Origin of the sequence: Craterilacuibacter sp. RT1T (assembly GCF_023502145.1) — a bacterium.
Taxonomy (GTDB): Bacteria; Pseudomonadota; Gammaproteobacteria; order Burkholderiales; family Chromobacteriaceae; genus Craterilacuibacter.
On the sequence record NZ_JAMFLI010000007.1, the window covers coordinates 53,796 to 111,187 of the forward strand.

At 58.5% G+C, this 57,392-nt stretch carries 50 protein-coding genes and 5 tRNA genes (2 of these 55 cut by a window edge); 41 read left to right on the plus strand and 14 right to left on the minus strand.

Going from position 1 to position 57,392, the window contains the following annotated elements; all coding sequences use genetic code 11:
* Positions 1–1,025, plus strand: partial view of a type I DNA topoisomerase gene (topA, locus tag M3P88_RS11420; RefSeq protein WP_249616169.1) — the 3' end only. Its footprint begins 1,282 nt before the window's first position; the window shows 1,025 of its 2,307 coding nt (coding positions 1,283–2,307); the start codon falls outside the window, past its left edge; the stop codon is at positions 1,023–1,025.
* Between the two features lie 365 nt (positions 1,026–1,390).
* Positions 1,391–1,693 (plus strand): hypothetical protein, encoded by a 303-nt coding sequence (locus M3P88_RS11425; protein WP_249616170.1) that lies wholly within the window; start codon positions 1,391–1,393, stop codon positions 1,691–1,693.
* Here the strand turns inward: M3P88_RS11425 and M3P88_RS11430 are convergent.
* Complete coding sequence (locus M3P88_RS11430; protein ID WP_249616171.1) at positions 1,690–2,088, minus strand: HIT family protein; 399 nt, start codon at positions 2,086–2,088, stop codon at positions 1,690–1,692. The genes M3P88_RS11425 and M3P88_RS11430 overlap by 4 nt on opposite strands.
* Before the next feature lie 144 nt (positions 2,089–2,232).
* On the opposite strand from M3P88_RS11430, the gene paeA reads away from it, so the two are divergent.
* Positions 2,233–3,549, plus strand: coding sequence for a polyamine export protein PaeA (gene paeA, locus M3P88_RS11435; RefSeq protein ID WP_249616172.1), 1,317 nt, complete (start codon positions 2,233–2,235; stop codon positions 3,547–3,549).
* An 89-nt stretch (positions 3,550–3,638) separates the two neighbouring features.
* Entirely contained in the window at positions 3,639–4,340 is a 702-nt protein-coding gene (gene rquA / locus M3P88_RS11440) for a rhodoquinone biosynthesis methyltransferase RquA (RefSeq protein ID WP_249616173.1), read from the plus strand.
* Positions 4,341–4,402: 62 nt separating this feature from the next.
* Here rquA and M3P88_RS11445 read toward each other — a convergent pair whose 3' ends face one another.
* Complete coding sequence (locus M3P88_RS11445) at positions 4,403–5,188, minus strand: ferredoxin--NADP reductase (RefSeq protein WP_249616174.1); 786 nt, start codon at positions 5,186–5,188, stop codon at positions 4,403–4,405.
* 328 nt (positions 5,189–5,516) lie between these two features.
* On the opposite strand from M3P88_RS11445, the gene M3P88_RS11450 reads away from it, so the two are divergent.
* Positions 5,517–6,872 carry an MATE family efflux transporter gene (locus tag M3P88_RS11450; RefSeq protein WP_249616175.1) on the plus strand — a complete coding sequence of 452 codons (1,356 nt, stop codon included), beginning with the start codon at positions 5,517–5,519 and terminating at the stop codon, positions 6,870–6,872.
* Here M3P88_RS11450 and M3P88_RS11455 read toward each other — a convergent pair.
* The 5 genes from M3P88_RS11455 to M3P88_RS11475 all read right to left on the minus strand — a co-directional run bounded on the left by M3P88_RS11455 (position 6,861) and on the right by M3P88_RS11475 (position 16,040).
* Complete coding sequence (locus M3P88_RS11455) at positions 6,861–7,427, minus strand: cysteine hydrolase family protein (protein ID WP_249616176.1); 567 nt, start codon at positions 7,425–7,427, stop codon at positions 6,861–6,863. The two genes, M3P88_RS11450 and M3P88_RS11455, sit on opposite strands and share 12 nt — an antisense overlap.
* Before the next feature lie 51 nt (positions 7,428–7,478).
* The gene (locus M3P88_RS11460; RefSeq protein WP_249616177.1) at positions 7,479–11,321 is read right to left on the minus strand and encodes a DUF3683 domain-containing protein; all 3,843 of its coding nucleotides are present in this window, start codon (positions 11,319–11,321) and stop codon (positions 7,479–7,481) included.
* A 116-nt stretch (positions 11,322–11,437) separates the two neighbouring features.
* Positions 11,438–12,415, minus strand: a complete 978-nt coding sequence (gene pdxA, locus M3P88_RS11465; protein ID WP_249616178.1) for a 4-hydroxythreonine-4-phosphate dehydrogenase PdxA — start codon at positions 12,413–12,415, stop codon at positions 11,438–11,440.
* Positions 12,416–12,561: 146 nt separating this feature from the next.
* Entirely contained in the window at positions 12,562–13,851 is a 1,290-nt protein-coding gene (locus tag M3P88_RS11470) for a peptidylprolyl isomerase (protein ID WP_249616179.1), read from the minus strand.
* Positions 13,852–13,859: 8 nt separating this feature from the next.
* Positions 13,860–16,040 (minus strand): LPS-assembly protein LptD, encoded by a 2,181-nt coding sequence (locus M3P88_RS11475; protein WP_249616180.1) that lies wholly within the window; start codon positions 16,038–16,040, stop codon positions 13,860–13,862.
* A gap of 79 nt (positions 16,041–16,119) precedes the next feature.
* On the opposite strand from M3P88_RS11475, the gene amgK reads away from it, so the two are divergent.
* The 7 genes from amgK to M3P88_RS11510 all read left to right on the plus strand — a co-directional run bounded on the left by amgK (position 16,120) and on the right by M3P88_RS11510 (position 21,413).
* Positions 16,120–17,151 carry an N-acetylmuramate/N-acetylglucosamine kinase AmgK gene (gene amgK, locus M3P88_RS11480; RefSeq protein ID WP_249616181.1) on the plus strand — a complete coding sequence of 344 codons (1,032 nt, stop codon included), beginning with the start codon at positions 16,120–16,122 and terminating at the stop codon, positions 17,149–17,151.
* Positions 17,152–17,153: 2 nt separating this feature from the next.
* Positions 17,154–17,873 (plus strand): N-acetylmuramate alpha-1-phosphate uridylyltransferase MurU, encoded by a 720-nt coding sequence (gene murU, locus M3P88_RS11485; protein ID WP_249616182.1) that lies wholly within the window; start codon positions 17,154–17,156, stop codon positions 17,871–17,873.
* 60 nt (positions 17,874–17,933) lie between these two features.
* Positions 17,934–18,464 carry a crossover junction endodeoxyribonuclease RuvC gene (ruvC, locus tag M3P88_RS11490; protein ID WP_249616183.1) on the plus strand — a complete coding sequence of 177 codons (531 nt, stop codon included), beginning with the start codon at positions 17,934–17,936 and terminating at the stop codon, positions 18,462–18,464.
* Between the two features lie 79 nt (positions 18,465–18,543).
* Positions 18,544–19,137: a Holliday junction branch migration protein RuvA gene (ruvA, locus tag M3P88_RS11495; protein WP_249616184.1), complete on the plus strand. Its 594-nt coding sequence runs from the start codon at positions 18,544–18,546 to the stop codon at positions 19,135–19,137.
* A gap of 3 nt (positions 19,138–19,140) precedes the next feature.
* Positions 19,141–19,908 (plus strand): NYN domain-containing protein, encoded by a 768-nt coding sequence (locus M3P88_RS11500; protein WP_249616185.1) that lies wholly within the window; start codon positions 19,141–19,143, stop codon positions 19,906–19,908.
* A 21-nt stretch (positions 19,909–19,929) separates the two neighbouring features.
* Positions 19,930–20,964 (plus strand): Holliday junction branch migration DNA helicase RuvB, encoded by a 1,035-nt coding sequence (gene ruvB / locus M3P88_RS11505; RefSeq protein ID WP_249616187.1) that lies wholly within the window; start codon positions 19,930–19,932, stop codon positions 20,962–20,964.
* Between the two features lie 50 nt (positions 20,965–21,014).
* Entirely contained in the window at positions 21,015–21,413 is a 399-nt protein-coding gene (locus tag M3P88_RS11510; protein WP_249616188.1) for a hypothetical protein, read from the plus strand.
* A gap of 457 nt (positions 21,414–21,870) precedes the next feature.
* Here M3P88_RS11510 and M3P88_RS11515 read toward each other — a convergent pair whose 3' ends face one another.
* The 3 genes from M3P88_RS11515 to M3P88_RS11525 form a co-directional block, all read right to left on the minus strand.
* The gene (locus tag M3P88_RS11515) at positions 21,871–22,224 is read right to left on the minus strand and encodes an endonuclease domain-containing protein (RefSeq protein WP_249616189.1); all 354 of its coding nucleotides are present in this window, start codon (positions 22,222–22,224) and stop codon (positions 21,871–21,873) included.
* A gap of 349 nt (positions 22,225–22,573) precedes the next feature.
* Entirely contained in the window at positions 22,574–23,692 is a 1,119-nt protein-coding gene (proB, locus tag M3P88_RS11520; protein ID WP_249616190.1) for a glutamate 5-kinase, read from the minus strand.
* A gap of 80 nt (positions 23,693–23,772) precedes the next feature.
* Positions 23,773–25,254: a cyclic-di-GMP receptor FimW-related protein gene (locus M3P88_RS11525; protein ID WP_249616191.1), complete on the minus strand. Its 1,482-nt coding sequence runs from the start codon at positions 25,252–25,254 to the stop codon at positions 23,773–23,775.
* 262 nt (positions 25,255–25,516) lie between these two features.
* On the opposite strand from M3P88_RS11525, the gene M3P88_RS15955 reads away from it, so the two are divergent.
* From M3P88_RS15955 to M3P88_RS11555, 4 genes are all read left to right on the plus strand, one after another.
* Entirely contained in the window at positions 25,517–25,909 is a 393-nt protein-coding gene (locus tag M3P88_RS15955) for a pilin (RefSeq protein ID WP_283773192.1), read from the plus strand.
* Between the two features lie 118 nt (positions 25,910–26,027).
* Positions 26,028–26,438, plus strand: a complete 411-nt coding sequence (locus M3P88_RS15960) for a pilin (RefSeq protein WP_283773193.1) — start codon at positions 26,028–26,030, stop codon at positions 26,436–26,438.
* A gap of 206 nt (positions 26,439–26,644) precedes the next feature.
* Positions 26,645–28,651, plus strand: a complete 2,007-nt coding sequence (locus M3P88_RS11550) for an O-antigen ligase family protein (protein WP_249616192.1) — start codon at positions 26,645–26,647, stop codon at positions 28,649–28,651.
* Positions 28,652–28,924: 273 nt separating this feature from the next.
* Positions 28,925–30,787: a PglL family O-oligosaccharyltransferase gene (locus M3P88_RS11555; RefSeq protein ID WP_249616193.1), complete on the plus strand. Its 1,863-nt coding sequence runs from the start codon at positions 28,925–28,927 to the stop codon at positions 30,785–30,787.
* Positions 30,788–31,067: 280 nt separating this feature from the next.
* On the opposite strand, the gene rpoH is transcribed toward M3P88_RS11555, so the two are convergent.
* The 4 genes from rpoH to ftsY all read right to left on the minus strand — a co-directional run bounded on the left by rpoH (position 31,068) and on the right by ftsY (position 35,230).
* Positions 31,068–31,913 carry an RNA polymerase sigma factor RpoH gene (rpoH, locus tag M3P88_RS11560; protein ID WP_160795701.1) on the minus strand — a complete coding sequence of 282 codons (846 nt, stop codon included), beginning with the start codon at positions 31,911–31,913 and terminating at the stop codon, positions 31,068–31,070.
* 162 nt (positions 31,914–32,075) lie between these two features.
* A complete protein-coding gene (ftsX, locus tag M3P88_RS11565; RefSeq protein ID WP_249616194.1) occupies positions 32,076–32,984 on the minus strand; it encodes a permease-like cell division protein FtsX in 909 nt (302 codons plus the stop codon).
* Complete coding sequence (ftsE, locus tag M3P88_RS11570) at positions 32,981–33,634, minus strand: cell division ATP-binding protein FtsE (RefSeq protein WP_124735798.1); 654 nt, start codon at positions 33,632–33,634, stop codon at positions 32,981–32,983. Before ftsE ends, ftsX begins: the two co-directional genes overlap by 4 nt.
* A 66-nt stretch (positions 33,635–33,700) precedes the next feature.
* Positions 33,701–35,230, minus strand: a complete 1,530-nt coding sequence (ftsY, locus tag M3P88_RS11575) for a signal recognition particle-docking protein FtsY (RefSeq protein WP_249616195.1) — start codon at positions 35,228–35,230, stop codon at positions 33,701–33,703.
* Between the two features lie 198 nt (positions 35,231–35,428).
* Here ftsY and rsmD point away from each other — a divergent pair, with 198 nt between their 5' ends.
* The 25 genes from rsmD to rplB form a co-directional block, all read left to right on the plus strand.
* On the plus strand, positions 35,429–35,989 hold the full coding sequence (gene rsmD / locus M3P88_RS11580; RefSeq protein ID WP_249616196.1) for a 16S rRNA (guanine(966)-N(2))-methyltransferase RsmD: 561 nt from the start codon (positions 35,429–35,431) through the stop codon (positions 35,987–35,989).
* An 83-nt stretch (positions 35,990–36,072) separates the two neighbouring features.
* Positions 36,073–36,324 (plus strand): YfhL family 4Fe-4S dicluster ferredoxin, encoded by a 252-nt coding sequence (locus M3P88_RS11585; RefSeq protein ID WP_124735796.1) that lies wholly within the window; start codon positions 36,073–36,075, stop codon positions 36,322–36,324.
* A 141-nt stretch (positions 36,325–36,465) separates the two neighbouring features.
* Positions 36,466–36,550 (plus strand) — tRNA-Tyr (locus M3P88_RS11590).
* Positions 36,551–36,595: 45 nt separating this feature from the next.
* Positions 36,596–36,669, plus strand: a tRNA-Gly gene (locus M3P88_RS11595).
* A gap of 20 nt (positions 36,670–36,689) precedes the next feature.
* Positions 36,690–36,764: transfer RNA gene (locus tag M3P88_RS11600), tRNA-Thr, on the plus strand.
* A gap of 34 nt (positions 36,765–36,798) precedes the next feature.
* Positions 36,799–37,989, plus strand: a complete 1,191-nt coding sequence (gene tuf, locus M3P88_RS11605; protein WP_124735784.1) for an elongation factor Tu — start codon at positions 36,799–36,801, stop codon at positions 37,987–37,989.
* Positions 37,990–38,002: 13 nt separating this feature from the next.
* Positions 38,003–38,078: transfer RNA gene (locus M3P88_RS11610), tRNA-Trp, on the plus strand.
* A gap of 69 nt (positions 38,079–38,147) precedes the next feature.
* A complete protein-coding gene (gene secE / locus M3P88_RS11615) occupies positions 38,148–38,495 on the plus strand; it encodes a preprotein translocase subunit SecE (protein WP_249616198.1) in 348 nt (115 codons plus the stop codon).
* Between the two features lie 2 nt (positions 38,496–38,497).
* Positions 38,498–39,031 (plus strand): transcription termination/antitermination protein NusG, encoded by a 534-nt coding sequence (gene nusG, locus M3P88_RS11620; RefSeq protein WP_249616199.1) that lies wholly within the window; start codon positions 38,498–38,500, stop codon positions 39,029–39,031.
* Between the two features lie 97 nt (positions 39,032–39,128).
* Positions 39,129–39,560 carry a 50S ribosomal protein L11 gene (rplK, locus tag M3P88_RS11625; protein ID WP_249616200.1) on the plus strand — a complete coding sequence of 144 codons (432 nt, stop codon included), beginning with the start codon at positions 39,129–39,131 and terminating at the stop codon, positions 39,558–39,560.
* Position 39,561: 1 nt separating this feature from the next.
* Positions 39,562–40,257: a 50S ribosomal protein L1 gene (rplA, locus tag M3P88_RS11630; RefSeq protein ID WP_124735792.1), complete on the plus strand. Its 696-nt coding sequence runs from the start codon at positions 39,562–39,564 to the stop codon at positions 40,255–40,257.
* A 167-nt stretch (positions 40,258–40,424) separates the two neighbouring features.
* A tRNA-Thr gene (locus M3P88_RS11635) sits at positions 40,425–40,499 on the plus strand.
* A 78-nt stretch (positions 40,500–40,577) separates the two neighbouring features.
* A complete protein-coding gene (gene rplJ / locus M3P88_RS11640) occupies positions 40,578–41,075 on the plus strand; it encodes a 50S ribosomal protein L10 (RefSeq protein ID WP_124735791.1) in 498 nt (165 codons plus the stop codon).
* A 37-nt stretch (positions 41,076–41,112) separates the two neighbouring features.
* Entirely contained in the window at positions 41,113–41,478 is a 366-nt protein-coding gene (rplL, locus tag M3P88_RS11645) for a 50S ribosomal protein L7/L12 (RefSeq protein ID WP_124735790.1), read from the plus strand.
* Between the two features lie 151 nt (positions 41,479–41,629).
* Positions 41,630–45,805 (plus strand): DNA-directed RNA polymerase subunit beta, encoded by a 4,176-nt coding sequence (gene rpoB / locus M3P88_RS11650; protein WP_249616201.1) that lies wholly within the window; start codon positions 41,630–41,632, stop codon positions 45,803–45,805.
* A 53-nt stretch (positions 45,806–45,858) separates the two neighbouring features.
* Entirely contained in the window at positions 45,859–50,055 is a 4,197-nt protein-coding gene (rpoC, locus tag M3P88_RS11655; RefSeq protein WP_249616202.1) for a DNA-directed RNA polymerase subunit beta', read from the plus strand.
* Positions 50,056–50,218: 163 nt separating this feature from the next.
* The gene (rpsL, locus tag M3P88_RS11660) at positions 50,219–50,590 is read left to right on the plus strand and encodes a 30S ribosomal protein S12 (RefSeq protein ID WP_124735787.1); all 372 of its coding nucleotides are present in this window, start codon (positions 50,219–50,221) and stop codon (positions 50,588–50,590) included.
* A 102-nt stretch (positions 50,591–50,692) separates the two neighbouring features.
* Positions 50,693–51,163: a 30S ribosomal protein S7 gene (rpsG, locus tag M3P88_RS11665; protein ID WP_124735786.1), complete on the plus strand. Its 471-nt coding sequence runs from the start codon at positions 50,693–50,695 to the stop codon at positions 51,161–51,163.
* 27 nt (positions 51,164–51,190) lie between these two features.
* Complete coding sequence (fusA, locus tag M3P88_RS11670) at positions 51,191–53,287, plus strand: elongation factor G (protein WP_249616203.1); 2,097 nt, start codon at positions 51,191–51,193, stop codon at positions 53,285–53,287.
* A 69-nt stretch (positions 53,288–53,356) separates the two neighbouring features.
* The gene (gene tuf, locus M3P88_RS11675; protein WP_124735784.1) at positions 53,357–54,547 is read left to right on the plus strand and encodes an elongation factor Tu; all 1,191 of its coding nucleotides are present in this window, start codon (positions 53,357–53,359) and stop codon (positions 54,545–54,547) included.
* A gap of 18 nt (positions 54,548–54,565) precedes the next feature.
* A complete protein-coding gene (gene rpsJ, locus M3P88_RS11680; RefSeq protein WP_008955635.1) occupies positions 54,566–54,877 on the plus strand; it encodes a 30S ribosomal protein S10 in 312 nt (103 codons plus the stop codon).
* Positions 54,878–55,020: 143 nt separating this feature from the next.
* A complete protein-coding gene (gene rplC, locus M3P88_RS11685) occupies positions 55,021–55,665 on the plus strand; it encodes a 50S ribosomal protein L3 (protein WP_249616204.1) in 645 nt (214 codons plus the stop codon).
* On the plus strand, positions 55,665–56,285 hold the full coding sequence (gene rplD / locus M3P88_RS11690) for a 50S ribosomal protein L4 (RefSeq protein WP_249616205.1): 621 nt from the start codon (positions 55,665–55,667) through the stop codon (positions 56,283–56,285). Before rplC ends, rplD begins: the two co-directional genes overlap by 1 nt.
* Positions 56,276–56,584 (plus strand): 50S ribosomal protein L23, encoded by a 309-nt coding sequence (gene rplW / locus M3P88_RS11695; RefSeq protein WP_124735782.1) that lies wholly within the window; start codon positions 56,276–56,278, stop codon positions 56,582–56,584. The genes rplD and rplW overlap by 10 nt, the downstream gene beginning before the upstream one ends.
* 11 nt (positions 56,585–56,595) lie before the next feature.
* A protein-coding gene (rplB, locus tag M3P88_RS11700) for a 50S ribosomal protein L2 (RefSeq protein WP_124735781.1) crosses the window boundary here: on the plus strand, positions 56,596–57,392 show its 5' portion. 37 nt of this gene lie beyond the right edge of the window; 797 of the gene's 834 nt are visible here — the first part of the coding sequence; its start codon is at positions 56,596–56,598; the stop codon falls past the right edge of the window.

A 57,392-nucleotide genomic window follows, 5' to 3' on the forward strand; every position in this document is an offset into this window, starting at 1 on the left:
ATGTGGATGACGCCGAGGACGAAGACAATGCCAAGTTGCCGGTGTTGGCCGAGGGCGATGTGCTGCCGGTAGACAAGCTCTACGGCGAGCAGCACTTTACCCAGCCGCCGCCGCGCTTCTCCGAAGCCAGCTTGGTGAAGGCGCTGGAAGAGTTCGGCATTGGTCGCCCATCGACCTACGCCAGCATTATTTCCACGCTGAAGGATCGCGAGTATGTGGTGCTGGACAAGAAGCGCTTCGTGCCGACCGATACCGGCGAGATCGTCAATAAATTCCTGACCGAGCATTTCAGCCAGTACGTTGACTACAACTTCACTGCCAAGCTGGAAAACCAACTGGATGAAATTGCCAGCGGTGACCGGCAGTGGGTGCCGGTGATGGAGGCTTTCTGGAAAGGCTTCCATAAGCAACTGGTGGAAAAAGAAGGCATCTCGCGCGAATCGATTACCACCGAAGCGCTGGACGAGGCCTGCCCCAAGTGCGGCAAGCCGCTGAATATCCGTTTCGGCAAACGCGGTCGTTTTATCGGTTGTACCGGCTATCCCGAGTGCGATTACACCCGCGATTTGCACGAGAGTGCCGAGGATGCTGCCGAGCCGGAAGCCCCCGAGATTATCGAGGGTCGGGTCTGTCCTAAGGATGGTGGCCAGCTGGTGGTCAAAAAGGGACGTTATGGCAAGTTTATCGGCTGTGCCAACTACCCGAAGTGCAAGCATATCGAACCACTGGAAAAGCCTAAAGAAACCGGTGTTGAATGTCCTGAGTGCAAGCAGGGTCAGCTGATCGAGCGCAAGAGCCGTTACGGTAAGCTGTTCTATTCATGCAATCGCTATCCGGATTGCAAGTATGCAACCTGGAATCCGCCGATTGCCGAGCCTTGCCCCAAGTGCAACTGGCCTATTCTGACCATCAAGGTGACCAAGCGCCGCGGTACCGAGAAGGTGTGCCCGCAGAAGGAGTGCGGTTACGCCGAGCAGATCGCGCCACCAGAAGCCAAGGCCGAGCCGGTCGAGTCTATTGAATAAAAGAGGTGAATCTTTCACCGTAAAAATGCCGCCTTGTGCGGCATTTTTTGCGTCGGGTAGTCATTTGATGCGTACGGAATCCGTATTCTCCCAAATTCACCCAGAACACTGATGAATAAGCACCTATATTGGCAACACGGGAGTCGTTATCCCGTTTTAAAGAGTCGGATTCATTCCGGCCATTACGGTACCTTAGACGGACCGGAATGCCTTAGGGCTAAAAACGCCGCCGAGTCTGGCGGCGTTTTTCATTGAGTGTTCATGGTGTCTTGTGATCGGAGTCCAGCATGCTTATGGGCAGCCGTTTTTTCCTGACCGGATCGGCCGTATTGACCCTGATGTTTTTTTTGTCCGGGGCTTGGGTCATGTTACCGATCCCCTTTTTTATTATGCTGTTCGGTATTTACTGGGCAGAGCAGGAACAGATTGACGAACTCGACAGTATGACGATATCGATGCTGGTGCCTGCGCCGGTACATTCCATGTTGTTGTCCGAGCAGTTTACCGGGCGCGAACTGCTGTTTTATCAGGCCGGCAGCCCGGTTTATCGCGAGTTATGGGCCGGAAAAGTCTGCTGGCTGCTGGTCGGGGCTCATAAGTCAGGTGATGAGGCGCCTGCCTTCGAGCATATCCTGATCTTTCCCGGCTTTGTTTACCGGCGCGTTTAGCTTGTCAGCGCCAAGCGCAGTTGTGCGGCAAGGTCCGGCATGCTCCGGGTCTTGCCCGCACGCTGGGCGCTCGCCCAGATGGGGGCCGGGAAGTGGGCATCGTCGCTAAAACGCGGGATCACATGCCAGTGTAAGTGTGGCACCACATTGCCCAGGCTTGCCAGATTGATCTTGTCCGGTTGCATGATGGCTCTGAGTGCTCGCTCGCAGCGCAGCACCCAATCCAGCAGGTAGCGGCAGTCTGCGACATCCAGATCGCTCATTTCCTTGACGTGCTCTTTCCAGATGACCCGGCAAAATCCGGGGTAGTGCGGCTCATCCACCAGAATGATGTACAGTTTTTCATCCTGATACAGAATATCAAGCCCGCTTGGGGCGCATAGTTCACATTGCATAGTCTTTGCTCCGTCGCTTTTGTGCTTGAATTGTACGCATGCAGGCGGCACAGGTGCGAGCTTTGCTATACTCTTTCCGGCTTGCGGATGCGTTATCTCTATTCCAATGAGTTTTTGCTCCGTATCAAGATTGAGGTGAAGCTTGTGAGTCTGTTGAACAATATTGCCGTGATTGCGTTGCTGATAGTGGTCAGCGCATTTTTTTCCATTTCCGAAATTTCCCTTGCGGCCTCGCGCAAAATGCGTCTGACGGTTATGGCCGATGAGGGTAACGCCAATGCAGAGCGCGTGTTGCGCCTGCAGGAGCAGCCCGGCCATTTCTTTACCGTGGTACAGATCGGTCTGAACGCCGTTGCCATTCTGGGCGGTATTCTGGGTGAGGCGGCCTTTACACCGACTTTTGCCATGCTGTTCCGCCTGTTTTCTACCGGAACATGGGTAGATACCGTGAGTTTTCTCTGTTCTTTTGTCTTGGTGACCTCGCTGTTTATCCTGTTGGCGGATCTGGTGCCCAAGCGTATCGGCATGACTTCGCCGGAGCGGGTCGCGGTGCGCGTGGTACGCCCGATGTTGTTCTGCGTAAAAATCCTGTTGCCGCTGGTATGGGCATTTAACGGACTGGCTAACGCGATTTTCCGTCTGCTGGGTTTGCCGTTGATACGCAAGGATGTGATTACCTCGGCTGATATTTTTGCCGTGGTGGATGCGGGGGCAGAGGCCGGTGTGCTGCACAAGAACGAGCATCAGGTCATCGAGAATATTTTCGAGCTGGAAAACCGCGCCGTGCCTTCGTCGATGACGCAGCGCGAGAGCATCGTATTTTTCAAGCTGGATGAGTCGGAAGACAGTATCAAGCAGAAAATTGCCGAACAGCCGCACTCCAAATTTCTGGTGTGCGACAGCTCGATAGATAGCGTGATCGGTTACGCCGAATCCAAGGAAATCCTGCGCCGCCTGATTTCCGGCAGCAAGATGTCGCTGAAAGAGGCCGGCATGATCAAGAACGTGTTGATGATTCCGGATACCCTGTCTTTGTCCGAGGTCCTGGAGCGCTTCAAGAGTACGCGCGAAGATTTTGCCGTTATCTTTAACGAATACGCGCTGGTCGTTGGCGTGATTACGCTGAATGACGTGATGAGCACGGTGATGGGCGATCTGGTCGGGCAGAATATTGAAGAGCAGATCATCAAGCGCGATGACAGTTCGTGGCTGGTGGATGGGATGACGCCGGTTGAAGATGTACTGCGGGCTTTGTCTATCGACCACCTGCCAGGCGATGAAAACTACGAAACCGTGGCCGGCTTTTTGATGTATATGCTGCGCAAGATTCCGAAGCGTACTGACTGCGTGGTATGGGAAGGTTATAAATTCGAGGTGGTCGATATCGACAATCACAAGATCGACCAGATTCTGGTTACCCGTCAGGCAGACACCGCTCAGCTTACCGAAGCTTCTATTTAACACCCGGCCAACAATTGTTTGGTCTGGCTCAATAAAAATATCATCAGGTTCTGATATTTTTTATGCATGATTAGCCTCGGAGTGTTTTGATGAGCACCAATCCTCCCCGCCGCACGCGGGCGACCTATTACGAGGGCGTGCCCGACTATATGACCGAGGTGTATGACTGGGCTTACGTCAACCCAGTCAAAGCCGGTCTGCTGGACCGCAATATTGTGGTCAGCACTTTATTGTTTATGAATGACCAGCGCCTGATGCGCCGTTATCTCGAGCGTATTCGTCCGGGCTCGCGGGTATGGCAGGTCGCGCATGTCTATGGCGATCTGGTGCAGCGTGCTGCCGACAAGGTGGGGCCGGATGGGCATTTCACCCTGACCGATATTACGCCGGTGCAGATCGAGCATAGCCTGAACAAGCTGGCTGACCGGCCGCAAGCGGAAGTCATCCGTGCCGATGCCTCGACCTGGCAGGGTGATGCGCCGTTCGATCTGGTGTGCAGCTTCTTCCTGTTGCACGAGGTGCCGGAGGCGCTCAAGGCGGCCATCGTCGACAATATGCTGAATCAGGTTGCCGAGGATGGCGAACTGGTGTTTGTCGATTACCATGGCCCGCAAGCCTGGCAGCCGATAGGCTGGCTGCTGAAGTATGTAAACCGCTGGCTGGAGCCGTTTGCCGAAGCTTTGTGGCATAAGGAAATCAGCGCCTACGCCACGCGCAAGGATGAGTTTGTGTGGGAAAAGGAAACCATTTTTGGCGGCGTATACCAGATTGTGCGCGTCAAACGCCGTTAAGCGATCGATGCATGAAAAAAGGCTGACTTGGTGTCAGCCTTTTTTGCGTCGGTAAGGGGCGATTACTTTTCGACGAAAGCGCGCTCGATGGCGTAATGGCCGGGCTCGCCCATGCGCGGGCTTTCGACATAACCCATGCCGTCAAGGATGTGGCACAGATCGTCCAGCATCATCGGGCTGCCGCAGATCAGCACGCGGTCGTTTTCCGGGCACATCTGGGGCAGGCCAATGTCGGCGGCGAGCTTGCCCGAGGTGATCAGGTCGGTCAGCCGGCCCTGATTGCGGAATGGTTCGCGGGTCACGGTCGGGTAGTAAATCAGCTTCTCGCGCACCATCTCGCCGAAATACTCGTTGTTTGGCAGCGCTTCGGTGATGAATTGCTCATAGGCCAGCTCGTTTTTGTAGCGCACGCCATGGGTGAGAATCACCTTGTCGTAGCGCTCATAGACATCCGGGTCCTGGATGATGGACATGAAAGGCGCAAGGCCGGTGCCGGTGGACAGCAGATACAGATTCTTGCCCGGCAGCAGATTGTCTTGTACCAGTGTGCCGGTCGGCTTGCGGCTGACGAGAACGGTATCGCCTTCTTTCAGGTGCTGCAAACGCGAGGTCAGCGGACCGTCCTGCACCTTGATGCTGAAGAACTCCAGATCTTCGGTGTAGTTGGCGCTGGCGATCGAATAGGCGCGCATCAGGGGCTTGCCGTTTACTTCCAGCCCTATCATGACGAATTGGCCATTGATGAAACGCAGACTTTCGTCGCGGGTACAGGTGAACGAGAACAGGGTGTCGTTCCAGTGGCGGACGCTGAGCACGCGCTCCGCGGTCATATTGGATGGAATTGCCATACGATGGTCACTCTCTTGTTCTTCGGTTCCGGCTACAGCCGCATCAACGCTATGTTAGCTGGAGGTGACGGCGGCGAGAACGATTTGTTTTTACTGAAATTATGATTTCGGGTTATTAAGCGGCGGCCGAGCAGATATTTTCCGCCGCAGGCGGAAAGCTGACTGCTGTGCCGCAGCATAGGATATGCCGCTTGCAGTTACTTGACTACCATCAAACATATGTCATTTTTGTGCCAGGCTTGGCGAGCGGATGGCCTCCCTGATCTATCTAAAACGGGAGTGCTTGCTAACGTGCTAAAATTCGGCTTTCGCCTGAATCTTTGCCCCGATGTCCCGTCCCGACGAGCCCGTCACCGTCCGCTTCTGGCGTTATGTCATTCCTTCCGTATTGGCCATGCTGGTGACCGGCTGCTATGTGGTGGTCGATGGCATCTTTGTCGGCCATTACGTCGGCCCGGTCGGGCTGGCGGCGATCAATCTCGCCTATCCGCTGGTAATGGTGCAGATCGGCGTTGGCGCCTTGTTGAGCATGGGTGCGTCGACCCGTATCGCGTTGCTGGTGGGCGAGGGGCGGACCGAGGCGGCGGGACAAGTGCTGATGGCTGTTGCCATTCTGGCCTTGCTAGGGGGTGCGCTGCTGGCTCTGCTGGGGCTGGCCGGACTCGAGTCCTGGCTGCGTCTCTTGGGTGCGGGGAACGACGAAACCCTGCTGCGCGAGGCGCGGGCGTATCTTGGCTGGATGCTTGGCGGCAGTCCCTTGCTGTGCGGCCAGATGCTGGCGACCTATCTGTTGCGCAATGACGGGCGGCCGCGGCTGGCGACTGCGCTGATGGTGGCCTCGACCGGGCTCAATATCGGCTTCGACTACTGGTTTGTCGGCGTGCTCGGCCATGGACTGGCCGGTTCGGCGCAGGCATCGCTGATCGCGATGGGCTTTGTCGTCGTCGCGACTGTGGGCTATTTCGGTTCGGCGCGCGCAAGCTTGCGCCCAGCCCGGGTGCGGATGCGTGCACTTCCCGCGCATCTGGCCGACATTGCGCAGTTGGGTGCATCCAGCCTGATGATGGAGCTGAACCTCGCGCTGGTGTTGTTTGCGCATAACCAGCAGTTGCTGGTGTATGGAGGTACGCAGGGTGTCGCCGCGTACGCGGTTGCCGGCTACACCGAGATGGTGTTCACGCTGGTCGCGCACGGTCTTGCGGTTGGCGTCCAGCCGCTGTTGGGGCAGGCGATCGGCGGGGGGCACGCTCAGGATGCACGCGCCGTGCTACGCTACGGATTGTGGACGGTCTGGATCCTTTCTTTGTGCGCACTGGCGACGATCCAGCTTTTTGCCGGCAGCATTGCCCGCCTGTATGTAGCCGCCGGCGACACGGTACTGCTCGCGGCAAGCGCGCACGCGCTACGCTTGCATCTTAGCGCTTTACCGTTCGACGGTCTGGCGATTGTCGGCACCCTTGCCTTGCAATCGATGGCCGCGACGCGCCAGGCGCTTGCGCTGACGCTGGGCAAGACTGTGTTGCTTTTGCCTGCGCTGTACGGCCTGCCGCTCTTTTTCGCGCTGGATGGTGTGTGGCTGGCGATGCCGTTGGTCAACCTGCTGCTCGGTAGCGCGACGGCGTACCTGATATGGCTGCAGTGGCAGCGGTTGGGCACTGCATCGCCGCCGCCGCTACCTGCCTGAGGCGATGCAGTCACTCAGCTCGGCGAGCGGTAGCACCCGTAGCGGAGCGCCGGGCACATCGAGGTTCGCCCACACCCAGTTGCAGTGCTCAATCAGCGCGTCGCCACCGATATGCGGCCGGTCTTTGCCGGCGTGTGCGTCGGCGATCACCGTGACTGCGTAGCCCTGCATTGCCGCGCTGCGCACGGTGCTGTCCACACAGAAATCGCTGGCGTAGCCGGCGATCCACAGCGCGTCGACCGCTAGCGCGTCCAGCGTCGCTTTAAGGGATGTCTGGCAGAAGGCGTCGGCTGCGGTCTTGTGGATGATCGTATCGCTTGCTTCGCGCGCGAGCGCACCGTGCAGTTGCCAGGTGTCGCTGCCAGGCGCAAGCGGGCTGTCGGCCGGGCCGTCGTGCTGCACGAACAGTACCGGCATGCTGCGCGAACGGGCGAGCGAAATGGCTGCATTGATCACAGCGATCAGCGACATCGCGCGGGTAGCCGGCGGCGGGCCGGCGATCAGTCCTTGCTGGACATCAATGATCAGGAGTGCGGTGTTTGGTTTAGGACGCATGGAGGCATTTCTTAAAGAAAAATGGCCACCTTGTGCAGATGGCCATCCGGTTTACAGCAAGACGCGTTCTACGCCGCCGCTCCTAGCATTGTCGACGTAGTCCTTCATCCAGTTTTCCCCAAGTACATGCTTGGCAATTTCGACCACGATGTAGTCGGCCTCGGTGCCGGTATCCGGGCTGTAACGGCTCAAGCCCTGCAGGCAGGATGGGCAGGATGTGAGGATTTTCACCGGCTTGTCGCTGGCACCTAGCGCCGAGAGTCCCTTATTAATTTCCTCTTCCTTGCGGAAGCGCACCTGGGTGGCGATGTCCGGCCGCGCCGCGGCAAAGGTACCGGATTCGCCGCAGCAACGGTCGTTCAGCGCCACGCCACCGCCCATCAGTTCATTGACGACCTTGATCGGCTGGTAGGCTTTCATCGGCGTATGGCAGGGGTCGTGGTACATATACTTTTGCCCGGCTACTCCTTCCAGCTTCACTCCTTTTTCCATCAGGTATTCATGGATGTCGATAATGCGGCAGCCCGGGAAGATGTCCTCGAAGCGGTACTTGGCCAACTGGTCGTAGCAGGTGCCGCAGCTGACGACCACGGTCTTGATATCGAGGTAGTTCAGCGTATTGGCCATGCGGTGGAACAGCACCCGGTTTTCGGTGGTGATCTGTTCGCCCTTGTCGGCAAAGCCGGAGGCGGTTTGCGGATAGCCGCAGCACAGATAACCCGGCGGCAGCACAGTCTGGGTGCCGACATGCCACAGCATGGCCTGAGTGGCGAGGCCGACCTGGCTGAACAGCCGCTCCGAGCCGCAACCCGGGAAGTAGAACACCGCTTCGGCGTCTTCGGCGACCTTGGGGTTGCGGATCACCGGCACCACATTGGCGTCTTCTACATCCAGGAGTGCGCGCGCGGTTTTCTTGGGCAGGCCGCCCGGCATCGGCTTGTTGATGAAATGGATCACCTGCGCCTTGATCGGGGCAGTGCCGACGGTGGCGGCCGGCTGGGTCGGTTTTTTGCTGGTGAGACCGATGCGCCGGCCCAGTTCGAAGCCCAGGCGCTGTGCCTTATAGGCGATGCCGGTAAGGCCTACACGCATGGCCTTGATGGTGGCCGGGTCTTTGGCCGTCAGAAAGGCCATGCCGACCGCGGTGCCGGGATTGAACTTCTTGTTGCCGGTTTTCCTGAGGAAATTTCGCATGGCGACCGAGACATCGCCAAAGTCGATATTGACCGGGCAAGGCTTGACGCAGCGGTGGCAGACCGTGCAATGGTCGGCCACATCGGACAGCTCTTCAAAATGCTTAAGCGAGACGCCGCGCCGCGTCTGTTCTTCGTACAGGAAAGCCTCGGTCAGCAGGCCGACGCCGAGAATCTTGTTGCGCGGGCTGTATAAGAGGTTGGCACGCGGCACATGGGTCGAACACACCGGCTTGCATTTGCCGCAGCGCAGGCAGTCCTTGACCATGTCCGAGATTTCGCCGATTTCGGATGCCTCCAGAATCAGCGACTCCGCACCCAATAGCTCGAATGACGGCGTATAGGCCATGGCGAGGTCGGCGCCGGGCAATAGCTTGCCGCGGTTGAAGTGGCCGTTGGGGTCGACGCGAGCCTTATAGTCGCGGAAAGGCTGGATCTCGGCTTCGGTCAGGAACTCGAGCTTGGTGATGCCGATGCCGTGTTCGCCCGAGATCACGCCATTCAGGCTGCGCGCCAGCGCCATAATGCGCGCTACCGCCTTATGCGCGGTTTGCAGCATATCGTAGTCATCGGAGTTGACCGGCAAGTTGGTATGCACATTGCCGTCACCGGCATGCATATGCAGCGCCACGAATACGCGTCCGCGCAGCACCTTCTGCTGCTGGGCGCGCAAGGCATCGAGTATGCCGCTATAGGACTTGCCGGAGAACAGGGTCTCGAATTCGGTTAATAGCTCGTTCTTCCAGCTGACGCGCAGCGCAAAGTCGCGCATGGCGGTAAACACGGTTTGCGGCTGCTCGCTCGTGCTCTCCAGTGGTGCCTTGGGCCAGCGCTGGATGTAGTCGGCAAAAGGCGCGTCCATATTGTCCAGCAGCCATTGCCAGCGGTCGCGGGTAATCGCCAGCAGCGACAGGGCGGCGGCGCGGCGGTCGCCGATAATCTCGTCGCTGGCCATGTCTATGCCCTGCTTGTCCAGCGGCAGCGGACCGTGGAACCATTCGCGCAGGGTGTCGACCAGACGCAGCTTGTTGGCGATAGACAGTTCGATATTGATGCGCTCGATACCGTCGGAGTAGTCGCCAAGGCGATCCAGTGGAATCACCACGTCTTCATTGATCTTGAAGGCATTGGTGTGGCGGGCGATGGCGGCGGTGCGCGAGCGGTCCAGCCAGAATTTCTTGCGCGCCTCGGGTGTCACCGCGATAAAGCCTTCGCCGGTGCGGGCATTGGCAAAGCGCACTACGGCACTGGCCGCTTCGGCCACAGCGTTTTCGTCGTCCGATACCAAGTCGGCAATCAGCACCATCTTGGGTCGGCCGCGGCCCTTGGCCTTGGTGGCGTAATCGACGGCGCGCACATAGCGCCAGTCCAGGTGTTCAAGGCCGGCCAGATGCACGCCTGCGCGCAGGCCGGCACCGGCCGGCTTGAAGTAGTCGGTAATTTCGACAATGGCCGGCGTAGCCTGGGCGACGGTGCCGAAAAACTCCAGACAGACGGTGCGCGTATGCGCCGGCATCTTGTGCAGCACGAAGCGCGCGCTGGTGATGATGCCGTCGCAGCCCTCTTTTTGTACGCCGGGCAGGCCGGCGAGGAATTTGTCGGTCACATCCTTGCCCAGACCCACCTTGCGGAAAGCCGAACCCGGAATCACCAGTTCCTCGCTGGACAGCACCGTCTGCATATCGTCCTTGAGGCGGCTGACGCGGAAGGTGGCGCTGTCAATATCGTGGATCTTGCCGTAGTTGTGGGCGATGCGCTCGATAAACATCCAGTTGCCGTCCGGGTCCACCATGCGCCACGAGGCGAGGTTGTCCAGCGTCGTGCCCCACAGCACCGCCTTCTTGCCGCCGGCGTTCATCGCCACATTGCCGCCTATGCACGAGGCCTCGGCCGAGGTCGGATCGACGGCGAAAACCAGGCCGGCGGCCGACGCCGCTTCCGACACGCGTGCGGTGACCACACCGGCGCCGCATTGTATGGTGGCGCGCTGGCCTTCCAGACCGGGCAAGCCGATGTATTCCACGCCGCGATGCTGATCCAGCTTCTCGGTATTGATGACCGCCGAGCGCCGGTCCAGCGGTACGGCGCCGCCGGTATAGCCGGTGCCGCCGCCGCGCGGGATCAGGGTCAGCCCCAGTGCGATACAGGCGCGTACCAAGGGCGCAATCTCGGCTTCGCTATCCGGGCACAGCACCACAAACGGATATTCGACGCGCCAGTCGGTCGCGTCGGTGACGTGCGACACCCGGGCCAGACCGTCGAACAGGATATTGTCGCGCCGGGTGTGTTTGCCCAGCACCTTGAGGGCGCGGGCGCGCAATTCGCGGGTTTCGCCAAACTGCGCTTCAAAGGTGTTTACGGCGGCATGGGCCGCAGCAATCATGCGGCCGACCGTGTCATTGCCATCACGCCGGTTCTCGATTTCACCCAGCCGGTGGCGCATGGCTTCGGTCAGGGCGGACAAGCGCTTGGGGTTATCCAGCAGGTCATCGACCAGGTAAGGATTGCGATCCACCACCCAGATATCGCCCAGCACCTCGAACAGCATGCGTGCCGAACGTCCGGTGCGGCGCTCGCCGCGCAAGGTGTTCAGGCTGTCCCACATCGGTTCGCCTAGCAGGCGGATGACGATTTCGCGGTCGGAGTAGGAGGTGTAGTTGTACGGAATTTCACGGATGCGCGGATGGGCGGGGGCGTTCATCGAGGCTACCAGCGAGGAAGGAAAATAATGCTCTTATTCTATCCTAGATGTTGCGTTGCGAAAAACGGTGATGATGATAGGGGAATGGGGAGTGGGGAGTGGGCTCCTCATTCCCCTTATCTATTTTTGGCGCGTGCCATTTGCGCCGCCAGTGCGACGGCTTCGAACAGGCTGCCCGGGTTGGCCTTGCCGCAGCCGGCCAGATCGAGCGCGGTGCCGTGGTCGACCGAGGTGCGGATAATGGGTAGCCCCAGGGTGATATTGACGCCGGCGCCGAAGCTGGCGTATTTGAGTACCGGCAGGCCCTGGTCGTGATACATCGCCAGTACCGCGTCGGCGCGGGACAGTTTATCGGGGTTGAACAGCGTATCTGCCGGCAAGGGGCCGATCAGATTCATGCCTTCGCCGCGCAGCATGGACAGTACCGGCTCGATGACGTCTATTTCTTCACGTCCCATATGCCCGCCTTCGCCGGCATGCGGGTTCAGGCCGGCGACCAGAATGCGCGGCTGGTGGATGCCGAATTTGCTCACCAGATCGGTGTGCAAAATGCGGATCACCGCCGCCAGCATATCGCACTGGATGGCATCGGCGACATCGCGTAGCGGCAGATGGGTGGTGGCCAGCGCCACGCGCATGCCGCCGCCGGCCAGCATCATCACCACCCGCGGCGTTTGCGTGCGCTCGGCCAGATACTCGGTGTGGCCGGTAAACGGAACGCCGGCATCGTTAATCACCCCCTTGTGCACCGGTGCGGTGACCATGGCATCGAATTCGCCGGCTACGCAGCCATCGATGGCCACATCCAGCGTTTCCAGCACATAAGCGCCATTGGCCGGATCGAGTACACCGGGTGTCACCGGCGCATCCAAGGGCACATGCAGCACTTCCAGTACGCCGGGTGCCGGTTTGGCGTCGGCTTGCCAGTCGTGCAGCACGACATCCAGCTTCAGTTGCCGGGCACGGCTGGCTAGCAGGGTTTTATCGGCAATCACGACGCAGCGCGCCGCCGTGTCTTGCGCGGCCAGCGCCAGCACCAGATCGGGGCCGATGCCGGCAGGCTCTCCGGCGGTAATGGCGAGAATGGGTTGCATGATGTCTCTGCCGAAATGGGTTGTAGGGAAGGGAGGGACTCGGAAACTGGGAGCCGGGACTTGGGAGCAGGCGTCTGCGGTGTTGACGCGGGCGCGGCAGGCCTTAACACTGAATCCCGGCTCCCGGCTCCCGGCTCCCGGCTCCCTTACTTCTCTTCCAGCTTGTCTTCGATAAAGGCCGAGTCTTTCAGCTGCTGCAGCCAGTCCTGATAAGCCTGTTCGGCTTTGCGCAGGCGGATTTCCTGTTTGACGGCCAGCTTTTCGCGCTCGCCGGAGACATCCTGGGTACGCACTTCTTCCAGACGGATCAAATGCCAGCCGAAGGGGCTGCGCACCGGTTCGCTGACCTGACCCGGCTTGAGTGCAATCATGGCGCGCTCGAATTCGGGTACGGTATCGCCCTTGTTCATCCATGACAGATCGCCGCCTTGAGCTGCGCTGCCGTCTTCCGAGAAGCGTTTGGCCAGATCCTCGAATTTGGCGCCTTGTTGCAGGCGGTCGCGCACTTGCTGGATGCGGGTGCGGGCATCGGCTTCCGATACCGCTTCATTGGTGCGGATCAGGATGTGGCGGGCGTGGTATTGCTCGACCATCAGCGGCGCCGAACGGTCACGTTTGTCCTGCAGCTGGAAAATATAGAAGCCGGACGGGGTGCGGATCACTTCGGTGTGGCCGCCCTTGGGCAAGGTTTCCAGCAAGGCGACCAGATCCGGCGGCAGGGTCGTGCTGCTGCGCCAGCCTATGGCGCCGCCATCCAGTGCGTTTTTGGCATCCGAATAGCTGGCGGCGACCTGGGCAAACGGCTTGCCGGCCTTGATGTCAGCCAATGCGCGCGCAGCCTTTTGTGCCGCTGCTTCCAGCGTCTTATTGTCGGCACGCTCAGGTACGCTGACCAGCAGATTGGCTAGCTGGTATTCGCTTTTTTGCGCATGTTGCGCACTTTTCATCACCTGCTCGACTTCCTGATCCGACACATTGGCCATGGACGAGGCGACGCGCTCTTTCAGGCGTTCCAGCAAGATTTCGCGGCGCAGGTTGTCGCGAAAGGCATCGACACTGCTGCCTTCCTTCACCAGGCGGGCTTTGAGGCCGGCCACATCGGTATTGTTCTGCCGGGCCAGACGCACAATGGTGTCATCCAGCTCGCTGTCGCTGATCTTGATGCCGTTATTGGCGGCATATTGCAGTTGCAGCTTCTCGCGCTCGATCTGGTCGAGCACCTGGCGCTGCAGCACATTGGCAGCCGGCAGCGGCACGTTCTGGCGCTTGAGGTTGGCTTCCACTTGCGCCAGACGTGCATTCAGCTCGGACTGGGTGATGGCGTCCTTGTTCACCACCGCCACAATGCGGTCCAGTGTGACGATGGCGGCGGGGGCTTGCACGGAGAACAAGCCAGCCATCAGGCCGGCGACGAGTGTTTTTTTAATCATGGGCATGGTTGGCATCATTCATTGGTTTTGCTGTAGCCCGGAATGGCCAGGCGCAGGGTATCGGTCACCTTGCCGAAGCTGGACATATCCTTGAGTTCCAGCTGGAACATGACCGAGGTCTTGAACTCGTCGATATCGGTGACGAAGCGCTGGCCGACCATGCGGAAGGTCCAGCAGCCGGCGTTGTATTCAAAGCCGGCCAGCGTGTCGAAAGCCTGTTTGGCTGCCAGTGAGTACTCCACCCGGCCAACGCCATAGAGCTGGCGGGTAATCGGCCACTGGCCGGCCAGTTCGATCTGGCGGGTCGGATAGTTCACCGCCGTGCCGTTGACTTCGACCAGCTCGTCCGGGTCGTAGCGGTAGCGCAGGCTGAGCGCCTTGCCCGCTTCCGGGTGATAGCGCAGCGCGACATTGTACTTTTCGGTGCGCCCCTGTTCCGGGTTGTACTGGATGGCGCCATCCAGACGCAGATCGCGCGTCAGGTCGCCGCCGACGGTCGCCAGAATATCGGACACATTGTCGCGTACCGATTCACCCGGATAGAGTTTGACCCGGTCTTCGCTGAAGTAGACGCGCTGGCCTATGCCGACGCGCAAACGCTCCAGACCCGAGTCATTGTCGATATAGCTGGAAGTGACGGCGGCAGTGAGCTGGTTGGCTTCATTGAGACGGTCCCAGCCCGAGTAGCGGTTTTCGGAAAACAGCTGGGTCCAGTCAAAGTCATTGATCGAGCTGTCGAAATTGGGTAAGGAAGCCTGGTCGCGGTATGGAATTTTGACGTAGTACAGGCGCGGCTCCAGCGTCTGGGTATGCGGGCTGCCGGCAAACTCGCTCTCGCGCTCGAAATAGAGGCCGGAGTCGACGCTGAAGGTCGGCGTGGTAATGCTTTCGTTGCGTGCTGCCTGGCTGCCCAGCGAGTCCAATGCATATTGGCGGAAATTGACCCCCAGCTTGGGCTGGATATAACCCCAGCTGGCATCGGCGCGCCAGCTTAGCGAGGGGTTGAGCATCAGGCGGTCGCCTTCTTGCAGGTCGGGATGCGAGAAGCGGGTCGCTTCCGACTGCAGGTTCCAGGCGAAGCCTTCGGGCAAGTTCTGGCCGCCGTTTAAGGTGATTTGTGGCAGGCGGGCATAGGGAATCACGCCGCCGCGGGCATTCTCGATCAGGGTCTGGTAACGCTGTGCGCGTATGGTGGCCGCCCCCCAGCCCAGGTTGTAACTGGCCCAGGCCTGACGCTCGAGGTTGTCGCTGGACACTTGGGCCAGGCGGTCGCTGAAATCGTCAAAATAATCGAAGTCGGAGACATAACTGCCATCAAAGCCCCAGCTAAGCTCGGGTGAAATCTGCTGCTGATGCTGGCCTTTCCACAGATAGCGATGGGTGTCGGTTTCCTTGTCTTCTATCTGCTCGGTGTACATCTGGCCCTGATAGCCGGGCTGCAAATAGCGGAATTCGCCGCCCAGCATCAGGCCGCGCTTGGCGATATAGCGCGGGAAAATGGTTGCGTCGTAGTTGGGCGCGATATTCCAGTAGTAGGGTGTGGTGATATCGAGGCCATCACTGCCCACGCTGAAGGTCGGGAACAGCAGGCCGGACTTGCGTCCGCCATCCAGCGGAAAGTCCATCCACGGCGTATACAGCACCGGCACGCCGCCCAAATACAGGCGGGCATTGCGCGCCACGCCGACATTGCGCGTGTAGTCGGCATCGACGGTGGTGGCTTTCAGATACCAGGACTCGTCACCGGGGTCGCAGGTGTTGACCGTGGTGCGCTTAAGCTCGTAGTGCTTGTCGCCCAGGATTTTCAGCTCGTCGCTCTTGCCGCGCAGCACCCCCTTGCCCTGCTGGAAGGCAAATACGGCATCGTCGGCGCGGCCTTGCTGGCTGGCCATCGAGTAGTCGAGCTTTTGGGACAGAATATCGCTGCCCGGCTGGATCATATGGACGCGGTCGCCGGCTTCGATCAGCTCGTTGCGTTTGACGTAGTAATTCAGCCAGTCCGAGGTAATGGTCTGGTCATCGCGGATGGCGACGACATTGCCGCGCGCCTTCAGCTCATTGTCCATCTGGCCGGACAGCTCATCGGCCGTGACGGTCAGCGAACCTGCCGGCAGGGCATCGGCCAGCGCAGGGGGCACAAGAAAAAGCGCGGCTAGCGCGGCAACGAGGGGAGTCGGTCGGAAAATGGCTGGCATGGGCGCTCAGGTACGTGTGGTGAACCCGAAAAATGAAGGTACAATCGCACAATTGTACCAATCTCGCAATGAAGCCACCATGCAGCGACTCAATGTACTTAAAACGTGGCTAGCCACGCGCTTTCCGCAAACCGACATTCAGGTTGAGTTTGCCGCCGCCGATGCCGACTTTCGCCGCTATTTTCGCGCCATCTTCCCGGATGGCAGCAGCCGCATCGTGATGGATGCGCCGCCGGAGAAAATGAATACCGATGCTTATGTGCATGCACGCGAGGTGTTTGCCATGGTGCATGTGCCGGCCATTCTCGACCGTGACCGCGAACAGGGCCTGATGCTGCTGGAGGATCTGGGCAAGGTGACCTTCCTCGCCGCTCTGGAGCACGACACGCGGCGTGAAGTGCACAAGATGCTGCTGCTGGAGGCGATCGATACGCTGATCGAAATCCAGTCAGGCAGTCGCGAAGGGGTGTTGCCGCCTTACGACGAAGCACTGCTGGCGCGCGAGCTGAATCTGTTTCCCGAGTGGTTCTGCGACAAGGAAATCGGCAAGCCGCTGAATTTTGCCCAGCGCAAGGTATGGGGCGAGATGAGCCGCGTGTTGCTGGATGCGGCACTGGCGCAGCCCAAGGTCTATGTGCACCGCGACTATATCGTGCGCAACCTGATGCTGACCGCCGGCAAGCCCGGCGTGCTCGACTTCCAGGACGCGGTATACGGCCCGATTGCCTACGATCTGGTGTCCTTGCTGCGCGACGCGTTTATCGAGTGGGACGAGGCTTTCGTGCTGGATCTGGTGATCCGCTACTGGGAAAAGGCGCGCGCCGCCGGCTTGCCGGTGCCGGACAGTATCGATGACTTCTACCGCGCCTTCGAGTGGATGGGCGTGCAGCGCCACCTCAAGGTCGCCGGCATCTTTGCCCGTCTTCATCATCGCGACGGCAAGGAAAAATACCGGCCCGAGATTCCGCGCTTTATCAAATACCTCAAGCGCACCACGCGCCGTTATGGCGAACTGGCACCCTTGTACGGTCTGCTGGTCGAGCTGGTAGGCAAGGACGACACCGATGCCGAGCTGCAATCAAGCTACCCGGTGCTGGGCTTCAAGGGCTGATCATGCGCGCAATGATACTGGCCGCCGGGCGCGGCGAACGCATGCGCCCGCTGACCGATACCACTCCCAAGCCTTTGCTGGCGGTGGCAGGCAGTCCGCTGATAGGCTGGCATCTCAAGCGTCTGGCCAAGGCCGGCGTGCGCGAGGTGGTGATTAACCACGCCTGGCTGGGCGCCAAGATAGAAGCCGCGCTGGGTGAGGGGGCCGCTTATGGCCTGTCTATCCGCTACTCGGCCGAGGGCGAGCAGGGTTTGGAGACGGCCGGCGGCATCGCCACCGCCTTGCCCTTGCTGGGGGACGCGCCGTTTATAGTGGTCAATGGCGACGTGCTGACCGATATCGATTTTGGCCAGCTCGCCGCCCAGGCCGCCTTGCTGGATGGCAAAACGCGTCTGGCGCACCTGGTGCTGGTGTCCAACCCCGTCCATAACAGTCGCGGCGACTTCGGCTTGCTGGCTGATGGCCTGCTGGCAGCCTCGCCAGCGCAGGGCACGGGGCTGACTTTCTCCGGTATCGGCCTCTATCACCCGGCGCTGTTTGCCGCGACGCCCGCGGGTCAGCCGGCCAAGCTCGCGCCGCTTTTGCGTCAGGCGATGGCGCATGGGCAGGTCAGCGGCGCGTTGCATCCGGGCATATGGCTGGATGTGGGCACGCCCGAGCGGCTGGCCGAAGCCAATATGCTGGCGCAGAGCTGGGCATGCGGAGCCGTGAATGGGGCGTAAAAACCAGGGCAGGGGGCGCGTGCCGGCCACGGCCTTAGCTGCCGCTTCCCGTTTACATCCATGACCCGGCGCATTCTGGGCATAGACCCGGGCAGCCGCATCACCGGCTTTGGCGTGATCGACCTGATCGGCTCGCAGCGCCATTATGTCGCTTCCGGCTGCATCCGTACCGTACCCGGCGCGAGTCTGGCCGAGCGCATCCGCGTGATTGTTGCCGGCATCCACGATGTGATTGCCACCTATCAGCCGACCGAAGCCGCAGTTGAGCAGGTATTCGTCAACGTCAACCCGGCCTCCACCCTGATGCTGGGTCAGGCGCGCGGCGCCTGTGTGGCGGCGCTGGTGATGAAGGACTTGCCGGTTGCCGAATATACTGCGCTGCAGGTCAAGCAATCGGTCGTCGGCCAGGGCAAGGCCCCCAAGGAGCAGGTGCAGTATATGGTGGTCAAGATGCTGAACCTGTCCGGTACGCCGCAGGAGGATGCCGCCGACGCGCTGGCTGTGGCGCTGGCGCATGCCAACCATAGCGGCGGCGTGATGGGCGTGCTGGCGCGGCAGGGTTTGCGCGTCAAAAACGGCCGGCTGGCGTAATCTCCTTAAGGGCGTATCCGTTAGCGCCCGCTTCGCCACCCATGGCAAATCCTGAATTCCTCTATTAGAAAGAAACCCCATGATTGGACGCCTATCCGGCACCCTGATTGAAAAGCTGCCGCCCCAGATCGTGCTGGATGTAGGCGGTGTCGGCTATGAAGTCGATGTGCCGATGAATACCTATTACCAGCTGCCGGCGCTGGGGCAGGCCGCCACGCTCTATACCCATCTGGTGATACGCGAAGACGCCCATCTCCTGTTCGGCTTTGCCAGCAAGGAAGAGCGGCAGACCTTTCGTCAGCTGATCAAGGTGTCCGGCATCGGCGCCAAAATTGCGCTGGCCATCCTGTCGGGCATGACCGCCGACGAGCTGGCGCTGGCGATTGCCGGCGAAGACGTCAAACGCCTGTCTGCGGTGCCCGGCATCGGCAAGAAAACCGCCGAGCGCCTGGTGCTGGAGCTGCGCGGCAAGCTGATGACCGGTTCGCTGGTGGCCACGCCGGGCGGCTTGCCGCTGGCGATGATGGCCGACGACAGAAGCGATATCATCGGCGCCTTGCTGGCGCTGGGTTACAACGAAAAGGAAGCGGCGGCCGCCATCAAGGGCATGCCGGCCGATAGCGGTGTCAGCGAAGGTGTACGCTATGCGCTGAAAAACCTGATGAAAGGATAAGTCATGGCCAATGTCGCCGTACTGATTGATGCCGACAATGTGTCGCCGGCCTGGATAGAAGATGTGCTGGAAGAAGCCGGCAAGCTCGGGGTGCTCGCCCTTAAGCGCGTGTACGGCGACTTTAGCAAGCACGACAGGGCATGGCGCGATCTGTGCGCGCGCTTTGCCATCCACCCCATCCAGCAGTTTCCCAATACCAAGGGCAAGAACGCGTCCGACATCTCGATGGTGATCGACGCGATGGATCTGCTGCACTCCGAGCGCTTCCACAGCTTTTGCCTGGTCTCCAGCGACAGCGACTTTTCCCGTCTGGCCACGCGCTTGCGCGAAGACGGGCTGGATGTCTGGGGCTTTGGCGAGCAAAAGACGCCGGTTGCCTTTGTGAACGCCTGCAGCAAATTTGTTTACGTCGAAGTCTTGCGCGAGCCGGATGAGGCCAAGGCCGAGCCGGAAGCCGCGGGCAAGGACGAGGGCGGGCGCGTCAAGGCGCCGGTCGCGGCCAAGCCGGTGTTGCGTCCGCTGGATCGCAAGCTGCGCGCCCAGTTTCAGAAGGCGATTGAAGCCAGTGGCGATGACGATGGTTGGGCGGATCTTGGCGGTGCCAACAGCCTGTTGGGGCAATGGATGCCCGACTTCGATCCGCGCAACTACGGCTACCGCAAGATTTCCGAACTGGTGGAAAAATCCGGCTGGTTCGAGGTGAAAAAAGCCACGCAGGGGCGCGGCGGCATCTCCATCAAACTCAAGCCGGCCAATGGCCGCAAAAAATAGCCGTCAGGACACAAGCGCAAGATGATAGAAACCGACAAGTTGATGGGCGGCGCACCCGCGCCGCGCATCGTGACCCAGCAAAGCCTGTCCGCGCACGAAGACGCGCAGGAGCGGGCGCTGCGCCCCAAGCTACTTGACGAATATGTCGGGCAAAAAAAGGCGCGCGGCCAGCTGGAAATCTTTATCGAGGCGGCCAAGCGCCGCGGCGAGGCGCTGGATCATGTGCTTTTGTTCGGCCCGCCGGGCTTGGGCAAGACCACGCTGGCGCATATCGTGGCGCGCGAACTGGGAGTGAATTTGCGCCAGACTTCCGGCCCGGTGCTGGAGCGCGCCGGCGATCTGGCTGCGCTATTGACCAATCTCGAGCCGCACGACGTCTTGTTTATCGACGAGATTCACCGCCTCTCGCCGGTAGTGGAGGAAATCCTCTACCCGGCGCTGGAGGACTACCAGATCGACATCATGATAGGCGAGGGGCCGGCGGCGCGGTCGGTCAAGATAGATCTGCCGCCCTTTACCCTGATTGGTGCCACCACCCGTGCCGGCATGCTGACCAATCCGCTGCGCGACCGCTTCGGCATTGTGGCGCGGCTGGAGTTTTACGACGCCGAAGAGCTGACCCGCATCGTCACCCGCTCGGCCGGTCTCCTGGGCGTGCAGCTGGCGGGCGAGGGCGCATTTGAAGTGGCAAGGCGCAGTCGCGGCACGCCGCGCATTGCCAACCGTCTGTTGCGCCGCGTGCGCGACTACGCCGAAGTCAAAGCCGATGGCGTGGTCACCGCCGAAGTGGCCGACGCGGCGCTGGCCATGCTGGATGTGGACCCGGCCGGTCTGGACGTGATGGACCGCAAATTGCTGGAAGCGATCTTGGACAAGTTTGGCGGCGGCCCGGTCGGGCTGGACAATGTGGCGGCAGCGATCGGCGAGTCGACCGACACCATAGAAGATGTGATCGAGCCTTATCTGATCCAGCAAGGCTATTTGCAGCGCACGCCGCGCGGGCGCATGGTCACGGCGCTGGCTTATACCCACTTTGGTTTGCAGGTGCGCGACTAAGCAAGCTGTTACAATCGCAAAGCAATAAATTTGGACTAAGGGGAAATCATATGTTCTATGCGCTCTTGGGTGCCACGCTGCTGGTGGCCTTGGTGACATCGTTGATAACGGCAAAGTTTTTTGATGGTGCGGTGGGCAAGATTCTGTCGCGCATCGTCGGTGACGAGCTGGCTGATGCCTGGCGCCGTTATCTGCGTTTTGCCGTGATCGTGGTCGGCGTCTCGGGCGGGGTGCGTTTGTGGGAGCTGGAAAAGTATGTGACCGCCACACGCGAATCGGCCGCGCTGGAGCTTAACGGCATGCGCTGGACGCTGGAGCTGTATCGCACGCTGATTGAAACGCTGCAGTCCATCGCCTGGATGATGTTGCTGTTTTTTCTGTGCTCAATGATTGCCTATGTCATCGTGCGTGCCATCGAGCTCAAGCACGACAAAAAGCCCGACGCTTAAATCCCCTCGCCCCCAACCCCTCTCCCCGGCTGGGAGAGGGGCGTATGCCGCGCGTTGGAAGACATCTTTGCTCGCGAATGGGTCTGCTTTCCGTATGAGAGAGCATATCTTTCTGACATGCATGCCGAAAATGGTCACTTGAGCTCCTTTTCCCTCGCCGGGAGCGGGGCGTATGCCGAGCATTGGAAGATATCTTTGTTCTCGAATGGTTCTGTCTTCCACATGAGAAACCATCTCCATTTCGAGTTTGCATTCGATGGGGCTCTGCATGAAATCCGTTTCTCCGGAGGGGCAAGAGAGCATGTTGTGTGCTGAACGATATCTTTTCTCTTGAATTGGCCTGCTATGCCGGCGCGCAGAGTTGCGCAGCCTGCCGTTCGACAGATCACCCCAAGCCGATATGTCTTCGATGAGGTAGGACATGAAATCCCTCTCCCCTTGGGGAGAGGGTGGCGCGTCAGCGCCGGGTGAGGGGTCTGGCGTGCAACTGCCGCAGGATTTCGCCAAGCACATCCTCGGTATGGGCAAGAATGGCATCGTTCCAGAAACGCAGCACGAGATAGCCTTGTGCCACCAGATAGGCATCGCGCTCTTCATCGCGCGCCGCTTGCCACTGATGCTGCCCACCATCCGCCTCCACGATGAGGCGGGCTTCAAGGCAGGCAAAGTCGGCGATATAGCGGCCAAGCGGATGTTGGCGGCGAAACTTGAACCCGCCCAGCCTGCGGTCGCGCAGGTGAAACCATAAACGGTTTTCTGCCTCGGTTTGCCGCAGGCGCAGCGCGCGGGCATGATCAAGCAGGGATGGCATGCGCTGGCATCCGGTTTGTTGGTCTGGATTGCAGACTAGCAAAACAGCAGGAGCACGCCTCCCCCCTCACCCCCTGCCCCTCTCCCCGCTGGGGCGAGGGGAGTATATCGTTCGCTGTAAAGATGTCTGTGATGATTAGAGCACTACATGCAATCCCTCTCCCGCCGGGGCGAGAGGAGCATATCGTTTGCTGTAAAGATTGTTTGTGATGATTAGAGCACTACAATATGCAGTTGAATGCGCAGCCGTGCACCCTTAGTCGGCCGCATGCAATCCCTCTCCCCTTGGGGAGAGGGTGGCGCGTCAGCGCCGGGTGAGGGGTGCGGGGGCAGGGGGCAGGGGGCAGGGGCTACAGCGTCACCATATTGTCGCGGTGGATCAGCTCGGGCTCGACCAGATAGCCCAGCACCTGCTCGATTTCGCGTGTCGGGCGGCGCATGATCAGGCGCGCTTCGTCCGAGCTGTAGTTCGCCAGGCCGCGCGCCACTTCGATGCCGTCGCTGTCGATGCAGGCCACCACATCACCGCGCAAAAAAGCGCCGTCAACGGCGCGCACGCCGATAGGCAGCAAGCTGGTGCCGCGCTCGCGTACCGCTTGCGCTGCACCAGCGTCCAGCACCAGTTTTCCTGCCAGTTGCAGATGGTCAGCCAGCCACTGTTTGCGCGCGGCCATGCGCGTGGTGGTGGCGAGAAGTTGAGTGCCGATCGCTTCGCCATCCGCCAGGCGCGACAACACATCATGTTCGCGCCCGCAGGCGATGACGGTGGCCGCGCCGCTGCGTGCCGCGCGTTTGGCGGCCAGTATCTTGGTCAGCATGCCGCCGGTACCTATGCTGCTGCCGGCACCACCGGCCATCTCTTCCAGTGCGGCGTCGCCGGCATTGGCTTCATGAATGAAGACGGCGTCGGGGTGTTTTCTCGGGTCGGCGCTAAAGAGGCCCTGCTGGTCGGTGAGGATGACCAGCGCATCGGCTTCGATCAGGTTGGTGACCAGCGCGCCCAGCGTATCGTTGTCGCCGAAGCGGATTTCGGCAGTCACCACCGTATCGTTTTCATTGATGATGGGCACCACATTCAGCGCCATAAGCGTGGACAAGGTGGTGCGTGCATTCAGATAGCGGGTGCGGTCGGCCAGGTCTTCGTGGGTGAGCAGAATCTGTGCCGTTTGCAGGCCATGCTGGCGAAAGGCTTGTTCATAGGCTTCGCACAGCCCCATCTGGCCGACGGCTGCGGCCGCCTGCAACTCATGCACCGCCTTGGGGCGGGTCGCCCAGCCCAGGCGCTGGCAGCCCTCGGCGATGGCACCGCTGGAAACCAGCATGACCTCCTTGCCGCGGCGTTTAAGCTCGGCGATTTCGGCGGCCCAGCGCGCCAGTGCGGCCAGATCCAGCCCCTTGCCGTCATTGGTCACCAGACTGGAGCCGACCTTGACCACGATGCGGTCGGCGGTGTGTATCAGCGATTGCATATCAGGAAATCCACAGAAGAAATGGCAGCGGTGATTTTAACCCGTTGCGGGTAGCTAGACACAAAGTTGTGTGCGCGCTATCAGCCGGCGCGTATCTCGATCAGCTGGTAGCCTGGGGTTTGTTTGCTGATACGCAGCATACGGGCCTGTTCCATGCCGTGCCGGCTGGTCAGCGTCATGCTGCCCAAGCGCAGATAGGGGCGTCCGGACAGTAGCAGCTGGCCGGGCATCTGGGCCGAGTCCAGCCGCAGCGCCAGTGTCGTGGTGTCGCCCGGCTGGGCATGGCCTGCGCGCACCATCAGCGGCTCGGCATGGTGGGCGATGATTTCCAGGCCGCAGCGCGTCTCCAGCGCCTGGCCATAGCTGACCCAGCGCACCAAGGCGCATTGCCAGCGCGTATCGCTGTTCCCGTCTTCGCGCAGAATGACCAGCTCGCCGTTACGCAGGACATGGCTGGTGCTATGGCCTTGCAATTGCAGCCCGCTCGGGCTGCGGTTGATGATGTGCATGGGCATCGGCGGCGGTGGCGGGCTGCGCTGCGCCAGCCGGTTGCGATAGGCGACTTCTTCGCTGCCGTCTCCGGTCGAGGCAAAATCCCAGCAGCGATCATTGAGCTGGTGCCAGCAGGCGGTTAGCGTCGAGACCAGCTGCACCGTGCCCTTGGTCGGCTCACGCGCTTCGCGGCGCAGGCCCGGGCGCTGCCAGTCATGCAGCAGGGCCAGATACAGCTCGGTATCTTCATCCGGATGCTGCTGCGGGTTGTGGCATAGCTCCAGCAGATGCAGGTTGATGGCCTCGGTCAGGTCGCCGGTATGTAGCTGCCAGCTGCCTTCGGGCGGGTATTCGCAATAGGCCGGTGCCCTGTCGCTATCGGGTAGCACACACAAGCCCTGTCCTTCTGCCTGCCCGGTATGCAGCACCACCTGATCTGCCTCCTGGCCCGCCAGATGGATCAGCCGGGTCAGTTGCAGCGGCGACAGGCGGTTGCTATTGCTCAGCCCCAGTAGTAGCAGCGCTTTATAGTGGCTATCGACCTCGCAATCGTCCTGCCAGCCCTGCTGCAATGCGTAGCGATATAGACCGTGGCAATCGAGCCAGAAGCCCTCCGGCAGCGGGTGATAGGTCGTCAGGTGGGTGTGCAGCATGTCGCGGCAGGCCAGTAATACCCGTTGCAGCAACGCAAGGCGCTGGTTTGGCGCCGCCTTGCGCTGTACCTGCCCTTGTAAGCAGTGTTTCAGTGCGATCAGGTTTTCACTGTGCAGGCGCCGTGCCAGTTGTGCCGCATCGCGGGCACGGGGTGTGGCCGACAACTCGCGCTGGTGATATTCGCTGTCCAGCATGGGCAGCATGCGCTCGATATGCGGCTGAAACAGGGCAAACAATTGCAGCCGCTGTGCGCTATCCATCGCTTGTGCATTGCTGTGTGCCAGCAATTCGGCCATGTCGGCTGCCGCCTGCTGGGTCAGTGCCAGCGGCAGGGCCGCCAGATGGGCGGCGATCTGCGCCGGCTCGGCGCCGGAGACGGTGGTGGGCGGCAGGGTCAGATTCAGTGGGTTTGGCATGGTGCGCGCAGGCGCCTTGGTTGTAGTCGGCAAGCTATGTGTGATGATGCCTGAATATCGTGCGAACTGCATCTGGCGCGAGGCCGCGTTCATTTTTGCTAGCTGCGTGTCGCCTTGATGCTACAGCGGCATGGGCTGGCCGTCGTGATTTGACCGTATTTATTTGTATCGTTGAAGAATGGGGTGCAGACTGCGGTCAAAACTGCAGTTCTGATTTGTTTGAAATGGTTGTTTGGCATCTTATTTGGATATAGCATAATCAATGAATCAAAAAGGCTACACCCTGATCGAGCTGATGATGGTCGTAGCGATTATCGGCGTACTGGCGGCGATCGCGGTTCCACTGTATTTGAACTACAGCCTCAAAACGCGGGTGACGGTGCTGTATGGCACCTTGGCTGACGGCAAAACAGGTTTTGAAGTGTTGCTGGCCAATGGTGGGGCACCTGCGTCGCCAGCCGATATTGCGCTGGCCGATGTGGCGCAGTGCAGCGCCTTGACGGTCAGCGCCACAGGGATTCGCTGTGAGATACAGGGCTTGGGTGCGGCGGTAGATGGTAAAACGCTGGCGCTTGAGCGGGCGGCAAGCACCGGTGCCTGGTCATGCCGCAGTGATGTGCCGGCGTTTTATCTGCCGGCGGGTTGCGGGGCGTGATGATTTTTTAGTGTGTGCTGTGGTGTGGCATCACGGGCACGACATGTCGCCCATCTGTCGGGGCAGGTATGGCGCGGGTACAATGGCAGGGTTTTTTCATTTCAACAGGAGCAACACCATGAAACGTGTACAACAGGGCTTTACCTTGATCGAACTGATGATCGTTGTGGCGATTATCGGTATTTTGGCGGCAATTGCGATTCCGGCGTATCAAAATTATACGGCGAAGGCTAAATTCACAGCTGCACTGGCAGAAGTTTCGCCAGCTAAGACTCAGGCCGAAGTGTTGCTTAATGAAGGTAGCGCGTGGCCGACCACAGCTACTGCAGTTGGCTTGTCTGCGAGCGCAACTAACAATTGTAGTTTTGATCTGAGCGGCACAAACATAATCAAGTGCACAATTCAAAACATTCCGACTGCATTGGGCGCCTCTGGTGCTTATGTTCAGTTGACTCGTAATGCCTCAAGTGGTCTCTGGAGCTGCTCTACCGACGTGACAAATACGGAAGCAAAGAAAGTATGTAAGTAACTTTAACTGATGTATCTCTGAATCGCGCGTCGGATAGGTCTCCGTGAACTGGAGGTTGCTTTCATCTTAGACGTCAGTCAGTGTCAAGACACCACCTAAGGGTGGTGTCTTGCTATTCATTATCTTTTGGTCCATCCATGTCCCGCCTGTCGTCCTTCACGACCATATCTCGAACTCTCGGCAACTCTCTAGTCCAGTATTCGTTGTTGATTTCGTTACTTGTCTGTCTGCCGTTTTTATCATGGCTGCGCTTCCCGCCTAACGGCGACTGGGTTACCAATGCCGCTGCCTTGCTGCTAGCCCTCCCTGTCGTACTGATGGGGCTCTGGCGCTTGCCGCCAGCAGGGCGTATCTCTCCGGCTTTGTGTGCAGTAGGGATGTTGACGCTGGCTGCCGTATGGCCTCTGGTTGGCGCACCTTATCCAGCGGTAGCTTTGTCTAGCTTGGCGGTGTTGTGGCTGGCGGCTTTGCTGTCGCAGGCGCTCGCCGCCTTGCCGCGCGGGCAGGTATTGCAGGCGCTGGCCTGGGGCTTGTTGCTGGGCGGTTGCGTGCAACTGGCGATTGGCGCGGCGCAGGTGTTTGGCTTGGTGCAGCCCTGGGGCTTGTGGTTTGTGGTGTCGGATGGGCAGGGAACCTTGTTCGGTAATTTGGCGCAGCGCAATCAATGCGCCAACTATCTGACGCTGGCGCTGCTGGCCGCCTGCTGGCTGTATGGGCGCGGTCGTTTGCGTGTCTGGTTGCTGGCACCTTTGCTCTTGCTATTGGCGCTGTTTCTTGCCTGGTCGGCTTCGCGTCTGGTGCTGGCTTACGCCATAGGCTTGGCGTTGCTCGCTGGAGGGATGTTGTGGCTGACCCGCCGCCAGCCCCTCACCCCAACCCCTCTCCCTGAGGGAGAGGGGCTTGCTGCGTCGGCATTTGCTGGGGCAGATAATGCAAGTGGCAGATGCTCTGATGCAAGTTTGACTACAGCAGAACACGCCCTTACTCCAACCCATATCCATGAGGGAGAGGGGCCGGCTGTGGCCGAAGCTGCTGGCTGTTCTGCGGCAAGTTTGACGGCAGCCAACCATTCCCTCTCCCCGGTGGGGAGAGGGTGGCGCGTAGCGCCGGGTGAGGGGGGCGATGTCGCCACCTTGCGCATGGTCAAGGCGCTGCTGTTTGCCTTGCTGGCGATGGTGCTGTGCCAGCTGTTTACTGCCGAGATCAACGCCGCGCTTAACGCTATCGGCCTGCCGGTGAAGCAAGGCAGCGGAATAGACCGCTTTATGGATGGCGGCTTCGGGGCGCGGCGCTGGATCGAATGGCAGAAGGCGTGGTCGGTGTTTATGGCTCATCCGCTGTTTGGCGTTGGTCTGGGCGGCTATGCCGCGCAATCTGTCTTGCTGGAGCCGGCCTTTGCCGGGCAGTGGAGCGAGAGCTGGCTGTTTACCCACTGCCACAATATTGTGCTGCAACTTTTGGCCGAGACTGGTTTGACCGGCACGCTGGCGGTGGCGGCAGCCTTGCTATGGGCTTTTTTGCCATGGTTCAAACGTGAGAATGTGGGGGCCGATGCGCTGCTGGTATTGGGGCTGGCGCTGGTGTTGCTCGGCCACAGCCTGTTTGAATACCCGCTGTGGTACGCCAGCTTTTTGATGGTGTTCGCTGTATTGATGGGCGTGTCCCCTGCCAAGGGTTTTGCCTTGCCGGTGCGTCCGGCCTTGCGTCGTGTGGGAGTGCTGGCTTTGGTGCTGGTACTGGCCTGGCAGGTGATCGTGGGTCTGGTGATGTACTTTGACTGGGTGCGCTGGGTGGTGCCTTCGCGTGATGCTGCTCAAAACAAGGTCAGGATAGAGGCCTTGCTGCAACACGGTGCCAATCCGGTCTGGAGCTATGAGGCAGACCAGTTGTTGTCCAACTATCTGGATGGCAGCGCCGACCACTTGGCGCTTAAGCTGCCGCTGTTCGAGCGTCTGGCCGCCTATCGCCCTTACCCTGGTACCTTGGTCAAGCTGGCGATGCTGCGCGCCCATCAGGGCGATGCGGCCGGTGCCGAAGTTGCCTTGCGTCAGGCCATTGCGTCTTTTCCCGATACCGCACCGCAATTGGCGGCGATGCTAGCCGGGCCGGCGGATGCCGCGCTGAAACCGCTACAGCAAATCAGTGCCAGAGCTGCGCTAGCCCACCAGCAAGCAGGTGCTTCGGCTGCCGCGCAGACGGTCAGGACGCCTTAGGCCGATTGCGTTGGTGCCCTCACCCCAACCCCTCTCACCGAGGGAGAGGGGCTTGTTGCGTTGGTTTTTACTTTTTTGGTGGAGCCGCCGCCATTCTCTCTCCCTAAAGGTGAGAGGCTTGTTACGTTGGCTTTTGCTGGCGCTGAGTCGGCAGCCAGCAGTCCCTCTCCCGGCGGGAGAGGGTGGCGCGTAGCGCCGGGTGAGGGGGAGCGCCCGCTTCCCGCAGTCCCGCGTTACAATCCCTTCCTTTGTCCTGAACGGCTGTCTGCTTTTATGCGCCTGAATTTTGCTGTCGCCCCGTTGGCTTTGCTGGCTTGGGCTCTGGTTGCCATCCTGCCTTTTTTATCGCGCATCCATTATGTGCCCTTGCCGCAATGGTTTGGCGAAATGAGCGTGGTGTGGCTGACATTGCTGGCGGCTGGTTTGTTGGCGCTGGCTGGCTTGTGTCGGCGCGGCTTTGGTTGTGGGGTCTTTTCCGACAAGCTGATCGCGGCTGGCGTCGCTCCTACTATGGCTCCCATCGCGCATCTGTTTGCCGCACTGCCGCGTGCGGCCTTGTGGATGCTGGCCTTGGCTCTGGCGTGGGCGCTGCAGGGCGTGTGGGTGCCCTTGCTGTTTCCCGGCCTGAATCAGGCAACCGCTTTGGCATTTCTGGCCTTGGCGCTATTGGCGGCGGTGACGCAGGCCTTGCGCGAGCTGTTTGGGGATGAGCGGGTTTACCGGCGTCTGGCGCAGGCGCTGCTGGTGGGTGCGCTATTGCAGTCTTTGATTGGTCTGGCACAGGTGACGGGGCTGGTGCAGGTACTGGGCGGTTTGCTGTTTTACGATAGCGCGCATGTGACGACCAATGTGTTCGGCCATATCGGCCAGCGTAACCAGTATGCGCATTATTTAAGCTGGGGCATGGTGGCGGTAGCGTATTTATGGGCCGTGCGCCGCTTGCCGCGCGCATGGGCGCTGGCGCTATTGGCTTGGCTGGCGTTGTCGATTGCCTGGGCCGGTTCGCGCACGGTGCTGTTGTATGCGGCGGCGATGCTGGTGCTCTCGCCGTTCTGGCTGTGGCGCGTGCGCGACGAGATGGCACGGCGCTTTGCCCTGACGCTGGCGCTCTCGGCGCTGGCGATTATTGTCTTGCAGTTTGCCTTGCCGGCGTTCAATTCGCTATTGAGTGCGCTGACCGGGCAGGGCGGGGTGGCCAGCGGTGTGGAGCGCATTGCGGCGGCCGGTGGCGAGAGCATGAATTCGCGCCGTTTTGCCGAGTGGCACAAGGCATGGCTGGTGTTTAGCGAGGCGCCGTGGCTGGGCGCCGGCTGGTCGCAGTTTGCCGCACATAGTGTGGCCTTGCAGACCCGGCCCGAGTTTGCCGCGGCGGCCTTTAATAGCGGGCTGTTTACCAATGCGCACAATCTGCTGCTGCAACTTCTGGCCGAAACCGGGGTGGTGGGCACGACGCTGGTGTTGGGCGGTTTGCTATGGGTGGGCGCACCGTTTTTTGGCCGCCAGATGGAAGCCCGCCATCTGCTGCCGGTGATGGTGCTGTGTATCAGCCTGATTCACAGCATGGTCGAGTATCCGCTGTGGTATCTGTATTTTCCGGCGGTGGGGGTGATGGCGCTGTCGCTGGCGCCTTCGCGCCCGTTGACCTTGCGCTGGCCGGCACAAGGCGTGCTATGGGGCGTAGCGCTGTGGCTATTGGTGTTGTGCGCGAGCAGTTTGCCGCGCTATTGGGAGCTGGTGAGCTTGTATACGCCGGCAGCAAATAGCGAGCGGCGCAGTGTGCAGCAGGCGCGTCTGGGCGAGATTATCAAAGAGGAGCCGCTGTTTGCCTTTCATGCACTGAATACGCTGGACAATTATCTGCAGCCGACGGCCAAGGATCTGCCGCAGAAGCTGGCGTGGATCACGCGCCTGGCAGCTTTCCGTCCCTACCCTGATGTGTTGCTGAAAAAGGCGCAGATGGAAGCGCTGGCCGGCAAGCCGGATCAGGCACGGCGGACGTTGCAACAGGCGCTGGCCTCGTTCCCGACTTATGCGCCGCAGTTTATGGCGACGCTTGCCGGTAGCGAGCCTGCGTGGCAGGGCTTGTATCAGGAGGCGAGCGCGGCGCGCGGGCGTTTGCCCGAGCGTTATCGTTGATGGGGGTTTGGCCTCGCCCTCATCCGGCGCTGCGCGCCACCTTCTCCCGCAAGCGGGAGAAGGGATGTGGAGGACGTGCCCGGTTTGATGGCGCTGGCGCGCCACCTTTTCTCGCAAGCGGAAGAAGGGATGTGGAGAGAATGGCCTGTTTGGCGGTGCTTCTTGCCAGCGTCTTCCGCTAGCGGGAGGGGTTAAGAGAGAAGTGCTGTTTGCGGTGAGGCAGCAATTTTTGAGCGGGGTAGCCCGGTCTCCCGCTGCGGAAGACCGGGTGGGCTGGGGTTTAGGCGACCAGCGCGGTTTTCATTTTTTGTAGCGCCTTGACTTCGATCTGGCGGATGCGTTCGGCGGAGACGCCGAATTCTGCGGCCAGTTCGTGCAAGGTGGCGCCACTGTCGTCGGCCAGCCAGCGTGCTTCAACGATGCGGCGGCTGCGTGCGTCCAGTGTGGCCAGCGCTTCGCTCAAGCCTTCGCTTTGCAGGCGGTCGACGGCTTTTTTCTCGATCTGGCGCACCGGTTCGTGCTCGCTGTCGGCTAGCCAGTCGATGGGTGCGTAGCTGTCGTCATCGCCATCATCGGCCAGCAATGCGACATCCTGCCCAGTCATGCGGGTTTCCATTTCCAGCACTTCTTCCGGCTTGACGCCCAAGTCGTCGGCGATCTCGCGTGCCTCGACATCGGACAGTGCCGACATGCTTTTCTTCATGCTTCTGAGATTGAAGAACAGTTTGCGCTGCGGCTTGGTGGTGGCAATGCGCACCAGACGCCAGTTGCGCAGGATGAATTCGTGCATTTCTGCCTTGATCCAGTGCACGGCAAACGAGAACAGCCGCACGCCGCGTGCGGGTTCAAAGCGTTTGACGGCTTTCATCAGGCCGATATTGCCTTCCTGTATCAGGTCGGCTTGCTGCAGGCCGTAGCCGGCATAGCCGCGGGCGATGGATACCACCACGCGCATATGCGACATCACCAGCGTGCGCGCGGCTTCCAGATCATTTTGTTCGTGATAGCGCGTGGCCAGCTTGACCTCTTCTTCCTGCGACAGCATGGGCAGACGGTTCACCGCCTGAATATATTGCTCCAGACTGCCGGTGCTGGAAGGGACGGGTAAAGCGAGGGATGCGGTCATAGTCGTACACTACCTCCTGTCTTGAACTCGGATGTTAGCACTCACTGTTAGGGAGTGCCAGAACACAACAGTTCCCCGAGGACGGAAAATTTCAATGGCCAGCATAGCGTGTGGCAATGAAGGCAGGCTTAAGCGGGGCGGCAGGGCGCCGCCCCGGCAGGTTTAATGCGGCTGTGCCTGACGCAGGTGATGGTCGGTGGCCAGACGGGCACCGCTGATGGACAGCAAGGCCGCGATAAGCAGCAGCAGGCCCAGTTCGCTGGCGTTCAGGCTGCGCAGCGCCAGTTGCTCGTTATAAAGCTGGGCCAGTTCAGCCAGCACCGGGTTGGCGACATGGATCAGATAGCTGGCCATGCCCCAAGCCAGCAGTGCCGACAAAATCCCCTGCCATAGCGCGTGATAGAGGAAGGGGCGGCGGATAAAGCTGTCGCTGGCGCCGATCAGCTTGGAGATGCCGATCTCGTCGCGTCGCGCCAGTATCTGCATGCGTATGGTGTTGTGGGTGACCAGCACCAGTGCCACGGCAAAAGCAATGCCGAGGAACAGGGTCAGCTGCGCGCCCAGCTTCAGTAGCTGGTTCAGGCGTTGTGCCCAGGCCGCATCAAACTGCACGTTTTCCACCATGGGCAGGCCGGACAGTTCTTTTTGCAGCAGATCCAGATCCTGGGTTTGCAGCGAAGCCGGCTTGACCACGAAGGCATCGGGCAGCGGGTTGCCGTCCAGGCCTTCGCTCATGCCGCTGATGCCGTTGCGCGCTTCCAGCGCTTCCAGTGCGTGATCCTTGTCGATAAAGGCAAAGCCGCCCACCTTGGGGTGGTTTTTCAGCGTGCCTTCCACGGCGGCAAGATCGGCCGGCTCGCTATTCATCTCCATAAAGATGGTCAGCTCGGGGGTGACGTTCAGCTTGCCGCTCCAGTCTTCTATGCTCTGTATCGCCAGATAGAGGCTAAGCGGCAGGGCCAGCGCCAGTGACAGCATCAACAGGTTGAGCAGGCTGGCCAATGGCTGGCGCAGGATGTGCAGCAGCGCGCGGATGGCACTTTGCCAGTGCAGGGTCAGATAGTGTTTCATGAGGCAAACTGCCCCTCCCGCAGGCGGATGATGCGACGGCCGTAGTCTTCCATCAGGGTTTCGTCGTGTGCCGAAATCAGCACCGTGACGCCAACCTGATGGAAGGATTTGAATAGCTCCATGATATCGAGCGCGTAGGCGCGGTCGAGGTTGGCCGAGGGCTCATCGGCCAACAGGATGCTGGGGCGGTGCACCACGGCGCGCGCGATGCACAGGCGCTGCTGTTCGCCACCGGACAGGCCGATGGGCATGCTCTTTTCCTTGTTCAGCAGGCCGACCTTGTCCAGTGCGGCACGTACGCGCCGTGCCGCATCGCGCCGGTCAAAGCCGATAATGTCCAGCGGCAGCATTACATTGTCGAATACCGAGCGGTCGTACAGCAGCTTGTGGTCTTGGAATACGATACCGATATGCTGGCGCACATAAGGCAACTGGCTGGCGCGCAGCTGGCTGAGATTCTGCCGGTTGACGATGACGTTGCCCGAGGTGGCGCGTTCGATGCCGGAAACCAGCTTGAGCAAGGTGGACTTGCCGGCGCCGGAGTGGCCGGCGAGAAACACCATCTCGCCGTTTTCTATGGAAAAGCTCAGGTTTTTCAGGGCGTCGAAGCCGCCCGGGTAGCGCTTGCTCACCTGATCGAACTGGATCATGTGATATTCCCCTTGTAGCAAAAAACAGGCGCGCTTCCATGTGGAGCGCGCCTGCGGTGTGATGTATCAGTCAAACAGCGCGTCTACATAATCGCGCGCCTTGAATGGCCGCAAGTCATCAATGCCCTCGCCCACGCCGATAAAGCGCAGCGGAATCGGGCGCTGCGAGGCGATGGCGGCAATGACGCCGCCCTTGGCGGTGCCGTCCAGCTTGGTCAGGATCAGACCGGTGAGCGCGAGCGCATCATCAAACGCCATCACCTGCGACACGGCGTTCTGGCCGATATTGGCGTCCAGCACCAGAATGGTTTCATGTGGCGCGTCGGGCAGCGCTTTGCTGATCACCCGTTTTACCTTCTTGATTTCTTCCATCAGGTGTAGCTGGGTCGGCAAACGGCCGGCGGTATCGGCCAGCACCACATCAATGCCGCGCGCCATTGCCGCCTGAATCGCATCAAAACACACGGCAGCCGAGTCGCCGCCTTGCTGGGCAATTACGGTGACGTTATTGCGCTCGCCCCAGGCAATCAGCTGTTCGCGGGCGGCGGCACGGAAGGTGTCGCCGGCAGCCAGCAAGACACTCTTGCCCTGATCCTGGTAATACTTGGCCAGTTTGCCGATGGATGTGGTCTTGCCGGCGCCGTTCACGCCGGCCAGCATGATTACGAACGGCTTTTTGCCGCTGATATCCAGCGGCTTTTCCAGTGGGGTGATCAGCTCGCTGATCGAGTCCTTGAGCGTGCCCTTGAGTTCGGCTGCGTCTTTCAGACCCTTGAGCGACACGCGTTCACGCACATCATCCAGTAGATGGGTGGTGGCGGCGATGCCCATGTCGGCGGTCAACAGTACCGCTTCCAGTTCTTCATACAGCTCTTCATCGATCTTGCCGCCACCAAACAGGGCGGCCAGCGACTTGCCCAGTTTGCTGCGCGTCTTGGCCAGGCCCGCCTTCAGCCGTTCGGTCCAGCTGCTTTTCTTAGCTTCTGCGACAGCTTGTGGCGGGATGATGGTCGGGGTGGGCACGGCTTGTTCGACTGGCGCGGCTTCTGGCGCGGCAGGCAGCGTGGCGGGAGTGGCTTCAGCCTGCGTCACTGGCGCGATTTCTACGACTTCGGGCGCTGGTGCCGGCGTGTCCTCGGTGAGCGCTGCAGCGATGGTGGTCGTTACGGGCTCGCTCGCTTCGGCTGGCGCGGTGATGACTGGCTCGGTGGCCGGTTCGTCCTGTGCCGGGGACTGTGCGATAGCTTCGGCCGCGACGGCTTCCTGTGCTGCCGCGGCAACAGGCTGGGGTGCCGGTGTTTCGCTTTGTATGCCGAGCCCTGCCTTGAGGCGCTCCTTCCAGCCAAGCTTTTGCGGGCTATGGTCTATGCCGGGGGCTGCCTCCGGTTCGGCGGCTGTGTGGGTGTGCGGTTCACGCGTGGCTGGCGTATCTACGGCAGGGGCAGGGGCAGGGGGCGCGGTGTGGTCGCTTGGTGTGGCGGACTCAATCGGGCTCTCCTGCGCGGGCAGGGCAGGGGTCGGCTCGGGCGTCGGTGTGGGGTTGCGTACTTCTGTTTCGACGGGAGCGGGTGGTTTTTTCTTGAAAAAGCTGAACATGCTGGCGTGTCTGTAGGTCTGTGTCCGATACGCGATTGTATCTTCAAATGCCATGGTGGGCAGTTCTATTGCATGTTGTGGTGGTGTGGCAGGGGAAAACACATATATATGGAGTGGTATGCAGGCGACAGCGCTGCTTGCGGTGCAGCCAAAGCGGCAAGTTCACGGTAAACTCTGCGCCTTGAATTTGGAGGATGTATGGGCGAGTACCGCAACAAGGTGCGTATCATTGCCGGTAAGTACCGGCGCCGCTTGCTGGCTTTTCCCGATGCGGACGGCCTGCGCCCTACGCCTGACCGGGTGCGCACCACCTTGTTTAACTGGCTGGGGCATGAGCTCGATGGCCTGCAGTGTCTGGATCTGTTTGCCGGTAGTGGTGCGCTGGGCTTTGAGGCTGCCTCGCGCGGTGCAGAGCGGGTGGTGATGATAGAGCGCGAGCGCAAGGCGGTGGCTGCACTTAAGGCCAGCCGCGAACTGCTTGCGGCGCACGAGGTCGATATCATGGGGGCCGATGCGCTGTCCTACCTTAAAACGACACGCGACCGTTTTGATCTGATTTTTCTAGATCCGCCGTTCAGTCAGGATTTGTTGCCGGCGCTATTGCCGCTGTTGCCGCGCCTGCTGAATGAGGGCGGGCGGGTTTATGCCGAGGCTGCCAAGTTTCCGCCGTTGGCGGATTGGCGGGTATTAAAGGAAGGCGTAGCCGGCATGGTGCATTATGCGCTGCTGCAAAAGCCGGCGCCGGAAGGCGCGCTTTAAGCATATCTATATAGATGTGCCGTTCTTGCCCTTTAGCGGGGCGGGTGACAAAATCGTAAGCAGGAATACTTGAGGAAAATTGTATGTCTTTGATGATTACGGATGAATGCATCAATTGTGATGTCTGCGAACCGGAGTGCCCGAACAATGCCATTTCGCAAGGCGAAGAGATCTATGTGATCGACCCTAACCTGTGTACGCAGTGTGTGGGGCATTATGATGAACCCCAGTGCCAGCAGGTGTGTCCGGTTGATTGCATCCCGCTGGATCCTAACCATCCTGAGACCCAGGAAGAACTGCACGCAAAGTATCTGATTATTACCGGCAAGGCCTAAGTGCTTGATTCTGAAAAGGCTTGTACCGGTTAAAGTGGTAAAACAGCCTGTTTTTACTGGTAGTTAAGCGATTTTAGAAAAAAATACACGATAAAGTGTTGACGGACTAAGGGGTGATCTGTATTATTCGGGTCTCTCCAAGGGGGGATTCCCGAGCGGTCAAAGGGATCAGACTGTAAATCTGACGGCTCAGCCTTCGAAGGTTCGAATCCTTCTCCCCCCACCAGATTTTAGATTATCTTGGCGGCGTGAAGTAAGCGGCGCGTGATAAGCGGGTGTAGCTCAATGGTAGAGCAGAAGCCTTCCAAGCTTATGACGAGGGTTCGATTCCCTTCACCCGCTCCAGGATATGTTTTAGTGTGAGAGCCCATGTAGCTCAGGGGTAGAGCACTCCCTTGGTAAGGGAGAGGTCGGCGGTTCAATTCCGCCCATGGGCACCAAATCCAACCTTGTTAAGTTTCAGGGAATTTTACCATGGCTAAGGAAAAATTCGCGCGGACCAAACCGCACGTAAACGTTGGCACCATCGGTCACGTGGACCATGGTAAGACCACTCTGACTGCTGCTATCACCACCATTCTGTCGAAGAAGTTCGGTGGCGAAGCCAAGGGTTATGCCCAGATTGACAGTGCGCCAGAAGAAAAGGCACGTGGTATTACCATTAATACCGCTCACGTTGAGTACGAGACCGAAACCCGTCACTACGCTCACGTTGACTGCCCAGGTCACGCTGACTATGTGAAGAACATGATTACCGGCGCGGCCCAGATGGACGGCGCGATTCTGGTGTGCTCGGCCGCTGACGGTCCAATGCCACAGACCCGCGAACACATCCTGCTGGCTCGTCAGGTTGGCGTTCCTTACATCATCGTGTACCTGAACAAGTGCGACATGGTTGATGATGAAGAACTGCTGGAACTGGTTGAAATGGAAGTGCGCGAGCTGCTGTCTTCCTACGACTTCCCAGGCGACGACCTGCCGCTGATCAAGGGCTCCGCCCTGAAGGCGCTGGAAGGCGACCAGTCCGATATCGGTGAGCCATCGATCTACCGTCTGGCCGATGCGCTGGATAGCTACATCCCAACGCCAGAGCGCGCTGTGGACAAGCCATTCCTGCTGCCAATCGAAGACGTGTTCTCGATCTCCGGTCGCGGTACCGTAGTGACCGGTCGTGTTGAGCGCGGTATCGTTAAAGTCGGCGAAGAAATCGAAATCGTTGGCCTGAAAGACACGGTTAAGACGACTTGCACCGGTGTGGAGATGTTCCGCAAGCTGCTGGATCAGGGTCAGGCTGGCGACAATGTAGGCGTGCTGCTGCGCGGTACCAAGCGTGAAGACGTTGAGCGTGGCCAGGTTCTGGCTAAGCCGGGTTCCATTACTCCGCACACCAAGTTCACCGGTGAGATCTACGTACTGAGCAAGAACGAAGGTGGTCGTCACACACCATTCTTTGCTAACTACCGCCCGCAGTTCTACTTCCGTACCACGGACGTGACTGGCGCTGTTAGCCTGCCAGAAGGCGTGGAAATGGTGATGCCTGGCGATAACGTGTCCATCACGGTTGAGCTGATTGCTCCGATCGCTATGGAAGACGGTCTGCGCTTCGCTATCCGCGAAGGTGGTCGTACTGTTGGTGCAGGCGTGGTTGCTAAAATCATCGCTTGATTGAAAAGGTTTTAGGCCAGTAGCTCAATTGGTAGAGTATCGGTCTCCAAAACCGAGGGTTGGGGGTTCGAGACCCTCCTGGCCTGCCAAATAAGACTAACCGGCGAATTTCGCCGGTTAGTCTTTTGTCGCATATGCACTGAGAGAATCGAATGGAAATGCAAGACAAAATCAAACTGGTGCTGGCGGGGCTGTTGGTAGCTTCCGGTGTGGCTGGTTTCTATTTCGTTCCCGAGACGCAGGGCTTGTTGCGGGCGCTGGTATTCATCGTAGGCCTGGCTTTGGCTGCCGGTGTGGTGTGGGTGTCTACGCCGGGCAAAGAGTTTGTTGCTTATGCGCACGACTCGGTTGCTGAGGCTAAAAAGGTAGTCTGGCCTACGCGCAAAGAATCGACGCAAATGACGGGCATGGTTTTTGTCTTTGTGCTGGTGCTGGCGTTGTTCATGTGGTTGGTTGATTCGTCTCTGACCTGGTTTTTCTACGATATCATTCTGAAACGGGGCTAATCATGGCGAAACGTTGGTATGTAGTTCACGCTTACTCCGGCTTCGAGAAGAGCGTGCAAAAAGCATTGCGTGAACGGATCGACCGTTCGGATATTTCCGATCTGTTTGGTCAGGTATTGGTGCCGGTAGAAGAAGTTGTCGACATGAAAAATGGTCGCCGTTCGATTACCGAGCGCAAATTCTTCCCGGGCTATGTGCTGGTCGAGATGGAAATGACCGACGACAGCTGGCACATGGTCAAGAGTACGCCCAAGGTAACCGGTTTTATTGGTGGTACGGCTAATCGCCCTGCGCCGATTTCGGTTAAGGAAGTCGAGTCCATCATGCAGCAAATGCAAGAGGGTGTCGAAAAGCCTAGGCCTAAGGTGCTGTTTGAGGTGGGTGAGCGCGTGCGGGTGGTGGATGGTCCGTTCAACGACTTTAACGGTACGGTGGACGAAGTCAACTACGAGCGCAATAAATTGCGCGTGTCGGTGCAGATCTTCGGTCGTGATACACCGGTCGAGCTGGATTTTGGCCAGGTGGAAAAGCTCTGATTTTTCATTTGGTTGTTTGAGGGGGTTCGTGTATAATCACGCGCTCTCGTTGGGGAGCGGGCTTGTTGCCTGCGTCATACCCGTTTAGGAGTTTATTGTGGCAAAAAAGATTATCGGCTTTATTAAGCTGCAAGTGCCCGCTGGCAAAGCAAACCCATCGCCGCCAATCGGCCCGGCGCTCGGTCAGCGTGGTCTGAACATCATGGAATTCTGCAAGGCGTTTAACGCTCAGACCCAGGGCATGGAGCCAGGTCTGCCGATTCCGGTTGTGATCACCGCTTTTGCGGACAAGTCTTTCACCTTCGTGATGAAGACGCCTCCGGCATCCATCCTGCTGAAGAAGGCCGTTGGCCTGAAGAGCGGTTCCGCCAAGCCAAATACCGACAAGGTAGGCAAGGTGACCCGCGCCCAGCTGGAAGAAATTGCCAAGACCAAGCAGCCTGACCTGACGGCAGGTGACTTGGATGCCGCCGTGCGTACCATCGCAGGTTCCGCCCGTTCCATGGGTCTGATTGTGGAGGGTGTGTAACATGGCCAAGATCTCCAAGCGTCTGAAAGCCCTCAAGGGTGGTGTTGACCGCAATGCGCTGTACGCTGTTGACCAGGCTATCGCCATGGTTAAAGGCGCCGCAACTGCCAAGTTCGACGAATCGATGGACGTTGCCGTAAACCTCGGCGTTGATCCACGTAAATCCGACCAGGTTGTACGTGGTTCGGTTGTGCTGCCGCGTGGTACCGGTAAGTCGGTTCGCGTTGCTGTCTTCGCTCAGGGTGCCAATGCTGAAGCTGCCAAGGCAGCGGGTGCAGAAGTTGTCGGTTTTGAAGATCTGGCTGAGCAGGTTAAGGCCGGCAATCTGGACTTCGACATCGTAATCGCTTCCCCTGACGCTATGCGTATCGTTGGTCAGCTGGGTCAGATCCTCGGCCCACGTGGTCTGATGCCTAACCCTAAGGTTGGCACCGTGACCCCTAACGTTGCTGAAGCAGTTAAGAATGCTAAAGCCGGTCAGGTTCAGTACCGTACCGACAAGTCGGGTATCATTCACGCCACTATCGGCCGTGCTTCTTTCGAAGAAGCTGCGCTGCGTGAAAACCTGGCTGCACTGGTTGATGCTCTGCAGAAGGCTAAGCCTGCTGCATCCAAGGGCGTTTACCTGAAGAAAATTGCCGTATCCAGCACGATGGGCGTTGGCGTTCGCGTCGATGTTGCATCGCTCAGCGCCTGATTTTAGGTTGCTGAATCAGGCGGGCTGCAAGGCTCGCCTGTGCAGGGCTTTGGGCTGGCAGGATTCATCCTTGTCAGATTGTCAAAGACCGTAGGTGCCGCAAGGCTTAATCGCTGGTAACAGCACCCTACGCAGATGGTGTATCCGTAAGTAGGCTTCAAACTGAGGCCCATGTAGCTCAGGGGTAGAGCACTCCCTTGGTAAGGGAGAGGTCGGCGGTTCAATTCCGCCCATGGGCACCATTCTATGATGTCTCCTGAATAGGTCGCCGCTGCAAAGCGAGGTGGGTAACCATCTCATTTCAGTTTAGGAGGTAGACCTTGAGTCTCAATCTTGAAGATAAAAAAGCGGTCGTAGCCGAAGTATCCGCCCAACTGGTGGAAGCACAGACGCTCGTTATCGCCGAATATCGGGGTATTGAGGTTGGTAGCATGACCAAGCTGCGCGCCCAGGCGCGTGAGCAAGGCGTTTTCCTGCGCGTTCTGAAGAACACGCTGGTACGTCGCGCTGTAGCTGATACCGCATTTGCCGGTCTGGCTGACCAAATGGTCGGTCCTCTGGTGTACGGTATTTCTGCAGACCCGGTTGCTGCCGCTAAAGTACTGCATCAGTTCGCTAAGGCTGACGACAAGATCGTCGTTAAAGCAGGTTCCTACGATGGTAAGGTGCTGGACGCCGCTCAGGTTGCTGAGCTGGCTTCGATCCCAAGCCGCGAAGAACTGCTGTCGAAGCTGCTCTACGTCATGAAGGCTCCAGTGTCCGGCTTCGCCCGTGGCCTGGCCGCACTGGCAGAGCAGAAGCAAGCCGAAGCAGCTTAACCAAATTTGATTTAAATAGATTTCAGGAGATTTTCACATGGCTATTACCAAAGAAGAAATTCTTGACGCAGTTGCTGGTCTGACCGTTATGGAACTGAACGACCTGGTTAAGGCGTTCGAAGAGAAGTTCGGCGTTTCCGCTGCTGCTGTTGCTGTAGCCGGCCCAGCTGCCGCTGCTGCTGTTGAAGAGAAGACCGAGTTCGACGTTGTTCTGACCGCCGCTGGCGACCAGAAAGTTAACGTGATCAAGGTTGTTCGTGCACTGACCGGTCTGGGCCTGAAAGAAGCCAAAGACATGGTTGACGGCGCTCCTAAGACCGTTAAAGAAGGCGTGTCCAAGGCTGAAGCTGAAGACGTGCTGAAGCAGCTGACCGAAGCTGGCGCTAAGGCAGAAATCAAGTAATCTTCCTACTGGAAGATTGACGGGGCTGGCGGAGAAATCCGCCAGCCTTATTGCGCTTGTGGTGGAAAGTGCCTAGTCACTAAAAGCCAGCATCCCGAGCGTGGCTGTTGACTTTTGGTTACTTGCGCCACCACACCTCGATGGAGACTCTATGAGTTATTCGTTTACTGAGAAGAAGCGGATTCGTAAAAGCTTTGCGAAACGTGCCAGTGTTCTCGACGTCCCCTTCCTGTTGGCGACCCAGATCGATTCGTACACCGATTTTCTGCAATTGGGTGTGCCATTGGATCAGCGCAAGGATGCGGGTCTGCAAGCGGCTTTCAAATCGATTTTCCCTATCCATAGCCACAACGGATATGCGTATCTCGATTTCGTCCATTATGTACTGGGCGAGCCGCCGTTTGACGTTCAGGAATGCCAGCTGCGCGGCATTACCTATGCTGCGCCTTTGCGTGCCCGTATCCGCCTGACGATTCTGGATAAAGAGTCGTCCAAGCCGGTCATCAAGGAAGTGCGCGAGAATGAAGTGTACATGGGCGAGATTCCGCTCATGACCACGAATGGTTCCTTTATTATCAACGGAACCGAGCGCGTTATCGTTTCTCAGTTGCACCGCTCTCCAGGGGTGTTTTTCGAACACGACCGGGGCAAGACCCACTCGTCCGGCAAGCTGCTGTTCTCGGCCCGCGTGATTCCTTACCGCGGCTCGTGGCTGGACTTCGAGTTCTATCCTAAAGACCATCTGTTCTTCCGTATCGACCGCCGCCGTAAAATGCCGGTCAGCATCCTGCTCAAGGCGCTGGGTTATAGCGACGAGCAGATCCTGTCCGAGTTCTACAGTTTTGACACCTTCTATCTGACCGAAGATGGTGTGCGCATGAAGGTCGTGGCTGAGCGCCTGAAGGGCGAGCTGGCCAAATCCGACATCATCGCGGCTGACGGCAAGCTGATCGTTGCCAAAGACAAGCGCATCACCGCCAAGACGGTGCGCGACCTGCAGGCAGCTGGTATTGATAGCATCGAAGTGCCATTCGATACCCTGTTTGGCAAAATCATGGCTAAGAGCGCGGTCAATCCGGATACCGGTGAGATCCTGGCGCGTGCCAATGAAGAGATTACCGAAGAGCTGGTGGCCAAGCTGGATATCCACGGCGTGCCGGAAATCCAGGTGCTGTACACCAATGATCTGGATCAGGGGGCGTACATTTCGCAGACGCTGCGTAGTGACGACACCGACAGCCAGTTGCAGGCGCGTGTTGCCATTTACCGCATGATGCGCCCGGGCGAGCCGCCAACCGAAGATGCGGTTGAAGCGCTGTTCCAGCGTCTGTTCTTCAATGAAGACACCTACGACCTGTCGCGCGTAGGCCGGATGAAGTTCAACACCCGTACCTACGACTACAAGTTCGACGAGAAGTCGCCTGAGTGGTTCAAGTCCCTGGTGGGTGAGAAGTTTGCCGCCTTCAAGGACTCGACTTCCGGCATTCTGTCGACTGAAGACATCGTATCGGTGATTGCTATCCTGACCGAACTGCGCAATGGCCGCGGCGATGTCGACGATATCGATCACCTGGGTAACCGTCGCGTGCGTTCGGTAGGTGAACTGGCCGAGAACCAGTTCCGCGCCGGTCTGGTGCGTGTCGAGCGTGCCGTCAAGGAACGCCTGAATCAGGCTGAATCCGACAACCTGATGCCGCATGACCTGATCAATGCCAAGCCTGTCTCGGCCGCGATCAAGGAATTCTTCGGTTCCAGCCAGTTGTCGCAGTTTATGGACCAGACCAACCCGCTGGCTGAAATTACCCACAAGCGCCGTGTATCGGCACTGGGTCCTGGCGGTCTGACGCGTGAGCGCGCCGGCTTTGAAGTTCGAGACGTGCATCCGACCCACTATGGTCGTGTGTGCCCGATCGAAACGCCGGAAGGTCCGAACATTGGTCTGATCAACTCCTTGTCGGTGTATGCCCGCACCAACGAGTACGGCTTCCTCGAAACGCCATATCGGCGCGTGATTGACGGCAAGGTAACGATGCAGATCGATTACCTGTCGGCGATCGAAGAAGGCCGCTACGTGATTGCTCAGGCTAACGCCACGCTGGACGACGAAGGCAACCTGATCGACGAGATGGTGACTTGCCGTGAAACCGGCGAAACCATTCTGGCAACCCCTGACCGCGTCGAATACATGGACGTGGCAACGGGTCAGGTGGTATCGGTTGCGGCTTCGCTGATTCCGTTCCTTGAGCATGACGATGCCAACCGTGCCTTGATGGGCGCGAACATGCAACGTCAGGCGGTGCCTTGCCTGCGTCCGGAAAAGCCGTTTGTCGGCACCGGTATCGAGCGCGCAGTGGCCATCGACTCGGGTACTTCGGTGATTTCGCGTCGTGGCGGTATCGTCGACTATGTCGATGCGACCCGTGTCGTGGTGCGTGTGAATGACGAAGAAGCAACGGCTGGTGAAGTCGGTGTAGACATCTACAACCTGACCAAATTTACCCGTTCCAACCAGAACACCAATATCAACCAGCGTCCGCTGGTGAGCGTGGGCGATGTGATTGCCCGTGGTGATGTGGTGGCTGACGGTGCATCGACCGACCTTGGCGAATTGGCACTGGGTCAGAACATGACCATCGCCTTTATGCCGTGGAACGGTTACAACTTCGAAGACTCGATTTTGATCAACGAGCGCGTAGTGGCAGATGACCGCTACACCTCGATTCATATCGAAGAGCTGTCGGTTGTGGCGCGTGACACCAAGCTGGGGCCGGAAGAGATCACCCGCGACATCCCTAACCTGTCCGAGCGTATGGCAGGCCGTCTGGATGAAGCCGGTATCGTTTACATCGGTGCCGAAGTCGAAGCCGGTGATGTACTGGTCGGTAAGGTAACCCCTAAGGGTGAAACCCAGCTGACGCCAGAAGAGAAGCTGCTGCGCGCAATCTTCGGCGAGAAGGCTTCCGATGTGAAGGACACCAGTTTGCGCGTACCTACCGGCATGGTCGGTACCGTGATTGATGTTCAGGTCTTTACCCGTGAAGGTATTGACCGCGACAAGCGCGCCCAGTCGATTATCGATGCCGAGTTGAAGCGTTATCGCCTCGACCTGAATGACCAGCTGCGTATTTTCGCCGATGACGCATTCAGCCGTATCGAACGTCTGGTGGTGGGCAAAGAAGCCAATGGCGGTCCTAAGCGTCTGGCCAAGGGTACTGTGGTGAGCGCCGAGTATCTGGCTGAACTGCCATCCAAGCATGAGTGGTTCGATATCCGCATGGCGGATGAAGAAGTCGCCAAGCAGCTTGAGCTGATCAAGGAAAGCCTGTCGCTCAAGCGTGAAGAATTCGACCTCAAGTTCGAAGACAAGAAGCGCAAGCTGACCCAGGGTGACGAGTTGCAGCCTGGCGTGCAGAAGATGGTCAAGGTGTATATCGCCGTGAAGCGTCGTCTGCAGTCGGGTGACAAGATGGCCGGTCGTCACGGTAACAAGGGTGTGGTTTCGCGCATTCTGCCGGTTGAGGACATGCCGTACATGGCCGATGGCCGCTCGGTTGACATCGTGCTGAACCCGCTGGGCGTGCCTTCGCGTATGAACATCGGTCAGATTCTCGAGGTTCACCTGGGTTGGGCGGGTAAGGGTATCGGCGAGCGTTTCAACCGCATGCTGAAAGAACAGCGCTCGGCGGATGATCTGCGTGCCTATCTGGAGCAGGTGTACAACAGCACCGGCAAACAGGAAGACATCGCGGGTCTGTCCGATGCGGAAGTGCGCAGCCTGGCTGAGCATCTGCGCCGTGGTATGCCTTTCGCGACACCGGTGTTTGATGGCGCGAAAGAGTCCGAAATCCGCCAGATGCTGGATCTTGCCTACCCGAGTGACGACGAGCACACCAAGCTGCTCGACTTCAACGAGTCCAAGACCCAGATGACGCTGTTTGACGGCCGCTCCGGCGAAGCCTTCGACCGCAAAGTGACCGTTGGCGTGATGCACTATCTGAAGCTGCACCACTTGGTGGACGATAAGATGCACGCCCGTTCGACGGGTCCTTACTCGCTGGTGACCCAGCAGCCGCTGGGTGGTAAGGCTCAATTCGGTGGCCAGCGCTTCGGTGAGATGGAAGTGTGGGCGCTGGAAGCGTATGGCGCGGCTTATACGCTGCAAGAAATGTTGACTGTGAAGTCCGATGACGTGAATGGCCGTACCAAGGTGTACGAAAACATCGTCAAGGGCGAACATAAGATCGAAGCTGGTATGCCGGAATCCTTCAATGTGCTGGTGAAGGAAATCCGTTCGCTCGGCCTCGACATCGATCTGGAACGTTATTGATAGGTAGACGGCGCGGGTATTAGGCCCGCGCCAGTCACCTGAATGGAGACGCAATGAAAGCTCTGCTCGACCTCTTTAAGCAAGTCACGCAAGAAGAAGAGTTTGATGCGATTAAGATCGGCATCGCCTCCCCCGACAAGATCCGTTCCTGGTCGTACGGTGAGGTCAAGAAGCCTGAGACCATCAACTATCGCACCTTCAAACCCGAACGCGACGGTCTGTTCTGCGCGCGTATCTTCGGGCCGGTGAAAGACTATGAGTGCTTGTGCGGCAAGTACAAGCGCCTCAAGCATCGTGGCGTGATCTGCGAAAAATGCGGCGTTGAAGTGACGCTGTCCAAGGTGCGCCGCGAGCGTATGGGTCATATTGACCTGGCCTCGCCTGTTGCGCATATCTGGTTCCTGAAGTCGCTGCCGTCGCGTCTGGGCATGGTGCTTGACATGACGCTGCGCGACATCGAACGCGTACTGTACTTCGAAGCATTCGTCGTGACCGATCCGGGCATGACGCCGCTGCAAGATCGTCAGCTGTTGACCGAGGAAGATTACCTCGACAAGCAGGATGAATATGGCGACGAATTCGTTGCCCTGATGGGCGCGGAAGCAGTGCGCGAGCTGCTGAAAAAGCTCGACCTGTCGACCGAAGTGGAAACACTGCGCCGCGAACTGGAAGCGACCAGCTCCGACACCAAGATCAAGAAGATCGCCAAGCGCCTGAAGGTGCTGGAGGCGTTCCAGCGTTCCGGCATGAAGCCGGAATGGATGATTCTGGAAGTGCTGCCGGTGTTGCCGCCGGAACTGCGTCCACTGGTGCCGCTGGATGGTGGCCGTTTCGCTACGTCCGATCTGAACGATCTGTATCGTCGCGTAATCAACCGTAACAACCGCCTGAAGCGCCTGCTGGAGCTGCGTGCGCCGGATATTATTGTCCGCAACGAAAAGCGCATGCTGCAAGAGTCGGTTGACTCGCTGCTGGACAACGGCCGTCGCGGCAAGGCGATGACCGGCGCTAACAAGCGTCCGCTCAAGTCGCTGGCCGACATGATCAAGGGTAAGGGCGGTCGTTTCCGTCAGAACCTGCTGGGTAAGCGTGTCGACTACTCCGGTCGTTCCGTGATTACCGTGGGCCCGACCCTGCGCCTGCATCAGTGCGGTCTGCCGAAGAAGATGGCGCTCGAGCTGTTCAAGCCTTTCATTTTCCACAAGCTGGAAGTGATGGGTCTGGCCTCGACCATCAAGGCAGCCAAGAAACTGGTCGAGCAGGAAGTGCCGGAAGTATGGGACATCCTCGAAGACGTGATCCGCGAACACCCGGTCATGCTCAACCGTGCGCCAACGCTGCACCGTCTGGGTATTCAGGCGTTCGAACCGGTTCTGATCGAAGGCAAGGCCATCCAGCTGCATCCGCTGGTCTGCGCGGCATTTAACGCCGACTTCGACGGTGACCAGATGGCGGTACACGTGCCGCTGAGCCTGGAAGCGCAGATGGAAGCCCGTACGCTGATGCTGGCAACCAACAACGTGCTGTCGCCAGCCAACGGCGAACCTATCATCGTGCCGTCGCAGGATATCGTGTTGGGTCTGTATTACATGACCCGCGACAAGGTGAATGGCGTCAATGACGGCATGAAGTTTGCCGACGTATCCGAAGTGCAGCGCGCTTACGGTACCCGTCAGGTTGAACTGGGGACGCGTATTACCGTGCGTCTGAAAGAGTGGGAAAAAGACGAGCAGGGCGAGTTCCAGCCGGTGATGAAGCGTTACGAAACCACGGTTGGCCGCGCTATCCTGTCGGAAATCCTGCCTAAGGGCCTGGGCTTCGAACACGTCAACAAGGCGTTGAAGAAGAAAGAAATTTCCAAGCTGATCAATGCGTCGTTCCGTCGTTGCGGTATCCGCGATACGGTTATTTTCGCCGACCAGCTGATGTACACCGGTTTTGCCTATTCGACCCGCGGCGGTATTTCGATCTGCGTGGACGATATGGAAATCCCGGCCAAGAAGACCGAGCTGCTGGCCGAGGCCAACAAGGAAGTTAAGGAAATTGAAGCGCAATACCGTCAGGGTCTGGTGACCAATGGCGAGCGCTACAACAAGGTGGTGGATATCTGGGGTCGTACCGGCGATAAGATTGCCAAGGCGATGATGGATAACCTGTCCAAGCAGAAGGTGCTGGACAAGCACGGCAATGAAGTCGATCAGGAATCGTTCAACTCGATTTACATGATGGCCGACTCCGGTGCCCGAGGCTCCGCTGCACAGATCAAGCAGCTGGCTGGTATGCGAGGCCTGATGGCCAAGCCTGACGGCTCGATTATTGAAACGCCGATTACCGCGAACTTCCGCGAAGGTCTGACGGTTCTGCAGTACTTTATCTCGACACACGGTGCCCGTAAGGGTCTGGCGGATACGGCGCTGAAGACAGCTAACTCCGGTTACCTGACCCGTCGTCTGGTCGATGTGACGCAGGACTTGGTGGTGATCGAGGACGATTGCGGCACGACGAACGGCTTTGTCATGAAGTCTGTGGTACAGGGCGGCGATGTCATCGAGGCGCTGGGTGATCGTATTCTGGGTCGTGTGACCGCGATTGACGTGGTTGATCCGTCCAGCAATGCGACTGTGGTTGAAGCCGGTACCCTGATCGATGAAGCGATGGTCGAGCTGATCGACAGCTACGGCATCGACGAGGTGAAGGTGCGTACCGCCATTACCTGCGATACGCGCTATGGTCTGTGCGCCCAGTGTTATGGTCGTGATCTGGCGCGCGGTAAGCGGGTGAATGCCGGTGAAGCCGTGGGCGTGATTGCCGCCCAGTCGATTGGTGAGCCGGGTACCCAGCTGACCATGCGTACCTTCCACATTGGTGGTGCCGCTTCGCGAAATGCAGCAGCCAGCCAGGTTGAAGGTAAGTCGAACGGTACCTTGCGTTTCTCCAGCCAGATGCGTTATGTGGCCAACTCCAAGGGTGAGTTGATCGTGATTACCCGCTCCGGCGAGGTAGTCATCCATGATGATGTTGGCCGTGAGCGTGAGCGTCATAAAGTGCCGTACGGTGCGACGCTGGTGGTGAAGGATGGTGACGTGATCAAGGCTGGCGCCGTGCTGGCAACTTGGGATCCGCATACCCGTCCGATCATTACCGAGTACACCGGCCGCGTGAAGTTCGAGAACGTGGAAGAAGGTACGACGGTTGCCAAGCAGGTCGATGAAGTGACCGGCCTGTCGTCTCTGGTAGTGATCGATCCTAAGCGCCGCGGTACCAGCACCTCGAAGATGCTGCGTCCATTGGTGAAACTGCTGGACGAGTTCGGTAATGAAGTGAAGCTGACCGGTTCCGATGCCTCGGTATCGATTACCTTCCAGGTTGGCGCGATTATTACCGTACGCGATGGTCAGGAAGTCGGTAAGGGTGAAGTGCTGGCGCGTATTCCTCAGGAAACGACCAAGACCCGAGACATTACCGGTGGTCTGCCGCGTGTGGCCGAACTGTTTGAAGCGCGTTCGCCTAAGATTGCCGGTACCCTGGCAGAAGTGACCGGTACGGTCTCCTTCGGTAAGGATACCAAGGGCAAACAGCGTCTGATCATTACCGACCTGGAAGGCCTGGGTCACGAGACACTGATTCCTAAGGATCGTCACGTACTGGTGCATGATGGTCAGGTTGTGAACATGGGTGAAACCATTGTTGACGGCTCGGTTGATCCGCACGACATTCTGCGTCTGCAGGGTATCGAAGCACTGGCGCGCTACATCGTGCAGGAAGTGCAGGAGGTTTACCGTCTGCAGGGTGTGAAGATTAACGATAAGCACATCGAGGTGATTATTCGCCAGATGCTGCGTCGTGTGCTGATCACCGATTCGGGCGATACCGACTTCATCCAGGGTGAGCAGGTTGAGCGTGCCGAGCTGCTGAAGGCGAACGACAAGATGCTGGAAGAAGGCAAGATCCCGGCGCAGTTCGATAATGTGCTGCTGGGTATTACCAAGGCATCGCTGTCGACCGACTCGTTTATCTCGGCCGCATCCTTCCAGGAAACCACGCGCGTGCTGACCGAGGCTGCCATTATGGGTAAGCGTGATGATCTGCGCGGCCTGAAGGAAAACGTGATTGTGGGTCGTCTGATTCCGGCAGGTACGGGTCTGGCTTACCATCGCAACCGTCGCCGTGAAAACCTCGGTTTGAACAATGGCCCCGAGCATATGTTCACCGGGCTGGTTGACGAGTCCGAGGCGCAAGCTGAAGATTAAGCTACTCGCTGTCTAGCATCTGCCTAGAAAAAAGCCGTTAATTCAATGGGTAACATTGGGTTGGCGGCTTTTCTTCATTGACGCTGCTCGGTGACTAAAATATAATCTCGCGTCCTTAGGTGGCTTGCCGCCTATTTTATTATCAACAGGGAAATTGATAGTCATGCCAACTATTAACCAACTCGTTCGCAAGGGCCGTCTGGCCGCTGTGGCGAAGAGCAAGGTTCCGGCACTTGAGGCTTGCCCGCAGAAGCGCGGCGTGTGCACTCGTGTCTACACCACCACTCCAAAGAAGCCAAACTCGGCTCTGCGTAAAGTGTGCAAGGTGCGTCTGACCAACGGTTTTGAAGTGATTTCTTACATCGGCGGTGAAGGCCACAACCTGCAGGAACACTCCGTTGTCCTGATCCGTGGCGGTCGTGTAAAAGACTTGCCAGGTGTGCGTTACCACACCGTTCGCGGCTCGCTGGATACCGCAGGCGTGAAAGATCGTAAGCAGTCCCGTTCCAAGTACGGTACTAAGCGTCCGAAGTAATCGCTTCGGCACATTAGGCAGTCCCAGAGACTGTCGAGTAAGTGATCACTCTACTGGGTGGTCATGAGCCCATGCTCAACTGAATAGAATTAAGGAATTACCATGCCAAGACGCAGAGAAGTCCCCAAGCGTGACGTGTTGCCGGATCCAAAGTTCGGTAGCCAGGATCTGTCCAAGTTTATGAACGTTGTGATGATCGACGGCAAAAAAGCTGTTGCCGAACGCATCATCTACGGCGCGCTGGCCCAGATTGAAAAGAAAACCGGCAAGAACGCTGTTGAAGTCTTCAATACCGCAATTTCCAATGCCAAGCCTATGGTGGAAGTGAAGAGCCGCCGTGTCGGTGGTGCTAACTACCAAGTCCCTGTTGAAGTTCGCCCATCCCGCCGTATGGCTTTGGCAATGCGTTGGTTGCGTGATGCTGCGCGTAAGCGTGGTGAAAAGTCCATGGATCTGCGTCTTGCTGGCGAATTGATGGATGCGGCCGAAGGCCGTGGTGGCGCCATGAAGAAACGTGACGAAGTGCATCGTATGGCAGAAGCCAACAAGGCATTCTCGCACTTCCGTTTCTAATCTAACGTTCAAGAGAAGGTTATCGCCGTGGCTAGGAAAACCCCCATTGAGCGCTACCGTAATATCGGTATCTCGGCTCACATCGATGCTGGTAAGACAACTACCACCGAACGTATCCTGTTTTACACGGGTATTAACCACAAAATCGGTGAAGTTCACGATGGCGCCGCCACCATGGACTGGATGGAGCAGGAGCAGGAGCGTGGTATTACCATTACTTCCGCTGCGACCACCACCTACTGGAAGGGCATGAGCCTGCAGTACCCGGAGCATCATTTCAACATTATTGATACCCCGGGACACGTTGACTTCACGATTGAAGTTGAACGCTCCATGCGTGTGCTGGATGGTGCCGTAATGGTTTACTGCGCTGTGGGTGGTGTTCAGCCGCAGTCGGAAACCGTTTGGCGTCAGGCTAACAAGTACAAGGTGCCGCGCGTTGCATTCGTGAACAAGATGGACCGTCAAGGCGCCAACTTCTTCCGTGCAGTTGAGCAGGTAAAAACGCGCTTGCGCGGCAACCCGGTGCCTATCGTTGTGCCTATCGGTGCAGAAGATGGCTTCCAGGGTGTGGTCGATCTGCTGAAGATGAAGGCCATCATCTGGGATGAAGCATCCCAGGGTATGAAGTTTGAATACGGCGATATTCCTGCTGATATTCAGGCTGTTGCCGAAGAGTGGCGCGAGAAGATGGTTGAAGCCGCCGCTGAAGTCAGCGAAGAGATGATGGACAAGTACTTGGGCGGCGAAGAGCTGACCGAGGCAGAAATCATCAACGGCCTGCGTCAGCGTACACTGCGTTGCGAAATCCAGCCTATGCTGTGCGGTTCCGCGTTCAAGAACAAGGGTGTTCAGCGTATGCTGGATGCCGTGATTGAGCTGCTGCCTTCGCCGCTGGACGTGCCTCCTATCGCGGGTGAAGTTGATGGTCAGCCTGCTGTCCGTCATGCTTCCGACGAAGAGAAATTCTCCGCGCTGGCATTCAAACTGATGAATGACCCGTACGTTGGCCAGCTGACCTTCTTCCGCGTGTATTCGGGTGTGGTTAACTCCGGTGACACCATCCTGAACTCGATCAAGGATCGTAAGGAGCGTATGGGCCGTATCGTCCAGATGCACGCTAACGACCGTATCGAGATTACTGAAGTTCGTGCTGGCGATATTGCTGCTGGTATTGGCCTGAAAGACGTGACCACGGGTGAAACCCTGTGTGCCGTTGATGCGCCGATCATTCTTGAGCGTATGGAGTTCCCTGAGCCGGTGATTCACGTTGCCGTTGAGCCTAAGACCAAGGCTGACCAGGAGAAGATGGGTGTTGCCCTGAACCGACTGGCCAAGGAAGACCCATCGTTCCGCGTGCGTACCGATGAAGAATCGGGCCAGACCATTATTTCCGGTATGGGTGAACTGCACCTGGAAATTCTGGTTGACCGTATGCGTCGCGAATTCGGTGTTGAGGCTAGCGTAGGCGCGCCTCAGGTTGCTTACCGTGAAACCATCACCAAGACCGTAACCGACGTTGACGGCAAGCACGTCAAGCAGTCGGGTGGTAAGGGTCAGTATGGTCACGCAGTGATCACGCTGGAGCCGTCCGGTGAAGGCAATGGCTACAAGTTCTTCGACGAGATCAAGGGTGGTACAATTCCGCGCGAATTCATCCCGTCCGTTGACAAGGGTATCCAGAATACGCTGAACAACGGTATTCTCGCCGGCTTCCCGGTGGTTGACGTGACTGTTCGTCTGACCTTCGGTTCCTACCACGACGTTGACTCCTCGCAGATCGCGTTCGAACTGGCTGGCTCCATGGCATTCAAAGAAGCCATGCGCCGCGCTAGTCCGTGCATTCTCGAGCCGATGATGGCTGTGGAAGTGGAAACGCCGGAAGACTACATGGGTGACGTGATGGGTGACTTGAGTCGTCGTCGCGGTATCGTGTTGGGTATGGACGATGATGGTCTGGGTGGTAAGAAGATCAAGGCCGAGGTTCCACTGGCCGAGATGTTCGGTTACTCCACCGACCTGCGTTCCGCTACCCAGGGCCGTGCTACGTACTCCATGGAGTTCAAGCACTACTCCGAAGCGCCTAAGCATGTTGCTGAAGCGGTAATGAGTGCCAAGAAGTAATTCTATGCGCTAAGGCTGGCCCGCCGGGCCAGTCTGGTTTGATGTTCTTTAATGAAGGAATTTTGCAAAATGGCAAAAGAAAAGTTTGCGCGGACCAAGCCGCACGTAAACGTTGGTACCATCGGTCACGTGGACCATGGTAAGACCACCCTGACCGCAGCGATCACCACCATTCTGTCGAAGAAGTTCGGTGGCGAAGCCAAGGGTTATGCCCAGATTGACAGCGCGCCAGAAGAAAAGGCACGTGGTATTACCATTAATACCGCTCACGTTGAGTACGAGACCGAAACCCGTCACTACGCTCACGTTGACTGCCCAGGTCACGCTGACTATGTGAAGAACATGATTACCGGCGCGGCCCAGATGGACGGCGCGATTCTGGTGTGCTCGGCCGCTGACGGTCCAATGCCACAGACCCGCGAACACATCCTGCTGGCTCGTCAGGTTGGCGTTCCTTACATCATCGTATACCTGAACAAGTGCGACATGGTTGATGATGAAGAACTGCTGGAACTGGTTGAAATGGAAGTGCGCGAGCTGCTGTCTTCCTACGACTTCCCAGGCGACGACCTGCCGCTGATCAAGGGCTCTGCCCTGAAGGCGCTGGAAGGCGACCAGTCCGATATCGGTGAGCCATCGATCTACCGTCTGGCCGATGCGCTGGATAGCTACATCCCAACGCCAGAGCGCGCTGTGGACAAGCCGTTCCTGCTGCCAATCGAAGACGTGTTCTCGATCTCCGGTCGCGGTACCGTAGTGACCGGTCGTGTTGAGCGCGGTATCGTTAAAGTCGGCGAAGAAATCGAAATCGTTGGCCTGAAAGACACCGTTAAGACGACTTGCACTGGCGTGGAAATGTTCCGCAAGCTGCTGGATCAGGGTCAGGCTGGCGACAACGTAGGCGTGCTGCTGCGTGGTACCAAGCGTGAAGACGTTGAGCGTGGCCAGGTTCTGGCTAAGCCGGGTTCCATTACCCCGCACACCAAGTTCACCGGTGAGATCTACGTACTGAGCAAGAACGAAGGTGGTCGTCACACGCCATTCTTCGCTAACTACCGCCCACAGTTCTACTTCCGTACCACGGACGTGACTGGCGCTGTTAGCCTGCCAGAAGGCGTGGAAATGGTGATGCCTGGCGATAACGTATCCATCACGGTTGAGCTGATTGCTCCGATCGCTATGGAAGACGGTCTGCGCTTCGCTATCCGCGAAGGTGGCCGTACTGTTGGTGCCGGTGTCGTCGCCAAGATCATCGCCTAATCAGGCGCGGAGAATAGTATGCAAAGCCAAAAAATCCGCATCCGCCTGAAGGCGTTTGACTACAACCTGATCGATCGCTCGGCTCAGGAAATCGTTGAGACTGCAAAGCGCACCGGCGCTGTTGTGAAGGGTCCGGTTCCGCTGCCGACCAAGATCGAGCGTTTCAATATTCTGCGTTCGCCGCACGTGAACAAGACTTCCCGCGACCAGCTGGAAATCCGTACTCACCTGCGCCTGATGGACATCGTGGACCCTACCGACAAGACGGTTGATGCTTTGATGAAGCTCGACCTGCCGGCTGGCGTTGACGTGGAAATCAAACTGCAGTAATCAGATATTCGCGATGCAGTTACGCTAAGTTATTGCATTGTATGAATTTTCTGTGATACATTTGCGGACTCGCAATTTTGCGAGTCCGCTTTTGTTTTTGTATGCTGGTCAATCGTAATCGGCACCTGCAAAAGGAAATAAACATGACTTTAGGTCTAGTCGGACGCAAGGTCGGCATGACCCGCATTTTCGCTGAGGATGGTGCTTCCATCCCTGTGACTGTGCTGGATATGGCTTCCAACCGCGTTTCGCAAATTAAAACCTCCGATGTGGATGGTTACACTGCTGTTCAGGTCGCCTATGGCGAGCGCAAGGCAAGCCGCGTAGTTAAGGCTGCTGCTGGTCACTTCGCCAAGGCTGGCGTTGAGGCTGGTCGTGGGATGCGTGAATTCACGCTGACCGCTGAAGAGCTTTCCGCTTTCAAACCTGGCGATGCTATTACCGTGGAAATTTTCCAGGTAGGTCAACTGGTCGATGTGACCGGTACCTCCAAGGGTAAGGGCTTCTCGGGTGTGATCAAGCGTCACAACTTCTCGTCCAACCGCGCATCGCACGGTAACTCCCGTTCGCACAATACCCCAGGTTCTATCGGTATGGCGCAGGATCCGGGTCGCGTGTTTGCTGGTAAGCGTATGGCCGGCCAGTACGGTAACGTCAAGAGCACGGTTCAGTGCCTCGAGGTTGTTCGTATCGACACCGAGCGTCAGCTGATTCTGGTTAAGGGCGCAGTGCCTGGTGCTACGAATGGCGACGTGATGGTTCGTCCAAGTGTGAAGGCGGGTGCGTGATGGAATTGAAAGTAATCAATACCCAGGGTCAGGCTGTAGAGAACCTGCTGGCGTCTGATGCGCTGTTCGGTCGCGACTACAACGAAGCTCTGGTTCACCAGGTTGTGACTGCATTCCTGGCGAATGCTCGCAGCGGTAACCGTGCGCAGTTGACACGTGCCGAAGTTAGCCACTCGACCAAGAAGCCTTTCAAGCAGAAAGGTACTGGCAATGCTCGTGCCGGTATGACTTCGTCCCCGATTCGTCGTGGCGGTGGTCGTGCTTTCCCGAACAAGCCGGACGAGAACTTCACCCAGAAGGTTAACCGCAAGATGTTCCGTGCCGGTGTGGCGACGATTCTGTCCCAGCTGGTACGTGATGAGCGTCTGATCGTGGTTGACAGTCTGTCGGTTGAAACGCCGAAGACCAAGGAATTCGCAGGTGTTGTGAAGTCCATGGGTCTGGAGCAGGCACTGTTCATCACCAAAGAGCTCGATGAAAATCTTTACCTTTCGTCGCGTAACCTTCCTAACGTTCTGGTGATCGAAGCCCAGCAAGCTGATCCATACAGCCTGCTTCGCTTTAAGAAGATTGTGATCACTCGCGACGCTGTCAAGCAACTTGAGGAGCAGTGGGCATGAATCAAGAACGTCTGATGCAGGTTATCCTCGCTCCGATCGTGTCCGAGAAAAGCACGCTGATCGCTGAGAAGAACCAGCAAGTTGCTTTCCGCGTTGTGACCGATGCCAACAAGACCGAGATCAAGGCTGCTGTCGAGCTGCTGTTCAATGTCAAAGTGGCCGCTGTTGCAACGATTAATGCCAAGGGTAAAACCAAGCGTTTCGGTCGCACATCGGGTCGTCGCAAGGACTGGAAAAAGGCTTATGTTAGCCTGGTGCCAGGTCAGGAATTTGATCTGACCGCAGCGTCCGCGGAGTAAGGAGATAGAGCATGCCTATCGTTAAAGTTAAGCCAACATCTGCCGGTCGCCGCGCAGTTGTCAAGGTTGTACACCCCGACCTGCATAAGGGCGCGCCTCACGCCGCTCTTATCGAAAAGAAAAATTCGACAGGTGGTCGTAACAATAATGGTCACATCACTACCCGTCATATGGGTGGTGGTCACAAGAAGAACTATCGCCTTATCGACTTCCGTCGTAACAAAGATAGTATTCCGGCCAAAGTTGAGCGTGTTGAATACGATCCGAACCGCACTGCGCACATCGCACTGTTGTGCTACGCAGACGGCGAGCGTCGTTATGTGATCGCCCCGCGTGGCGTTAAGGCCGGCGAAGTTCTGCTGTCCGGCGCTGAAGCGCCGATCAAGGCCGGTAATGCGTTGCCAATCCGTAATATCCCGGTTGGTACGACCATTCACTGCATCGAGCTGCAGCCAGGCCGTGGCGCCCAGCTGGCACGCTCCGCTGGTCAGTCCGCTATGCTGCTGGCTCGCGAAGGCATCTACGCGCAGCTGCGTCTGCGTTCGGGTGAAATCCGCAAGGTTCACGTTGACTGCCGCGCCACCATCGGCGAAGTGGGCAACGGCGAGCACAGCCTGCGTAAGATCGGTAAGGCCGGTGCAAACCGCTGGCGTGGTATCCGTCCGACCGTGCGTGGTGTTGCAATGAACCCAGTGGATCACCCACATGGTGGTGGTGAAGGCCGTACTGGTGAAGGCCGTGTGCCGGTTAGCCCATGGGGCCAGCCGACGAAGGGCTTCCGTACACGTCGCAACAAGCGTACCGACAA

Excerpts from the sequence above, each read along its gene's own strand:
- M3P88_RS11425 (WP_249616170.1), top strand. The coding sequence starts at position 1,391 with ATGTTACCGATCCCCTTTTTTATTATGCTGTTCGGTATTTACTGGGCA.
- M3P88_RS11430 (WP_249616171.1), bottom strand. The coding sequence starts at position 2,088 with ATGCAATGTGAACTATGCGCCCCAAGCGGGCTTGATATTCTGTATCAG.
- rquA (WP_249616173.1), top strand. The coding sequence starts at position 3,639 with ATGAGCACCAATCCTCCCCGCCGCACGCGGGCGACCTATTACGAGGGC.
- M3P88_RS11445 (WP_249616174.1), bottom strand. The coding sequence starts at position 5,188 with ATGGCAATTCCATCCAATATGACCGCGGAGCGCGTGCTCAGCGTCCGC.
- M3P88_RS11450 (WP_249616175.1), top strand. The coding sequence starts at position 5,517 with ATGTCCCGTCCCGACGAGCCCGTCACCGTCCGCTTCTGGCGTTATGTC.
- M3P88_RS11455 (WP_249616176.1), bottom strand. The coding sequence starts at position 7,427 with ATGCGTCCTAAACCAAACACCGCACTCCTGATCATTGATGTCCAGCAA.
- M3P88_RS11460 (WP_249616177.1), bottom strand. The coding sequence starts at position 11,321 with ATGAACGCCCCCGCCCATCCGCGCATCCGTGAAATTCCGTACAACTAC.
- pdxA (WP_249616178.1), bottom strand. The coding sequence starts at position 12,415 with ATGCAACCCATTCTCGCCATTACCGCCGGAGAGCCTGCCGGCATCGGC.
- M3P88_RS11470 (WP_249616179.1), bottom strand. The coding sequence starts at position 13,851 with ATGCCCATGATTAAAAAAACACTCGTCGCCGGCCTGATGGCTGGCTTG.
- M3P88_RS11475 (WP_249616180.1), bottom strand. The coding sequence starts at position 16,040 with ATGCCAGCCATTTTCCGACCGACTCCCCTCGTTGCCGCGCTAGCCGCG.
- amgK (WP_249616181.1), top strand. The coding sequence starts at position 16,120 with ATGCAGCGACTCAATGTACTTAAAACGTGGCTAGCCACGCGCTTTCCG.
- murU (WP_249616182.1), top strand. The coding sequence starts at position 17,154 with ATGCGCGCAATGATACTGGCCGCCGGGCGCGGCGAACGCATGCGCCCG.
- ruvC (WP_249616183.1), top strand. The coding sequence starts at position 17,934 with ATGACCCGGCGCATTCTGGGCATAGACCCGGGCAGCCGCATCACCGGC.
- ruvA (WP_249616184.1), top strand. The coding sequence starts at position 18,544 with ATGATTGGACGCCTATCCGGCACCCTGATTGAAAAGCTGCCGCCCCAG.
- M3P88_RS11500 (WP_249616185.1), top strand. The coding sequence starts at position 19,141 with ATGGCCAATGTCGCCGTACTGATTGATGCCGACAATGTGTCGCCGGCC.
- ruvB (WP_249616187.1), top strand. The coding sequence starts at position 19,930 with ATGATAGAAACCGACAAGTTGATGGGCGGCGCACCCGCGCCGCGCATC.
- M3P88_RS11510 (WP_249616188.1), top strand. The coding sequence starts at position 21,015 with ATGTTCTATGCGCTCTTGGGTGCCACGCTGCTGGTGGCCTTGGTGACA.
- M3P88_RS11515 (WP_249616189.1), bottom strand. The coding sequence starts at position 22,224 with ATGCCATCCCTGCTTGATCATGCCCGCGCGCTGCGCCTGCGGCAAACC.
- proB (WP_249616190.1), bottom strand. The coding sequence starts at position 23,692 with ATGCAATCGCTGATACACACCGCCGACCGCATCGTGGTCAAGGTCGGC.
- M3P88_RS11525 (WP_249616191.1), bottom strand. The coding sequence starts at position 25,254 with ATGCCAAACCCACTGAATCTGACCCTGCCGCCCACCACCGTCTCCGGC.
- M3P88_RS15955 (WP_283773192.1), top strand. The coding sequence starts at position 25,517 with ATGAATCAAAAAGGCTACACCCTGATCGAGCTGATGATGGTCGTAGCG.
- M3P88_RS15960 (WP_283773193.1), top strand. The coding sequence starts at position 26,028 with ATGAAACGTGTACAACAGGGCTTTACCTTGATCGAACTGATGATCGTT.
- M3P88_RS11555 (WP_249616193.1), top strand. The coding sequence starts at position 28,925 with ATGCGCCTGAATTTTGCTGTCGCCCCGTTGGCTTTGCTGGCTTGGGCT.
- rpoH (WP_160795701.1), bottom strand. The coding sequence starts at position 31,913 with ATGACCGCATCCCTCGCTTTACCCGTCCCTTCCAGCACCGGCAGTCTG.
- ftsX (WP_249616194.1), bottom strand. The coding sequence starts at position 32,984 with ATGAAACACTATCTGACCCTGCACTGGCAAAGTGCCATCCGCGCGCTG.
- ftsE (WP_124735798.1), bottom strand. The coding sequence starts at position 33,634 with ATGATCCAGTTCGATCAGGTGAGCAAGCGCTACCCGGGCGGCTTCGAC.
- ftsY (WP_249616195.1), bottom strand. The coding sequence starts at position 35,230 with ATGTTCAGCTTTTTCAAGAAAAAACCACCCGCTCCCGTCGAAACAGAA.
- rsmD (WP_249616196.1), top strand. The coding sequence starts at position 35,429 with ATGGGCGAGTACCGCAACAAGGTGCGTATCATTGCCGGTAAGTACCGG.
- M3P88_RS11585 (WP_124735796.1), top strand. The coding sequence starts at position 36,073 with ATGTCTTTGATGATTACGGATGAATGCATCAATTGTGATGTCTGCGAA.
- tuf (WP_124735784.1), top strand. The coding sequence starts at position 36,799 with ATGGCTAAGGAAAAATTCGCGCGGACCAAACCGCACGTAAACGTTGGC.
- secE (WP_249616198.1), top strand. The coding sequence starts at position 38,148 with ATGCAAGACAAAATCAAACTGGTGCTGGCGGGGCTGTTGGTAGCTTCC.
- nusG (WP_249616199.1), top strand. The coding sequence starts at position 38,498 with ATGGCGAAACGTTGGTATGTAGTTCACGCTTACTCCGGCTTCGAGAAG.
- rplA (WP_124735792.1), top strand. The coding sequence starts at position 39,562 with ATGGCCAAGATCTCCAAGCGTCTGAAAGCCCTCAAGGGTGGTGTTGAC.
- rplL (WP_124735790.1), top strand. The coding sequence starts at position 41,113 with ATGGCTATTACCAAAGAAGAAATTCTTGACGCAGTTGCTGGTCTGACC.
- rpoB (WP_249616201.1), top strand. The coding sequence starts at position 41,630 with ATGAGTTATTCGTTTACTGAGAAGAAGCGGATTCGTAAAAGCTTTGCG.
- rpoC (WP_249616202.1), top strand. The coding sequence starts at position 45,859 with ATGAAAGCTCTGCTCGACCTCTTTAAGCAAGTCACGCAAGAAGAAGAG.
- rpsL (WP_124735787.1), top strand. The coding sequence starts at position 50,219 with ATGCCAACTATTAACCAACTCGTTCGCAAGGGCCGTCTGGCCGCTGTG.
- rpsG (WP_124735786.1), top strand. The coding sequence starts at position 50,693 with ATGCCAAGACGCAGAGAAGTCCCCAAGCGTGACGTGTTGCCGGATCCA.
- tuf (WP_124735784.1), top strand. The coding sequence starts at position 53,357 with ATGGCAAAAGAAAAGTTTGCGCGGACCAAGCCGCACGTAAACGTTGGT.
- rpsJ (WP_008955635.1), top strand. The coding sequence starts at position 54,566 with ATGCAAAGCCAAAAAATCCGCATCCGCCTGAAGGCGTTTGACTACAAC.
- rplC (WP_249616204.1), top strand. The coding sequence starts at position 55,021 with ATGACTTTAGGTCTAGTCGGACGCAAGGTCGGCATGACCCGCATTTTC.
- rplD (WP_249616205.1), top strand. The coding sequence starts at position 55,665 with ATGGAATTGAAAGTAATCAATACCCAGGGTCAGGCTGTAGAGAACCTG.